At 65.4% G+C, this 55250-nt stretch carries 58 protein-coding genes and 2 tRNA genes (1 of these 60 running past the window's edge); 39 read left to right on the top strand and 21 right to left on the bottom strand.

Annotated elements, in window-relative coordinates:
- Positions 1-224 precede the first annotated feature (224 nt).
- The 3 genes from trmFO to gyrA all read right to left on the bottom strand — a co-directional run bounded on the left by trmFO (position 225) and on the right by gyrA (position 4768).
- A complete protein-coding gene (trmFO, locus tag BM052_RS15075) occupies positions 225-1574 on the bottom strand; it encodes a methylenetetrahydrofolate--tRNA-(uracil(54)-C(5))-methyltransferase (FADH(2)-oxidizing) TrmFO (RefSeq protein WP_091148234.1) in 1350 nt (449 codons plus the stop codon).
- A gap of 111 nt (positions 1575-1685) precedes the next feature.
- Positions 1686-2045: a DUF952 domain-containing protein gene (locus BM052_RS15080; RefSeq protein ID WP_091148235.1), complete on the bottom strand. Its 360-nt coding sequence runs from the start codon at positions 2043-2045 to the stop codon at positions 1686-1688.
- On the bottom strand, positions 2042-4768 hold the full coding sequence (gene gyrA / locus BM052_RS15085; RefSeq protein WP_091148236.1) for a DNA gyrase subunit A: 2727 nt from the start codon (positions 4766-4768) through the stop codon (positions 2042-2044). Before gyrA ends, BM052_RS15080 begins: the two co-directional genes overlap by 4 nt.
- Before the next feature lie 330 nt (positions 4769-5098).
- On the opposite strand from gyrA, the gene BM052_RS15090 reads away from it, so the two are divergent.
- The gene (locus BM052_RS15090) at positions 5099-6430 is read left to right on the top strand and encodes a hypothetical protein (protein ID WP_091148237.1); all 1332 of its coding nucleotides are present in this window, start codon (positions 5099-5101) and stop codon (positions 6428-6430) included.
- A gap of 189 nt (positions 6431-6619) precedes the next feature.
- On the opposite strand, the gene BM052_RS15095 is transcribed toward BM052_RS15090, so the two are convergent.
- Positions 6620-7285 carry a carbonic anhydrase gene (locus BM052_RS15095; protein ID WP_177198503.1) on the bottom strand — a complete coding sequence of 222 codons (666 nt, stop codon included), beginning with the start codon at positions 7283-7285 and terminating at the stop codon, positions 6620-6622.
- Positions 7286-7371: 86 nt separating this feature from the next.
- On the opposite strand from BM052_RS15095, the gene lipA reads away from it, so the two are divergent.
- Both lipA and BM052_RS15105 read left to right on the top strand, forming a co-directional pair.
- The gene (lipA, locus tag BM052_RS15100) at positions 7372-8334 is read left to right on the top strand and encodes a lipoyl synthase (protein WP_091148241.1); all 963 of its coding nucleotides are present in this window, start codon (positions 7372-7374) and stop codon (positions 8332-8334) included.
- A 52-nt stretch (positions 8335-8386) separates the two neighbouring features.
- Entirely contained in the window at positions 8387-8833 is a 447-nt protein-coding gene (locus tag BM052_RS15105) for a type II toxin-antitoxin system RatA family toxin (protein ID WP_091148242.1), read from the top strand.
- A 192-nt stretch (positions 8834-9025) separates the two neighbouring features.
- On the opposite strand, the gene BM052_RS15110 is transcribed toward BM052_RS15105, so the two are convergent.
- From BM052_RS15110 to BM052_RS15120, 3 genes are all read right to left on the bottom strand, one after another.
- Positions 9026-9526 (bottom strand): CinA family protein, encoded by a 501-nt coding sequence (locus BM052_RS15110; RefSeq protein WP_091148244.1) that lies wholly within the window; start codon positions 9524-9526, stop codon positions 9026-9028.
- A gap of 17 nt (positions 9527-9543) precedes the next feature.
- On the bottom strand, positions 9544-10053 hold the full coding sequence (locus tag BM052_RS15115; protein WP_255406179.1) for a hypothetical protein: 510 nt from the start codon (positions 10051-10053) through the stop codon (positions 9544-9546).
- Between the two features lie 64 nt (positions 10054-10117).
- Positions 10118-11302 carry a bifunctional 2-C-methyl-D-erythritol 4-phosphate cytidylyltransferase/2-C-methyl-D-erythritol 2,4-cyclodiphosphate synthase gene (locus BM052_RS15120; RefSeq protein ID WP_091148251.1) on the bottom strand — a complete coding sequence of 395 codons (1185 nt, stop codon included), beginning with the start codon at positions 11300-11302 and terminating at the stop codon, positions 10118-10120.
- Between the two features lie 80 nt (positions 11303-11382).
- On the opposite strand from BM052_RS15120, the gene dusB reads away from it, so the two are divergent.
- From dusB to hflX, 7 genes are all read left to right on the top strand, one after another.
- Positions 11383-12411, top strand: coding sequence for a tRNA dihydrouridine synthase DusB (gene dusB / locus BM052_RS15125; protein ID WP_091148253.1), 1029 nt, complete (start codon positions 11383-11385; stop codon positions 12409-12411).
- Positions 12408-13547 carry a two-component system sensor histidine kinase NtrB gene (locus BM052_RS15130; RefSeq protein WP_091148258.1) on the top strand — a complete coding sequence of 380 codons (1140 nt, stop codon included), beginning with the start codon at positions 12408-12410 and terminating at the stop codon, positions 13545-13547. The genes dusB and BM052_RS15130 overlap by 4 nt, the downstream gene beginning before the upstream one ends.
- The gene (ntrC, locus tag BM052_RS15135; RefSeq protein ID WP_091148262.1) at positions 13544-14962 is read left to right on the top strand and encodes a nitrogen regulation protein NR(I); all 1419 of its coding nucleotides are present in this window, start codon (positions 13544-13546) and stop codon (positions 14960-14962) included. The genes BM052_RS15130 and ntrC overlap by 4 nt, the downstream gene beginning before the upstream one ends.
- A 112-nt stretch (positions 14963-15074) precedes the next feature.
- A complete protein-coding gene (locus BM052_RS15140) occupies positions 15075-17261 on the top strand; it encodes a sensor histidine kinase (RefSeq protein WP_091148320.1) in 2187 nt (728 codons plus the stop codon).
- Positions 17262-17310: 49 nt separating this feature from the next.
- A complete protein-coding gene (locus BM052_RS15145) occupies positions 17311-18705 on the top strand; it encodes a nitrogen assimilation response regulator NtrX (RefSeq protein ID WP_091148321.1) in 1395 nt (464 codons plus the stop codon).
- Between the two features lie 156 nt (positions 18706-18861).
- On the top strand, positions 18862-19431 hold the full coding sequence (hfq, locus tag BM052_RS15150) for an RNA chaperone Hfq (RefSeq protein ID WP_091148325.1): 570 nt from the start codon (positions 18862-18864) through the stop codon (positions 19429-19431).
- A gap of 62 nt (positions 19432-19493) precedes the next feature.
- Complete coding sequence (gene hflX / locus BM052_RS15155) at positions 19494-20834, top strand: GTPase HflX (RefSeq protein ID WP_177198504.1); 1341 nt, start codon at positions 19494-19496, stop codon at positions 20832-20834.
- On the opposite strand, the gene mazG is transcribed toward hflX, so the two are convergent.
- The 3 genes from mazG to radC all read right to left on the bottom strand — a co-directional run bounded on the left by mazG (position 20811) and on the right by radC (position 23237).
- A complete protein-coding gene (gene mazG, locus BM052_RS15160; protein ID WP_091148264.1) occupies positions 20811-21602 on the bottom strand; it encodes a nucleoside triphosphate pyrophosphohydrolase in 792 nt (263 codons plus the stop codon). The two genes, hflX and mazG, sit on opposite strands and share 24 nt — an antisense overlap.
- 115 nt (positions 21603-21717) lie before the next feature.
- Positions 21718-22479, bottom strand: coding sequence for an NRDE family protein (locus tag BM052_RS15165; RefSeq protein WP_091148265.1), 762 nt, complete (start codon positions 22477-22479; stop codon positions 21718-21720).
- Positions 22479-23237, bottom strand: a complete 759-nt coding sequence (radC, locus tag BM052_RS15170; protein ID WP_091148267.1) for a RadC family protein — start codon at positions 23235-23237, stop codon at positions 22479-22481. Before radC ends, BM052_RS15165 begins: the two co-directional genes overlap by 1 nt.
- Before the next feature lie 53 nt (positions 23238-23290).
- Here radC and BM052_RS15175 point away from each other — a divergent pair, with 53 nt between their 5' ends.
- From BM052_RS15175 to BM052_RS15210, 8 genes are all read left to right on the top strand, one after another.
- A complete protein-coding gene (locus BM052_RS15175; protein ID WP_091148327.1) occupies positions 23291-26479 on the top strand; it encodes an intermembrane phospholipid transport YdbH family protein in 3189 nt (1062 codons plus the stop codon).
- Positions 26476-26781 carry a YnbE family lipoprotein gene (locus tag BM052_RS19990; RefSeq protein WP_177198505.1) on the top strand — a complete coding sequence of 102 codons (306 nt, stop codon included), beginning with the start codon at positions 26476-26478 and terminating at the stop codon, positions 26779-26781. The genes BM052_RS15175 and BM052_RS19990 overlap by 4 nt, the downstream gene beginning before the upstream one ends.
- Complete coding sequence (locus BM052_RS15185) at positions 26781-27197, top strand: YdbL family probable chaperone protein (protein WP_177198506.1); 417 nt, start codon at positions 26781-26783, stop codon at positions 27195-27197. The genes BM052_RS19990 and BM052_RS15185 overlap by 1 nt, the downstream gene beginning before the upstream one ends.
- Positions 27198-27489: 292 nt before the next feature.
- Positions 27490-27810: an AtpZ/AtpI family protein gene (locus BM052_RS15190; protein ID WP_091148269.1), complete on the top strand. Its 321-nt coding sequence runs from the start codon at positions 27490-27492 to the stop codon at positions 27808-27810.
- Positions 27811-27881: 71 nt separating this feature from the next.
- Positions 27882-28670 carry a F0F1 ATP synthase subunit A gene (locus BM052_RS15195; RefSeq protein WP_091148270.1) on the top strand — a complete coding sequence of 263 codons (789 nt, stop codon included), beginning with the start codon at positions 27882-27884 and terminating at the stop codon, positions 28668-28670.
- Positions 28671-28713: 43 nt separating this feature from the next.
- Positions 28714-28941 (top strand): F0F1 ATP synthase subunit C, encoded by a 228-nt coding sequence (locus BM052_RS15200; protein ID WP_091148272.1) that lies wholly within the window; start codon positions 28714-28716, stop codon positions 28939-28941.
- 77 nt (positions 28942-29018) lie between these two features.
- Positions 29019-29510, top strand: coding sequence for a F0F1 ATP synthase subunit B family protein (locus BM052_RS15205; protein ID WP_091148273.1), 492 nt, complete (start codon positions 29019-29021; stop codon positions 29508-29510).
- Positions 29503-30039, top strand: a complete 537-nt coding sequence (locus BM052_RS15210) for a F0F1 ATP synthase subunit B family protein (RefSeq protein WP_255406180.1) — start codon at positions 29503-29505, stop codon at positions 30037-30039. Before BM052_RS15205 ends, BM052_RS15210 begins: the two co-directional genes overlap by 8 nt.
- A 184-nt stretch (positions 30040-30223) precedes the next feature.
- Here the strand turns inward: BM052_RS15210 and gloB are convergent, their stop codons facing one another.
- From gloB to aroA, 6 genes are all read right to left on the bottom strand, one after another.
- Positions 30224-30982, bottom strand: coding sequence for a hydroxyacylglutathione hydrolase (gloB, locus tag BM052_RS15215; protein ID WP_091148274.1), 759 nt, complete (start codon positions 30980-30982; stop codon positions 30224-30226).
- A 101-nt stretch (positions 30983-31083) separates the two neighbouring features.
- A complete protein-coding gene (gene rpsA, locus BM052_RS15220) occupies positions 31084-32793 on the bottom strand; it encodes a 30S ribosomal protein S1 (RefSeq protein WP_091148275.1) in 1710 nt (569 codons plus the stop codon).
- A 230-nt stretch (positions 32794-33023) separates the two neighbouring features.
- Complete coding sequence (locus tag BM052_RS15225) at positions 33024-33542, bottom strand: GNAT family N-acetyltransferase (protein ID WP_091148276.1); 519 nt, start codon at positions 33540-33542, stop codon at positions 33024-33026.
- 33 nt (positions 33543-33575) lie between these two features.
- Positions 33576-34229 (bottom strand): (d)CMP kinase, encoded by a 654-nt coding sequence (locus BM052_RS15230; protein ID WP_091148335.1) that lies wholly within the window; start codon positions 34227-34229, stop codon positions 33576-33578.
- 223 nt (positions 34230-34452) lie between these two features.
- Positions 34453-34911: a nucleoside deaminase gene (locus tag BM052_RS15235; RefSeq protein ID WP_255406182.1), complete on the bottom strand. Its 459-nt coding sequence runs from the start codon at positions 34909-34911 to the stop codon at positions 34453-34455.
- On the bottom strand, positions 34908-36236 hold the full coding sequence (gene aroA / locus BM052_RS15240) for a 3-phosphoshikimate 1-carboxyvinyltransferase (protein ID WP_091148278.1): 1329 nt from the start codon (positions 36234-36236) through the stop codon (positions 34908-34910). The genes BM052_RS15235 and aroA overlap by 4 nt, the downstream gene beginning before the upstream one ends.
- A gap of 214 nt (positions 36237-36450) precedes the next feature.
- Here aroA and BM052_RS15245 point away from each other — a divergent pair, with 214 nt between their 5' ends.
- From BM052_RS15245 to rimM, 5 genes are all read left to right on the top strand, one after another.
- The gene (locus BM052_RS15245; RefSeq protein WP_091148279.1) at positions 36451-36768 is read left to right on the top strand and encodes a TIGR02300 family protein; all 318 of its coding nucleotides are present in this window, start codon (positions 36451-36453) and stop codon (positions 36766-36768) included.
- 156 nt (positions 36769-36924) lie between these two features.
- Positions 36925-37000, top strand: a tRNA-Ala gene (locus BM052_RS15250).
- 206 nt (positions 37001-37206) lie between these two features.
- Positions 37207-38637 (top strand): signal recognition particle protein, encoded by a 1431-nt coding sequence (ffh, locus tag BM052_RS15255; RefSeq protein ID WP_091148280.1) that lies wholly within the window; start codon positions 37207-37209, stop codon positions 38635-38637.
- Between the two features lie 31 nt (positions 38638-38668).
- Entirely contained in the window at positions 38669-39097 is a 429-nt protein-coding gene (gene rpsP, locus BM052_RS15260) for a 30S ribosomal protein S16 (protein WP_091148281.1), read from the top strand.
- A gap of 88 nt (positions 39098-39185) precedes the next feature.
- A complete protein-coding gene (gene rimM, locus BM052_RS15265; RefSeq protein ID WP_091148282.1) occupies positions 39186-39695 on the top strand; it encodes a ribosome maturation factor RimM in 510 nt (169 codons plus the stop codon).
- Positions 39696-39705: 10 nt separating this feature from the next.
- Here rimM and BM052_RS15270 read toward each other — a convergent pair whose 3' ends face one another.
- Complete coding sequence (locus BM052_RS15270; RefSeq protein ID WP_091148285.1) at positions 39706-40014, bottom strand: hypothetical protein; 309 nt, start codon at positions 40012-40014, stop codon at positions 39706-39708.
- A gap of 101 nt (positions 40015-40115) precedes the next feature.
- On the opposite strand from BM052_RS15270, the gene BM052_RS15275 reads away from it, so the two are divergent.
- The 6 genes from BM052_RS15275 to BM052_RS15305 all read left to right on the top strand — a co-directional run bounded on the left by BM052_RS15275 (position 40116) and on the right by BM052_RS15305 (position 43870).
- Positions 40116-41033, top strand: coding sequence for a LysR substrate-binding domain-containing protein (locus tag BM052_RS15275; protein WP_091148286.1), 918 nt, complete (start codon positions 40116-40118; stop codon positions 41031-41033).
- 53 nt (positions 41034-41086) lie between these two features.
- Positions 41087-41362 carry a hypothetical protein gene (locus BM052_RS15280; protein WP_091148288.1) on the top strand — a complete coding sequence of 92 codons (276 nt, stop codon included), beginning with the start codon at positions 41087-41089 and terminating at the stop codon, positions 41360-41362.
- The gene (locus BM052_RS15285; RefSeq protein ID WP_091148338.1) at positions 41355-41741 is read left to right on the top strand and encodes a type II toxin-antitoxin system VapC family toxin; all 387 of its coding nucleotides are present in this window, start codon (positions 41355-41357) and stop codon (positions 41739-41741) included. The genes BM052_RS15280 and BM052_RS15285 overlap by 8 nt, the downstream gene beginning before the upstream one ends.
- Positions 41742-42099: 358 nt before the next feature.
- Entirely contained in the window at positions 42100-42846 is a 747-nt protein-coding gene (trmD, locus tag BM052_RS15295) for a tRNA (guanosine(37)-N1)-methyltransferase TrmD (RefSeq protein WP_091148291.1), read from the top strand.
- Positions 42843-43214 (top strand): 50S ribosomal protein L19, encoded by a 372-nt coding sequence (rplS, locus tag BM052_RS15300; protein WP_091148292.1) that lies wholly within the window; start codon positions 42843-42845, stop codon positions 43212-43214. Before trmD ends, rplS begins: the two co-directional genes overlap by 4 nt.
- A gap of 383 nt (positions 43215-43597) precedes the next feature.
- On the top strand, positions 43598-43870 hold the full coding sequence (locus tag BM052_RS15305) for an HU family DNA-binding protein (RefSeq protein ID WP_091148293.1): 273 nt from the start codon (positions 43598-43600) through the stop codon (positions 43868-43870).
- Between the two features lie 81 nt (positions 43871-43951).
- On the opposite strand, the gene BM052_RS15310 is transcribed toward BM052_RS15305, so the two are convergent.
- The gene (locus tag BM052_RS15310; RefSeq protein WP_091148294.1) at positions 43952-44788 is read right to left on the bottom strand and encodes a hypothetical protein; all 837 of its coding nucleotides are present in this window, start codon (positions 44786-44788) and stop codon (positions 43952-43954) included.
- Positions 44789-44822: 34 nt separating this feature from the next.
- Positions 44823-45641 carry a TrmH family RNA methyltransferase gene (locus BM052_RS15315; protein ID WP_091148295.1) on the bottom strand — a complete coding sequence of 273 codons (819 nt, stop codon included), beginning with the start codon at positions 45639-45641 and terminating at the stop codon, positions 44823-44825.
- A gap of 149 nt (positions 45642-45790) precedes the next feature.
- Between BM052_RS15315 and BM052_RS15320 the strand changes: the two genes are divergently transcribed.
- The 7 genes from BM052_RS15320 to BM052_RS19590 all read left to right on the top strand — a co-directional run bounded on the left by BM052_RS15320 (position 45791) and on the right by BM052_RS19590 (position 51517).
- Positions 45791-45876, top strand: a tRNA-Tyr gene (locus tag BM052_RS15320).
- Positions 45877-46072: 196 nt separating this feature from the next.
- Positions 46073-47302, top strand: coding sequence for a tyrosine-type recombinase/integrase (locus tag BM052_RS15325; protein ID WP_091148296.1), 1230 nt, complete (start codon positions 46073-46075; stop codon positions 47300-47302).
- Positions 47299-47892 carry a hypothetical protein gene (locus BM052_RS15330; protein ID WP_091148299.1) on the top strand — a complete coding sequence of 198 codons (594 nt, stop codon included), beginning with the start codon at positions 47299-47301 and terminating at the stop codon, positions 47890-47892. The genes BM052_RS15325 and BM052_RS15330 overlap by 4 nt, the downstream gene beginning before the upstream one ends.
- 166 nt (positions 47893-48058) lie before the next feature.
- Positions 48059-48208, top strand: coding sequence for a hypothetical protein (locus BM052_RS19585; protein WP_255406183.1), 150 nt, complete (start codon positions 48059-48061; stop codon positions 48206-48208).
- Positions 48208-48681, top strand: a complete 474-nt coding sequence (locus tag BM052_RS19995) for a hypothetical protein (protein ID WP_177198507.1) — start codon at positions 48208-48210, stop codon at positions 48679-48681. The genes BM052_RS19585 and BM052_RS19995 overlap by 1 nt, the downstream gene beginning before the upstream one ends.
- Positions 48671-51037 (top strand): phage/plasmid primase, P4 family, encoded by a 2367-nt coding sequence (locus tag BM052_RS15335; protein ID WP_177198508.1) that lies wholly within the window; start codon positions 48671-48673, stop codon positions 51035-51037. Before BM052_RS19995 ends, BM052_RS15335 begins: the two co-directional genes overlap by 11 nt.
- 186 nt (positions 51038-51223) lie before the next feature.
- On the top strand, positions 51224-51517 hold the full coding sequence (locus tag BM052_RS19590; protein WP_177198509.1) for a hypothetical protein: 294 nt from the start codon (positions 51224-51226) through the stop codon (positions 51515-51517).
- A gap of 247 nt (positions 51518-51764) precedes the next feature.
- Here BM052_RS19590 and BM052_RS19600 read toward each other — a convergent pair whose 3' ends face one another.
- Entirely contained in the window at positions 51765-52442 is a 678-nt protein-coding gene (locus tag BM052_RS19600; protein ID WP_143084862.1) for a hypothetical protein, read from the bottom strand.
- A gap of 316 nt (positions 52443-52758) precedes the next feature.
- On the opposite strand from BM052_RS19600, the gene BM052_RS15340 reads away from it, so the two are divergent.
- The 3 genes from BM052_RS15340 to BM052_RS15350 all read left to right on the top strand — a co-directional run bounded on the left by BM052_RS15340 (position 52759) and on the right by BM052_RS15350 (position 55151).
- Entirely contained in the window at positions 52759-53010 is a 252-nt protein-coding gene (locus tag BM052_RS15340; RefSeq protein ID WP_255406184.1) for a helix-turn-helix domain-containing protein, read from the top strand.
- A gap of 525 nt (positions 53011-53535) precedes the next feature.
- Positions 53536-54285, top strand: coding sequence for a phosphatidylserine decarboxylase (locus tag BM052_RS15345; RefSeq protein WP_091148302.1), 750 nt, complete (start codon positions 53536-53538; stop codon positions 54283-54285).
- 80 nt (positions 54286-54365) lie between these two features.
- Entirely contained in the window at positions 54366-55151 is a 786-nt protein-coding gene (locus BM052_RS15350; RefSeq protein WP_177198510.1) for a CDP-alcohol phosphatidyltransferase family protein, read from the top strand.
- Here BM052_RS15350 and BM052_RS19605 read toward each other — a convergent pair.
- A protein-coding gene (locus tag BM052_RS19605) for a hypothetical protein (RefSeq protein WP_143084863.1) crosses the window boundary here: on the bottom strand, positions 55063-55250 show its 3' portion. The gene runs 88 nt beyond the window's last position; the window shows 188 of its 276 coding nt (coding positions 89-276); its start codon lies beyond the right edge, outside the window; it ends in the stop codon at positions 55063-55065. The genes BM052_RS15350 and BM052_RS19605 overlap by 89 nt on opposite strands.

The raw sequence follows: 55250 nt of genomic DNA on the forward strand, positions 1-55250 counted from the left end.
CGGTTCCAAACCGTCAGGCCGCGTTAGCGACCTGAACCAGCCGCTTTGAGCGGCTCACATCGTAAAGCCCCCGGCTCTGCCGGGGGATACTTACTTCCAATGGTTTGTTGCGAGACAACGCCCGCTCGCCCTGAGCCTGTCGAAGGGTCGTCCCGAGCCCGTCGAACGGTATCCACTCCAGCGCCTCTTGTCGAACTCAGGACCAGGGGAGGAGGAATGGATTTTCAGCCCTGGGCGGCCGGGGTCATGGCAGGAAGCCAGGTGGCCAGGTCTTCCTTGGCCCGCGCCGTATAAGCTTCCTTGCGCTGTTTCTTCTTCACTTCGGGCAGTGGCGGGAACAGGCCGAAGTTGACGTTCATCGGCTGATAGGTCTCCGCCTCGGCATCGCCGGTGATGTGCGAAAGCAGAGCGCCCAGCGCCGTGGTGCGCGGCGGCGCGCGCCAGTCGCGGCCCGCCAGTTCGGCCGCCGCCATCAGCCCCGCCATCAGGCCCACCGCCGCGCTCTCGACATAACCCTCGCAGCCGGTGATCTGCCCGGCGAAGCGCACGTGCGGCGCGCTCCCGAGGCGCAGCTGGCGGTCCAGCAGGACGGGGGAGTTGAGGAAGGTGTTGCGGTGCAGACCGCCCAGCCGCGCGAACTCCGCCTGCTCCAGTCCGGGAATGGTGCGGAACAGGCGGACCTGTTCGGCGTGCTTGAGCTTGGTCTGGAAGCCCACCATGTTCCACAAGGTGCCCAGCTTGTTGTCCTGCCGCAGCTGGACGACGGCATGAGGCCAGCGCCCGGTGCGCGGATTGTCGAGCCCGACCGGCTTCATCGGTCCGAAGCGCAAGGTATCGACGCCGCGCTCCGCCATGACCTCGATCGGCATGCAGCCGTCGAAGTAGGGGGTATTGGCTTCCCATTCCTTGAATGCGGTCTTCTCGCCGGCGATCAGGCCCGCGTGGAAGGCAAGGTACTGCTCCTTGCCCATCGGGCAGTTGATGTAATCCTTGGATTCGCCCCCCAGTTTCGAAGGCTTGTCCCAGCGGGAGGCCATCCAGCAGATGTCCATGTCGATTGTCTCGCGGTGGACAATCGGAGCGATGGCATCGAAGAAAGCCAGCGAATCCGCGCCTGTCGCCCGGCCGATCGATCCGGCCAGGGCTTCGGCGGTCAGCGGGCCGGTGGCGACGATGGTAAGGCCGCTTTCGGGCAGCACATCGATCCGCTCGCGCACGATCTCGATTGCCGGCAGGGCCGAAAGGCGTGCCTCGACCTCGGCGGAAAACACGTCGCGGTCGACCGCCAGGGCCGAGCCGGCCGGCACTTGCGCCCTGGCGGCGGCGGCCATGATGAGCGAATCGCAGCGGCGCATCTCGTGATGGAGCAGGCCGACCGCGTTCTTCTCGTCGTCGTCCGAGCGGAAGGAGTTGGAACAGACCAGCTCGGCCAGCGCGTCGGTCTGGTGCGCGGGGCTCCGCTCGCCGGTGCCGCGCATTTCCGAAAGCCGCACCGTGAAGCCGCGCCGGCCAAGCTGCCAAGCCGCCTCGCTGCCGGCGAGACCGCCGCCGATGATGTGAACGTCATGCTTCATGGGATGCTGGGCCTAGCTTGTCTGGCGCATGCGGGGAAGAGGCAGCGTCGTGGCGGGGGATGCCGCTTGTGCCGACTTGTGTACCTTCCGGACCCCCGTTGGGTGCCGTCTCTACCCGGCTTGGCCCCGCTGGTCCGGCAGCCGCAGCGCGCCGTCCGCGTCGGTTTCGACGGGCCCATGGGCGACTACGGCGGAGAGCGGCAGCGGCGCGTAGATGTGCGGAAACAGTGCTCCGCCGCGCGAGACTTCCCACTTCACCGCATCGCCCAGCGCCGCCAGGTCGACGGCGGCGATGTGCAGGTCAGCCTGCCCGGCGAAGTGCTTTTCCAAGGTTTCCTGCGCTTGTCCTGCGGTGGACATATGGATGTAGCCATCCGCGATGTCCACCGGGGCGCCCGCGAAAATCCCTGCCGCGACCAGCTCTTCCAGCTGCGGCCCGGTCAGGATCTTGTACGCGACGGTATCGCTCACGCCTCACCTTCCGGAGCGCCGGGCAAATCCACGGAGCCTTCTCCGGCTTCCTCCCCGGCCTCCTCGTCGAGCCTGACCGCGCTGACCACATGCTCGTCGTTGGAAACGTTGAACAGCCGCACGCCCGCCGAGCCGCGGCCGATCACGCGCAGCGATTCGAGCGGCAGGCGGATCAGCTTGGCCTGGTCGGTCACCAGCATCAGCTGCTGCGCCTGGGCGGCGGGGAAGCTCGCCACCACCGGGCCGTTGCGGGCGATGTTGTCGATATTGGTGATGCCCTGTCCGCCACGGCCGGTGCGGCGGTACTCGTAGGCGGAGGAAAGCTTGCCGTAGCCGTTGGCGCAGACGGTGAGGATGAACTGCTCGCGCGCGGACAGTTCCGCCATGCGCTCGGCGCTGAGCGAGGATTCGCCTTCCTTCTCGCCCTTCCACGGGGCGAACCTGAGGTATTCCTCGCGTTCTTCCGAAGTGGTGCCGACGCGGTGGAGGATCGACAGCGAGATCACTTCGTCGTCGCCCTTCAGCGCCATGCCGCGCACGCCGGTGGAGGTGCGGCTGGTGAATTCGCGCACGTCGTCGCCGGCGAAGCGGATCGCCTTGCCCTGGCGGCTGGCCAGCAGGACATCGTCCGAAGGCTCGAGCAGGGCCACCCCGATCAGCCGATCGTCCGAGCCTTCATCGAAGCGCATCGCGAACTTGCCGTTGCTCGGAACGTTCGCGAAGGCATCCATGGCGTTGCGGCGCACGTTGCCCCGGGCGGTGGCGAACACCACCGAGAGCTTGCTCCACTCGGCCTCGTCCTCGGGCAGGGCGAGCACGGTCTGGATCGTCTCGTCCTTTTCCAGCGCGGGCAGCAGGTTGACGATCGGCCGGCCGCGCGTGGTCGGGCCGCCCTCGGGCAGCTTGTAGACCTTGAGGCGATAGACTTTGCCGGCGGTGGAGAAGAACAGCACCGGATTGTGGGTGGACGTGACGAACATCGTCGTCACCGCATCCTCTTCCTTGGTCGCCATGCCGGCCCGGCCCTTGCCGCCGCGGTTCTGGGCGCGGAAGGTGGAGAGCGCGGTGCGCTTGATGTAGCCGTCCATGGTGACCGTCACCACCATGTCCTCGCGCTCGATCAGGTCCTCGTCCTCGATCCCGTCGAAAGCGGCGGTTATCTCGGACACGCGCGGCGTGGCATAGGCGTCGCGCACCGCCTGAAGCTCCTCGCGCATGACCGCGTAGAGCTTCACCCGGTCGGCCAGGATCGCGAGGAATTCCTCGATCGCGGAGGCCAGTTGCTTGAGCTCGTCGCCGATCTCGTCACGCCCCAGCGCGGTCAGGCGATGCAGGCGCAAGTCCAGGATGGCCCTCACTTGCGCCTCGGACAGGCGGTAGCTGCCGCCGGTCTCCTCCACGCTGGGCTCGATCGCCTCGACCAGGCGGATGTAGGGCGCGATATCGCCGATCGGCCATTCCTTGGCGAGCAGCTTGGCGCGCGCGTCGGCCGGGTTCGCCGAGCCCCGGATCATCGCCACGACCTCGTCCATGTTCGAGACCGCGACGACCAGGCCCAGCAAGATATGCGCCCGGTCGCGCGCCTTGTTCAGCTCGAACTTGACGCGGCGGGTGATGACCTGCTCGCGGAACTGGATGAAGGACTGGATGATGTCCCGCAGCGACAGGATTTCCGGTCGGCCACCCCGGATCGCCAGCATGTTGGCGGGGAAGTTCGACTGTGCCGGGGTATTGCGCCAGAGCTGGTTGAGCACGACTTCGGGCGAGGCATCGCGCTTCAGCTCGATGACCATCCGCACGCCTTCGCGGTTGGATTCGTCGCGGATGTCGGACACGCCCTCGATCCGCTTGTCCTTGGCGGCTTCGGCGATCTTCTCGACCAGGCCGGACTTGCCGGTCTGGTAGGGAATGCTGGTCAGCACGATCGAGCGGCGATCTCCCCGGCCTTCCTCGATCACGTGGCGGCAGCGCTGGACGATCGAGCCGCGCCCGGTGGTATAGGCCGCGCGCGCGCCGCTCGAACCCAGGATCAGCGGGGCGGTCGGGAAGTCCGGCCCCGGAATGATCTCGAACAGTTCTTCCGAGGTTATCCCCGGATTGTCCATCATCGCGAAGCAGCCGTCGATCACTTCGCCCAGGTTGTGCGGCGGGATGTTGGTCGCCATGCCCACCGCGATGCCGCCCGCGCCGTTGACCAGCAGGTTGGGGAAGCCGGCGGGCAGGACGGTGGGCTCCCGCCGCGAACCGTCGTAGTTCTCGACGAAATCGACGGTATCCTTGTCGAGATCGTCGAGCAAAAAGTTGGCGACGCGGGCCAGGCGCGCCTCGGTATAGCGCATCGAGGCCGGCGGATCGGGGTCCATCGAGCCGAAGTTGCCCTGGCCGTCCACCAGCGGCAGGCGCATCGACCAGGGCTGGGTCATGCGGGCGAGCGCGTCGTAGATCGCCGTGTCGCCGTGCGGGTGGTAGTTACCCATGACGTCGCCGACGATCTTGGCGGACTTGCGATAGGGGCGGCCGGCGACGAAGCCGCCTTCCTGGCTGGCGAAGAGAATGCGGCGATGGACTGGCTTGAGACCGTCGCGCACGTCGGGCAGCGCGCGGCTGACGATCACGCTCATCGCGTAGTCGAGATAGCTCGTCTTCATCTCGTCGACGATGTCGACGCGGGTGTACTCGCCTTCGGGGCCGGTGTGCTCGTTATTGTCGCTGTCGTCGCTCACGCGGGTTACGTCGCTGCTTGCTGAAGGGAAGGGTGGAGAACCGCCCTAGGGCAAGCGCGAAGCGAATGCCACCCACGCTCGCATCGCCGGAGGCGCAACCGCGCGGCGTTTTCCACACTTAACGGAAAAGAGCGGGATAAGGCGCGCCTGCCGGGCGTCGGGCAAGCTGAACCGCTGCGATGAATTGCATTCAATCAGCGTTCAGTGGCGCGTGACTAACCGGGCGGTGAGGTTGCCAAGTGGTCAATTCGCCGCCACTACCGGCACCGGTCTGTTCCGGATTCCCGCTTTCGGGCAGGGCATGCTGTTGTCTGTAGAGGAGTGGCCTTGATGGCTCGCAAATTCCTGGTTTCCCGTATCGCTCTTGCGGTCGCCCTTTCGAGCGGCCTGACGGTTGCCCTCGCTCCGCCTGCGATGGCGGCGAAGAAGGAGAAGGAAAAGGCCCCCGTCGCCGATTTTTCCGACGCCTTCCGCAAGGCGGCGGCGCCGATCGAGAAGGCGATGACCGATGCCACCTCGAAAATGCCCGCTGGAGCCGGTCCTGCCGAATATCCCGCCGTCAAGGCGCAGATCGATGCCGCGCTGGGCGGTGACGGAAAGGCCGCCTTCGAGGCCGCCGTGCCGACCGCGACGACGCCTGACGACAAGCACGCGCTGGGATCGATGATGCGCAACTACGGCATCCTGGGGCAGGATATGGCGTTTAAGCAGCGCGGCACCGTGCTGATGCTCGAAAGTGGCAAGCTGGCGGCGGATTCGGTCGGTCCGATGAATTACGATGCCGGCGTCACCGCCTATCAGCTCAAGGACTATGTGGGTTCCGCCAAGTACCTGAAAGCCTCGAAGGATGCCGGCTACCGCGATCCCAACGGCCAGCTCGATCTGATCCTGGCCGATGCCTACAAGCGCAGCGGCAATGCCGACGCCGTTCTCCAGATGGCCAAGGACGATGTCGCCGCGGCCCAGGCCAGGGGCGTGGCTCCCAGCGAGGCCTCGCTGCGCAACCTGCTGCAGCAGACCTATGCTGCCAAGCAGCTTGGTCCGTCGGTCGAATATGCGGCCATGCTGGGCCAGTACTATCCCAATACCTGGAACATCGCGATTTCCGTCGTGGGCGAACTGGCCGCGCTGCCGCGCGAGCAGGATATCGACCTGATGCGCCTGAAGTACCTGGCCAATGCGATGACGGAAAAGCGCGACTACTTCCTGTACCTGGAGGATGTCGATCCGCGCGCCTATCCGGGCGAAGCGCTCAAGATCATCAACGACGGCCTTGCCAAGGGCAAGCTGACGGCCACCGAAATCGCCGCCGACAAGACGAACACCTCCGCGCGCGTCGGTGCCGACAAGGCGACGCTGCCCTCGACCGCGAACGACGCGATGAAGGCGAATGCGACCGTCGGCGTCGTGACGGGTGCCGGCGACGTGTTCCTCAGCTACGACGATCCCGCCAAGGCCGAGACGTTTTATGCCAAGGCGCTCGGCATGCCGGGCGTGGACACCGCGAAGGTTGCGCTGCGTCTGGGCATGACGCAAGTCCTGCAGGGCAAGTACGCCGATGCCGAGACGAGTTTCGCGAAAGTAACCGGCCCGCGCGTCGTGGTCGCGAAGATGTGGAGCGCCTACGTCAAGGGCAAGACCGCGCCGGCGGCGGCGAACTGAGCGTAATCGGCGCAAAGAGTCTCGAATCGAACAAGCCATACCACGGTCCTCCCCGTTCCGGGGAGGACCGTGTGAACAAGTGCCAGAGCGGAAGGCGAAACCTCGCTCGGGCGAACGGTTCTCATGTCGTTTGAGATTCCTGCCTGATGTCCACCGCTGGACATTGGATTTGTCCCAGGGTCACCGGCCTCAGGTGACCGGGGCGAACACGCGCGTCTTCTCGTCCATCAGGTGCAGGATACCGTCCGATATCGCGAAGAACGCGCCGCGCAGGCGCAAATCCCCGTCGCGCACCTTGCGGCGGATGCAGGGGAAAGTCATCAGGTTGTCGAGGCTTACCTTGACGGCCGCCTGTTCCATCTGCCGTTCCGCCGATCGGCCTTCGGTCCCGAACTCTTCGGCGACGGGCTGGCGCGCCTCGTCCAGCAAGGCGATCCAGTCGGCGATGAAGCCGCCTTCGCCCGGCTCCGTGCCGTGAAGCTCCTGCGTCAGCGCCGCCTTGCAGCCGCCGCACATGCCGTGGCCCATGACCACGATTTCCTTCACCTTGAGCACTTGCACCGCGAATTCCAGTGCCGCGGATACGCCGTGATGGCCCGGCGCCGTCTCGAACGGCGGGACGAGGGCGGCGACGTTGCGCACCACGAACATTTCGCCGGGATCGACATCGAAGATCTGCGTCGGATCGACGCGGCTGTCGGAACAGGCGATAATCATCACCTCCGGCTGCTGTCCCTCGCCCAGGCGCGCCCAGCGTGCGCGGTGCGGTGTCCAGCCCGTGTCGCGAAAGCGCCGATAGCCTTCGAGGAGGTGCTGGAGTGGGCCGCTGCTGGCGTCGGACACGGGTGAGGGCATGGGGGGCTCCCTGGAGACTGTGCAAGCACCCCTTAGCCCGGATATTCGGGCTGGCAAGGGCGCAGCCAAGTGACTATCTGGGCCCGATGAACGATCTCTCCTCCGTCCCCAGCCCCGGGCCGAAGCCCGAACGCCAGCGCAAGCCGGACTGGATCCGCGTCAAGGCGCCCACTTCCAAGGGTTACGGCGAAACCCGCCAGTTGATGCGCGATCTCAAGCTCAATACCGTGTGCGAGGAGGCCGCTTGCCCGAATATCGGCGAATGCTGGACCAAGAAGCACGCGACGGTGATGATCCTGGGGGACACCTGCACGCGCGCCTGCGCCTTCTGCAACGTCAAGACCGGGATGCCCGGCCGCGTCGATGCCGATGAGCCCGCCCACGTCGCCGAGGCGGCGGCCAAGCTGGGGCTGGAGCACATCGTCATCACTTCGGTCGATCGCGACGACCTGCCCGACGGCGGCGCCGGCCAGTTCGTCAAGGTGATCGAGGAACTGCGCAGGAACACCCCCTCGACGACCATCGAGATCCTGACGCCCGACTTTCGCGGCAAGATGCGCCCGGCGATCGAGGCGATCGTCGCCGCGCGGCCGGACGTGTACAACCACAACCTGGAAACCGTGCCGCGGCTCTATCCGACAATCCGCCCCGGCGCGCGCTACTACGCCTCGCTGCGCCTGCTGGAGGAGGTAAAGCGCCACGATCCCTCGATTTTCACCAAGTCGGGCGTGATGCTGGGCCTGGGCGAGGAACGGCTCGAAATCCACCAGGTCATGGACGACATGCGCTGCGCCGACATCGATTTCCTGACCATGGGCCAGTACTTGCGCCCGACCCCGCGGCATGCCGAGGTCAAGGAATTCGTCACCCCGCAGGCTTTCGCGGCCTATGGCGCGATCGCCCGGGCGAAGGGCTTCCTGCAAGTCGCCGCCTCGCCGCTGACGCGTTCGAGCTACCACGCCGGGGAGGATTTCGCCCAGATGCGCGCCGCCCGCGCGCTGCGGCTGGCTCAGGAAGGGCAGTCGCGGTCGACCGGGGGACAGCGTTGATGTCCACCGGTGTACAGCAAGTGTCCGGCGCGATGCCGGAAAAGGGCTGAACGTGGCGGGAATCCACGAAGTCCACCGGTTGCCATACAGCGCCGAGCAAATGTTCGATCTTGTCGCCGATGTCGGCCGCTACCAGGAGTTCCTTCCCTGGGTGGTGGCGACCCGGATCAAGTCGGACAACGGCAGCGAAATGATCGCCGACATGCTCGTCGGCTTCAAGGCGCTGCGCGAGAAGTTCACCTCGCGCGTGGAAAAGGATCGCCCCAACGAGATTCGCGTTCACTACGTGGACGGGCCGATGCGCGATCTCGACAATCGCTGGGTGTTCCACCCGGTGAGCGACACGTCTTGCGACGTTGAATTCGACGTGCGATTCTCGTTCCGCAATGCCTTGTTCGAGAAGCTGGCGGGGCAGTATTTCGACAAGGCCTTTCGCAAGATGGTCGCGGCTTTCGAAGTGCGTGCGGCCGAGCTCTACGGGGTTTCCCAGCGGACGTGAGGCGCTAGGTTACTTTATGTAACTTAAGGAACAAAAGGTAACTAAGAGTCTCGTTGCAAAGTTACAAAATGTGACTTAACGCCATAAGATATTAGTATAAAAGAGATTTTCTGCAAGGATGTGTCATCCGGGGGCGGGGTGACGGGAACTGCCTCGTTCCGAAATTCCGCGTCGCTCCATTGCCGCCCCGCTTCAGGGAAGCAGCATCTCCAGCGCGACGATCGCTGCCTGGTGGCGGATCTCGGAGCGGGTGGCGCCTTCGATCAGCTTCTGCTCGGCGTTGACTTCGTCGTCGTCGCGAATGGCGAGCGCGAAGACGACGGTGCCCACCGGCTTCATCGCGGTTCCGCCATCGGGCCCGGCGATCCCGCTGACGGCGACCGCCACGTCGGCGTTGCTGTGTTTGATCGCGCCTTGGGCCATGGCCCAGGCGGTGGCGGGGGAAACGGCGCCGAACGCCTCGATGATATCGGACTGGACGCCCAGCAGTTCCTGCTTGGCTTCATTGGAATAAGTCACGAACCCGCGATCGAGCACGGCGGACGAGCCGGGGATTTCGGTCAGCGCGGCGCAGACGAGGCCGCCGGTGCAGCTTTCCGCCACCGCCACGGTGCGGCCGGCAGCCTTGTTCTCGGCGATCACCCGTTCGGCGAGCGCGACGAGGTCCTTCGGAAAATGCAGTGTTTCGGCCATGTCGGTCCTAGCGGAATTCAGCCCTTGCAGAGCGTGATATGGCCCACCTTCGGCTCGGCATTGCTCGCGACTTCCATGGTCAGCGCGATCAGGCCGGCGGTGTTCTCGGGCGGCAGGGGGGAAAGCAGGTCGATCGCCAGGTCCAGCTTGTCGCAGGACTTGAGCGCGATCCGCTGCGAAACGAAACCTTCGACGAAGACATCGGCCAGCTGGCGCATGGAATCGTCGGGCAGGTTCCGGGAAAGCCCGGAGGCATCGCCGCCATTGGCGCCCAGCGTCTTCATGAATGCGGGCTTGGCCTGGGGCCAATACTTGTCCTTCTGCCCGGCATAGCGGGCCGCCAGTTCTCCGCCGTGGCGGCGCAGGAAGGCGTCGGCGGGAAGTGCGGCGGAGCAGCGCTTGGCAGTGCCGCTGATCGCTTGCGGCAGGGCATAGGCGATCAGCGAGGTGGCTTCGGTCCTGGTCAGGCAGACCGGCTCGGCCGCCCAGGTAATGCCGGGCGCGATCGCCAGCACGCTGGTCAACATGGGGGCCAACATAGGGGCCAACACGGGGCCGATGGCTCTCGCAAATCCTTGCATGTGCATGTTCCTAAGCTTTGGAGAGGCTGACTATGGCCTGGGCGGCAATGCCTTCGCCACGACCGGTAAAACCCAGCTTCTCCGTAGTGGTTGCCTTGACGCTGATCTCGGCGATGTCAACGCCCAGGATTTCCGCCAGCCGTGCCCGCATCGCTTCCCGGTGCGGGCCGATCTTCGGCGCTTCGCAGATGATCGTAACGTCGGCGTTGCCCAGCACATACCCGGCCTCGCGCACGAGGGCGCCGGCGTGGGACAGGAACCGGTGCGAGGCGGCGCTTTTCCACTGCGGATCGCCGGGCGGGAAGTGCTGGCCGATATCGCCGGCGCCGATCGCGCCGAGCAGGGCATCGACCAGGGCGTGAATCGCGACGTCGGCGTCGCTGTGTCCTGCCAGACCCTGGTCATGGTCGATCGCTACCCCGCACAGCCATAGTTCTTTACCCGCGGCCAACCGGTGGACATCATAGCCTGTCCCGACCCGGACAGCGGGACCGGGCGCGGCGAAGTCCGCCGCGAAAGTAAGCTTGTGCAACGCTTCGTCCCCTTCGACCATGGCGACTTCCAGGCCCCAGGCCTGCGCCACCCGCGCATCGTCGCCGGCCGTCGTCGGGCCGTTCCAGCCGCGATGGGCCGCGAGAATATCGGCGAAGCGGAAGGCCTGGGGGGTCTGTACCCGGCGCAAATCCTCGCGCCGCGCCGCCGCGCCCATCACTTCGCCCCGCACGCCATGCTCGGCATGGGCAAGGCTGTCCACCACGGACAGGACCGGGATCGCGCCCTTGTGATGGACCAGCGCCGCCAGCACGCGGTCGATGACGGCGGCGGGAAGAAGCGGCCGCGCGGCGTCGTGGATCAGCACCAGATCGGGATCCGCCCCGGCCAGCACCTCCAGCCCGAGCCGGACCGACTCCTGCCGTGTCCCGCCGCCGTCGGTAAACTTGACACCAGGGACATCGCGCAAGCTTTCGCGGGCCACGCTGCCCGCCCCCTGCGGAATAACCACCAGGATCGGCGAAACCCCCGCCGCGGCAAGGGCCTCCACGGAGTGCCTGACCACCGGTTTCCCTCGCCAGATCGCGAACTGCTTGGGCAGGGGCTGGCCGGCCCGCAGCCCTTGACCCGCGGCGACCACCACGGCCGCCACCTTGCGCGCGTCCCGCCCGCCCGGCTCCTGTTCTGATACGATCCGCGACATTATCGCCGCCGGTAATCGCTTGCCGGGGCGAGGGCAATCCACTATGCGCTGCCTGTTTTTTAGGCGGCATTGCACAGAATATGACCCCATTGCCGACCCCTCCTGCGCTCAAGCCCATTCATGTCGGTCCCGTGACGATCGATTGCCCGGTCGTGCTCGCGCCGATGACGGGGGTATCGGACCTGCCGTTCCGCAAGATGGTGCGCGGCTTCGGTTCGGGGCTCAATGTTACCGAGATGATCGCCAGCCCCGCCGCGATCCGCGAGACGCGGGTGTCGATCCAGAAGGCGATGTGGGACCGGATGGAGGATCCGGTCTCGATGCAGCTGGTCGGCTGCGAGCCCGCGCAGATGGCCGAGGCGGCGAAGCTGGTCGAGGATCGCGGCGCGGCGATCATCGACATCAACATGGGCTGTCCGGTCCGCAAGGTCGTCAACGGCGATGCCGGCTCGGCACTGATGCGCGACCTGCCGCTGGCGACGCGGCTGATCGAAGCGACGGTGAAGGCGGTCAACGTGCCCGTCACCGTCAAGATGCGCATGGGCTGGTGCCATGACAGCCTCAACGCGCCCGAACTCGCGCGCATTGCGGAGGATCTGGGCGCGCGCATGATTACCGTCCACGGCCGCACCCGCAACCAGATGTACAAGGGCGAGGCCGACTGGGGCTTTGTCCGCAAGGTCAAGCATGCGGTCTCGATCCCGGTCATCGTCAATGGCGACATCTGCGGTATCGAGGATGCCGCCAGGGCGCTCGAACAATCGGGCGCGGACGGGGTGATGATCGGGCGCGGGGCCTACGGCAAGCCGTGGATCCTCGCGCAAGTCATGCAGTGGTGGCGCGGCGGTGGCGTAATGGCCGAGCCCGGCTTCGGCGAGCAGTACGAGATCATTCGCGAGCACTACGAGGCCATGCTGGCCCACTACGGGCGCGACACCGGCGTGAAGATGGCGCGCAAGCATCTGGGCTGGTACGTCAAGGGCCTCAAGGGTTCGGCCGAGTTTCGCAACCGGGCGAACTTCATCGACGATCCCGACGAAGTCCTGCGCGCCCTGGCGGAGTTCTACGCACCCTATCGGTCCACCGGTGGACAACGCCGAGCCGCATGAGCCTCGCGACGCCGACAGCTCTCCCTGAAGCCAACCGGCTGCTTTCCAGCCTTCCGCATGCCGTCATCCTGCTCGAGCCGGGACTGACGATTGCCTCGCTGAACCCGGCGGCCGAGCAGTTCTTCGGCCAGTCGCTGCGCCGCCTGGTAGGCAGCCACCTGGCCGACGTGGTCTCGTTTCCCGACCAGCGCCTGCTGGAGCGACTGAATGACTATGAGACGCCGGTATCCGCGCGCGAAGTTGTTGTCGCGCTGAAGGGCAGGGGGGTGCGGCGGATCGATATCAACATCGCGCCGGTCGCCGATACCACCGGTTGGCAGGTGCTGACGATCCACGACAACAGCGCGACCGAGGCACTCGGCGACGATTCGGGCGGGGCCGACAATGCCGTGCTGCGCGGGCCGGAGATCATGGCCCACGAGATCAAGAACCCGCTCGCCGGCATTCGCGGCGCCGCCCAGCTGCTCGCGCGCAAGGTGGACGAGCGGGACCGGGCCCTGACCGATCTCATCACCTCCGAGGTCGACCGCATCGCCAACCTGATCGAGCGGATGCAGAAGCTGAGCGGCCGTACCGCGCCTCCGGTGGGACCGTGCAACCTGCACGAGGCTGCGCGCCGCGCCATCGACGTGATCGAGGCGGCCAATGCCGAGGACGGCAGGGGCGGCGCGCGCCGCTGTCGGCTGGTGGAGGAGTTCGATCCCTCGCTGCCGCCGGTTCTCGGCAGCCTGGACGGGCTGGTCCAGGTCATCATCAACCTGCTGTCGAACGCCACCGAGGCGAGCCAGGACGCGGCCGAGCCGCGCGTGACGATCCGCACCCGCTTTGCCAGCGGCCTGCAACTGCACACCACGGATTCCGGTGCGCCGTTGCGGCTGCCGGTGGAGCTGCGCGTCAGCGACAACGGTCCCGGTGTCGATCCGGCCATGCGCGATCATATCTTCGAACCCTTCGTCACCACCAAGAAGTCGGGGCAGGGCCTGGGCCTGCCGCTGGTGCGCAAGCTGGTGCGCGACATGAACGGACGCATTACGCACGAGCGGGATGAGGAAGCGCGGCTTACCCACTTCCGCATCCACCTGCCGCTCGCGCGCGAGACCCGGGGAAGGGGAGTGAGGAGGAAGCCGGCACCATGAGCGTTCTGCTCGTCGAGGACGACATCTCGATCGCCATCGTCATCACCGCCGCGCTCGAAGACGAGGGCTTTTCGGTGGCGCATTGCCAGACCATCGCCGAGCGCGACCGCCTGTTGGCGGAAGGCTGCTTCCAGGCGCTGGTGACCGACGTCATGCTGCCCGACGGCGATGGCATCGAGACGATAGACCGGGTGCGCGCGTTGCATCCGGAAATGCCGATCGTGATCCTTTCGGCGCAGAACACGCTCGATACCGCGGTTCGCGCGACCGACACCGGTGCCTTCGAGTATTTCCCCAAGCCCTTCGACATCGACGAACTTGCCCGCACCGTGCGGCAGGCTGCCGGAACCGGGCAGGGAAGCGCCCCGCGCCACGACGAACCGCTGGGCGGCGGGCTTCCGCTGGTCGGCCGCAGCCCGGCGATGCAGTCCGTGTTCCGCATGATTACCCGCGTCCTGCGCAACGACCTGACCGTGTTGATCCTGGGCGAATCGGGCACCGGCAAGGAACTGGTCGCTGAAGCCGTCCACAACCTCGGGAATCGCAGGAACGGCCCGTTCATCGCCGTCAACACCGCCGCGATCCCCGCCGAACTGATCGAGAGCGAACTGTTCGGCCACGAGAAGGGCGCGTTTACCGGTGCGGTCGCGCGCCATGTCGGCAAGTTTGAACAGGCGGCGGGCGGAACGCTGTTCCTCGACGAGATCGGCGACATGCCGATGCAGGCCCAGACACGGCTGCTGCGCGCCCTGCAATCGGGCACCGTGCGCCGGGTCGGCGGGCGCGAGGAGATCCGGCTCGATACCAGGATCATCGCGGCGACCAACAAGGATCTGGAACCCGAGATCGCCGCCGGCCGTTTCCGCGAGGATCTCTACTATCGGCTCAATGTCGTGCCGATCCACATGCCGCCCTTGCGCGACCGCAGCGACGACATCGAGGTGCTGGCCCGCCACTTCCTCCAGCACGCCGCCAATGAGGGCCTGCCGCGCCGCCAGCTCACGCAGGAGGCGGCTGAACTGCTGAGCCGCCAGACCTGGCGCGGAAACGTGCGTGAACTCAAGAACTTCGTCTACCGCATGGCGCTGCTCGCCCGCGAGGATACGATCGACGTGGACAGCATCCTGCCGCTGCTGGCGCAGGAGCCGGCCGGCGCGCAGGTGGCGTTCCAGGGCGAGGGAGGCGATATCGCCAACGCCGTCTCGCAGTGGCTCGCGGTCGCACGCCCCGCCAACGGCACCATCTACGACAGCGCCATGGCTGCGTTCGAGCGCCCGCTGTTCGCCGAAGTGCTGCGGGAGACCGGCGGCAACCAGTTGCGCGCCGCGCAGGCGCTGGGCATCAATCGCAACACCTTGCGCAAGCGCCTGAGCGAACTGGCGCTGGACCCGGAGGAATTCGCTCGTCGACCGTGACCATGGTTTCGTGGAATCCCCTCTTGCAAGCCGGCAACAGTGCTGTTGTAACGCGGCCACGATGACGGAAGTACCGACCCGGAAGCGCGCCTGGCCGCGCTGGTGGCGGCGCATGCAGGTGGCAGCGCGCCGGGCGAACTTCTTCGCCGTCATGGAAGTGCTTTCGATCCTGGCCTTCCTGCTGATGACGGCCACGACCTGGGTGGCGCTGAACAGCGGCGCCGACAAGCGCGAACTGTTGCCGTCCAACCTCACGGCGACATTGCTGATCGGCACGCTGGTGCCGGCCATGGCGATCCTGGTCCTGTTGGGCCGGCGCATGGCGCTGCGCCGGGCCGCGGAGAACATCGGCGGAACCGGGCGGATGCATGTGCGCCTGGTCTTCATCTTTTCGCTGATTTCCGCGATCCCGACCCTGCTGGTGGTGGTCTTCGCGTCCTGGCTGTTCCAATCGGGCGTCGAGTTCTGGTTTTCCGACAGCTCGCGCGGGCTGCTGGAGAACGCCAACAAGCTGGCGCGGGGTTATTACGAGCAGACCTTGCGCGACGTGGGCTACGAATCGGTCGCCATGGCCGAGGATTCGCGCACCTGGCTTGGCGAATATCCAGTCGCCAGCCGGGAGTTCCAGGCTTTCCTAGCCGACCAGGTGCTGCGCCGGAACCTGAGCGTGGCCGCGATCATCCAGATCGACGCCAACGGCAGCCAGCGCACGCCGATCATCGTCGATCCGGACGGCAAGTCCGAAAACAACCGGATCGGCGAGGACGTCCTGGCGCGGCTCGACAAGGGCGAGCCTTATGACGTGACTTCGCGTGACAACCGCATCGTCGCCGCCGCCCCGATCGAGCGTTCCTCGGGCATCTACCTCCTGGTGGCGCGCAGCAACGACCTGCTTTCGCTCAGCCAGGGCCAGAGCGCGGAGAACATCGTCCAGGCCTACGAGGTGCTGACCAACCGGGCCCGGGTCTTGCAGCTGCGCTTCAACGTCGCGCTGTTCGTCGCCTCGCTGGCGCTGGTGGGCCTCGCGGTCTGGTTCGCGCTGCGCTTCGCCGATCGCCAGGTCAAGCCGCTCTACGAACTGGTCGACGCGGCGCGGCGGGTCGGCGCGGGCAATTACGCGCTGCGCATCGAAGGGCGCACCGGCGCGGACGAGATCGGCCTGCTCAACCGCGCCTTCAACCGCATGACGGCGCAGATCGACAAGCAGACCCAGGCACTGCTGGGCGCCAATCGCCAGCTTCACGAGCGGCGCCTGTTCATCGAGGCGGTGCTCGAATCGGTCACTTCGGGCATCATTTCGCTGGATGAAAGCGGCAAGATCCTGCTCATGAACAGCACCGCCCAGAAGCTGCTGACCGATCGTGACGGCACGCTTCCGGAGGAACTGACGATAAGCGAATTCGCTGCCCCGATCGCCGCCATGGTGGAGCAGGGCACGTCGGCGGGGCTGGTCCAGTACAACCGGGGCGGCGAGCTGCTGACGCTCGCGGTCAAGGCCAGCCGTGACGCCACCGGGCACGTCATCACCTTCGAGGATATCACGCGCCAGCTGCTGGACCAGCGCACCGCCGCCTGGTCGGACGTGGCCCGGCGCATCGCCCATGAGATCAAGAACCCGCTGACCCCGATCCAGCTGGCCACCGAGCGGCTCAGCCGGCGCTACCGCAAGCAGATCACCCAGGACCCCGAGCTGTTCGAGGATCTTACGCGCACCATCATCCGCCAGGTGGGAGACCTGCGGAAGATGGTCGACGAGTTTTCCTCCTTCGCGCGCCTGCCCAAGCCGATATTCCGCGCCGAGGACCCCGTTGCGCTTACCCGCCAGGCGCTGTTCCTGCAGGAAGTCGCCCGGCCCGACATTACTTTCAGCTTCGCCAGCGATCCCGGTGTTCCGATCATCGATTGCGACCGGCACCAGTTCGGCCAGGCCATGACCAACGTGCTCAAGAACGCCGTGGAGGCGATCGAGGCCAAAGCCAAGGAGGTCGGGGCCAAGGAGGCTGACGAGGGCTATCGCGGCGCCATCGGGGTGGAGGTCACCGGGCAGGGCGATTCGATCCTGGTGCGCATCGTCGACAATGGCATCGGCCTCTCGCAGGACCGCGAGCGCATCATCGAGCCTTATGTCACGACGCGTGAGAAAGGGACCGGGCTGGGTCTGGCGATCGTCAACAAGATCATCGAGGAACATGGCGGGGAGATGACGTTCACCCCCGCGCAAGGTGGCGGCACCACAGTGACCATGCGATTTGCGCAAGACCCGCTCGCCCATGGCCGCAAGCCGGAGGCCGCGGAATGATTACCCCGATAGCAACCATCCATTTTACCAAGACGAAGAAGACAAGGCCATGGCACTCGAAATCCTGATCGTCGACGACGAACGCGATATCCGCGAACTGGTCGCCGGTGTGCTGAGCGACGAAGGCTATGAATGCCGGACCGCCGGCGACAGCGAGGCCGCGCTCGCGGCGATCGATGCGCGCCGCCCGTCGCTGGTGCTGCTCGATGTCTGGCTGCACGGCAGTGCGATGGACGGCCTTGAGGTGCTCGACGCGATCAAGGCCCGCGAGCCCGAGCTGCCCGTCATCATCTTCTCCGGCCACGGCAACATCGACACCGCGGTCGCCGCGATCAGCCGCGGCGCGGTGGATTTCATCGAAAAGCCGTTCGAGGCGGAAAAGCTGCTTCATCTCGTCGGCCGCGCCACCGAGACCGAGCGGCTGCGCCGGGAGAACGCCCAGCTTCGCCATGATTTCTCGATAGGCGAGGAATTCACCGGGTCGAGCGGCATGATTAACCAGGTTCGCGCGACGCTCAAGCGCGTGGCCAATACCGGAAGCCGCTTGCTGATAAGCGGGCCGGCCGGCTCGGGCAAGGAAGTGGCCGCGCGGCTGCTGCACGCCTGGAGCCAGCGCGCGAGCAATGCCTTCGTCAGCGTCAATTCCGCCCGCATCACCCCCGAGCGTTTCGAGCAGGAACTGTTCGGCGAGGAGGCCGATGGTGCGCTGATCCGTCCGGGCCTGCTGGAAATGGCCGACGGCGGCACCTTGTACTTCGACGAAGTGGCCGACATGCCGCTTTCCACCCAGGCGCGCATCTTGCGCGTGCTGACCGACCAGGCCTTCGTGCGGGTGGGCGGCACGCGGCAGATCAGGGTGGACGTGCGCGTGGTTTCCTCCACTTCGCGCGATCTGGAAAAGGAGATCGCCGAGCGGCGCTTCCGCGAGGACCTGTTCTACCGCCTGAACGTGGTGCCGGTCTCGATCCCCGCGCTTCGCGAGCGGCGTGACGACATCCCCGCGCTCGTCGACCATTTCTTCGCGCGCTATGCCAACGAGCAGGGCGTGTCGCCGCCCCAGGTCAGCAATGAGGCGATGACCGCCTTGCAAGCCTACGAATGGCCCGGAAACGTGCGGCAGCTGCGCAACGTGGTGGAGCGCACGGTAATCATGGCCCCGCGCGAGAAGCTGGGGCGGATCGAGGCCGACATGCTGCCACCGGAAATCTTCAACAGCCGGGGCGGTGGCGATGCCGGCGTATCGGTGATGATGAGCGCGCCCTTGCGCGAGGCGCGCGAGAGCTTCGAGCGCGAATACCTGCGGGTTCAGATCCGGCGGTTCTCGGGGAATATCTCCAAGACCGCTTCCTTCATCGGCATGGAACGTTCGGCGCTGCACCGCAAACTCAAGCTGCTCGGCATGTCCGAGCGGCGCGAGGGCGAGGATAGCGAGGAGCCGGTGTGAGCGGCCACATGAAGCGATTGTAATGGCAACGCTACAATTCTCGTGTTTACTGCAATGCAGCAACCGGATAGGTTTCGATTCGAGTACGGTCACCGGGAACTGCCCGCGGCCAGATCGCGGACCGCAATGACGGCCGCCAAAAACAAGGAGAATGACATGGCTGGTCGAACACTTACCGCACGGCCCAAACCGACACCGCCGCCCGCCCCCGAAGCGGAAACGCCCCCCGTCAGCGCGGGGACATCGGCAGGGAAAGGGCAGAACCTCCAGGACCAGTTCCTCAATCTCCTGCGCAAGAGCAAGACGCCGGTCACCATGTTCCTGGTCAAGGGCGTGAAGCTTCAGGGCATCGTCACCTGGTTCGACAATTTTTCGATCCTGCTGCGCCGCGACGGGCAGTCACAGCTTGTCTACAAGCACGCCATCTCCACGATCATGCCTTCGACCCCGATCGACGCGCGCCAGTTTGCGAACGGTTCGGAGAGCGCGAAGAAGACGCGGGTGCTTCAGGATGTGTTCCTTTCCAGCATTCGCAACGCCGGCGTGCAGGTGACGATGTTCCTGATAAACGGCGTCATGCTGCAGGGCCGCGTCGCCGCTTATGACTTGTTCTGCATGCTGCTTGAGCGCGAGGGCTATGTTCAGCTCGCTTACAAGCATGCGGTCTCGACGATTCAGCCCGTGACTCCGGTCGACCTTCAGGCGCATGAAGAGGTCGACGATTGACCCGTCATCCTGGAACAGCCCCGGGGGTGACGCGTGTTTTTCTGAGTTGAAGCGGATCTGAATTGAACGATGAACTGAAGGGCGAGGTCACGCGCGGCGCGCGTGCCCTGGTCGTCTATCCGCAAATGCGCGGGCCCCGGTCGAGGGGAGGAGCGGACCTCGATCCCGACGCACGCCTCGATGAGGCGAAAGGCCTTGCCCTGGCGATTGGCCTCGTGGTGGCCGACGCGCAGGCGATTCCGATCCGGGCGCCGCGTGCCGGAACTTTGTTCGGCGAGGGTCAGATCCAGAACATCGGCGTCGCCTGCGAACTGAACGAGGCGGAACTCGTGATCGTCGATGGCTCGCTCTCGGCGATCCAGCAGCGCAATCTCGAGGAAAAGCTGAAACGCAAGGTCATCGATCGCACCGGCCTGATCCTCGAAATCTTCGGCGAGCGCGCGGCGACGGCGGAGGGCCGCCTGCAAGTGGAGCTGGCGCATCTGGATTACCAGGCCGGACGCCTGGTGCGCAGCTGGACCCACCTGGAACGCCAGCGCGGCGGCTTCGGCTTTCTCGGCGGCCCGGGTGAGACGCAGATCGAGGCGGACCGCCGGATGATCCGCGATCGCATGGCCAAGATCCGGCGCGAACTGGAGCAAGTGCGCCGCACGCGCGGCCTCCACCGTGATCGGCGCGAGAAGGCGCCGTGGCCGGTGATCGCGCTGGTCGGCTACACCAATGCCGGGAAATCGACGCTCTTCAACCGGCTGACCGGGGCCGACGTGATGGCGCAGGACTTGCTGTTCGCTACGCTCGATCCCACCATGCGCGCGATTCGGCTGCCCGGCGTCGAAAAGGCGATCCTCTCCGATACCGTGGGCTTCATTTCCGACTTGCCGACCCAGCTCGTGGCCGCCTTCCGCGCGACCCTGGAGGAAGTGAACGCGGCCGACGTGATCGTCCACGTGCGCGACATCGCCAATCCGGACACTGAAACGCAGAAGCTCCAGGTGCTCGAGGTCCTGGCCGATCTCGGCGTCCTGACCGGCGAGGGCGATGGAGAGGCGGCCGGAATCCCGATCATCGAGGTCTGGAACAAATGGGACCTGCTGGGGCCCGCCCATGCCGAGAAACTGCGCGAGGCCCTGGCCCACCGCGCGAAAGAGACCATCGTTCCACTCTCGGCGCGGACCGGACTTGGCTGCGAACGCTTGCTCGAAGTCCTGGGCGAAAGGCTGACGGCCGGATCGCAGGTCTACAGTTTCGTGGTGCCCGTCGCCGACGGCCAGCGCATCGCCTTTCTCCACGCGCGCGGCGAAGTCGTGGCCGAGGAGAACGCGGGCGAGGGACCGGAAGGACCGCTGGTTCGCTTGCAGGTCCGCCTTTCGGAGCGCGAGCTAGGACGATTCGCCGCGCTCTGACGCCTTGACCGCTTGCCAGTAGCTTTCCTGGACATCGAGCGGCTGCCCCGCGAAGTCCTTTCCGTCGCACGCTGCCAGCACTTCCATCGCGCGGAACCGGCGCTCGAACTTGGCGTTGGCGGCGCGCAGCGCGTCTTCCGGGGCCACGCCGTTCAGGCGCACCAGGTTGACCGCGGCGAACAGCAGGTCGCCTGCTTCCTCGATCCTGCCCGCCTCGTCTTCGGCGGCGGCGAGTTCGTCCATCTCCTCGCGCAGCTTGTCGGCGGCGCCGGCCGGATCGGGCCAGTCGAACCCGACCCGCGCCGCGCGCTTCTGCAGCTTTTCGGCCCGCATCAGCGCCGGGAGCGACAGCGCCACCTCGTCGATGGCGCTGCGTGCACCCTTGTCGGCGCGCTCGCGGGCCTTGAGCGCTTCCCAGCGTTCGGTCTGGGCGTGGCCCGAGGCGTCATCCCCGAAGATGTGCGGATGGCGCGTTTCCATCTTGTCGGCGATGGCGGCGGCCACGTCGGTGAAGGCGAAGTGGCCAAGCTCCTCCGCCATGCGGGCATGGAACACGACCTGGAACAGAAGATCGCCAAGTTCGTCGCGCAAGGAGGCAAGGTCTTCGCGCGCGATCGCATCCGCGACTTCATAGGCTTCCTCGATCGTATAAGGGGCGATCGTCGCGAAAGTCTGCGCCCGGTCCCACTCACACCCGTTCCCGGGATCGCGCAGGCGCGCCATGATCGAGAGGAGGCGGTCGATTTGCTGGTGGCGTTGTCCGGTCATGCGTTTAGGCTATTTCCGGAAACAGCGTGGTTTGCGCAAGCCGGAAGTGAGATCCGTCGTCCCGGGGAAGGTTGGGACGACGGGGCAGCCAACCGCGCATTGGTCTGGTGATACGTCACGCGCCGTTCCCCGCCGGGCCCTGGGGCGCCAGGGGCCACGCAAAGGTTTCGATACATTCGCCGGTAACCGCGGCGTCGGGCGCATAGCTGCGTTCCACTATCGTCCCGCGCCCGTCGCGTCCGATCGCGATAACCGTGCTGCAGCGCGTGCCGTAGATGGGGTCGCGAATGAAGACGGGTGCGAAGCAGGGGGTGGGGCCGTGTTCCGGGCAGTCCGGCACGGAGGGCGGGGCTTCGTCGCGCAGGGCCGCCAGCAGCGGGGTGAAATCGTGATCGCCGCCGGCCATCCACGCCTGGACGGCCTGCTGGACCCGCACGGTCTTGGGCCATGGCACGTCGAAGCCGCCGTTCGAAAGGCCGTGGACTCCCGGCGCGAGGCTGCGGCGCTCGACTTGCGGGTGGTTGCCAAGGAACCACGCGCTGCCGTTATCGATCAGCACCAGGTTGAAGGGGTTCATCGCTGCCATGTCTTGCGGCGCGGTGCCGGTCAGCAGATCGACGACGAGGCGTCCGCGCGAAGGTCGCCCGGGTTGTGGGCCCTGCGGCACGCGGTAGTTGGTGACCAGTGCGAATCGGCCCGCCTCGGCGACGCCGAGCCAGGTGCCGCCGCCGGTCAGGTCGGTTCCCGCGATCACGCCGGAGCCGTCGTCCCACCGGGAGAGCGGGGCAGCGGGGCGGGCATGGAATTCGTCCCGGTTGCCGGCGCAGACGAGCAGCCAGTCGGGATGCGCGTCCCAGGCGAGGGCGGCGACGCACATCAGATCAGCCCTTTGGCCTTGAGGCTGACATGCCCCTCGCGGCCGATGATGACATGGTCATAGACCGTGATGCCCAACAGGCGTCCGGCTTCGGCGATGCGGTTGGTGATCTCGATGTCGGCGCGGCTCGGCTGGGGCGAGCCGGAGGGGTGGTTGTGCACCAGGATCAGCGCCGTGGCGCCAATGTCGAGCGCGCGGCGGATCACTTCGCGGGGGTGGATGGCCGCCTCGTCGATCGAACCCTCGCCGGCGAGATCGTCCAGGATCAGCAGGTTCCTGGCGTTCAGGTAGAGTATCCGCACGCGCTCCACGGTCAGGTGGGCCATGTCGATCGTCAGGTAGTCGATCAGTGCCTGCCAGGAGGCGATCACCGGCATCTCGCGCACTTGCTGGCGCGCCATGCGGGTGGCGGCGACCCGGACCAGTTGCAGCGCGGCGCTGGTCGCCTCGCCCATGCCGGGGTGCATGGCGAGCGTGCGCGGATCGGCTTGCAGCACGCCGGCCAGCGAGCCGAAGCGTTGCAGCAGGCTGCGCGCCAGCGGTTTCATGTCCCGCCGCGCAACCGCCTGCGCCAGCAGGAGTTCGATCACCTCATGATCGGCCAGCGCGTCCGGCCCCCCTTCGATCAGCCGCTGGCGCAGCCGCTTGCGATGCCCGCTGGGATCGCTCGCCCGATCCGGCTGGCAATCGGGCCGGCGATCCGGCTGGCGGTGCGGGGGCGCGGCGCGTTCAGGAAAGAGAGGGGGCTCGTCAGGCATATGCTCTGCAAGCAATTGCCTTTCCCGCGCTGTCAGCGCAAGTGATGGAGCGGATGGCGCAACAGCACGACCAGTTCCCCGAGCCCGATTTCGCGGCGAACGAGGCAAGCGCGCCGGCTCCGCGCCGTGCGCGCTGGCTGCTCGCGCTTGGCGCGTTGCTGCTGCTCGCGCTCGGCCTGGCCTGGACCATGCGCAAGGACATCGCAGACAACGTAATCGCCGCCCAGCTCGAATCGCTGGGCTTGCCCGCGCGCTACAAGGTCGTTTCGATCGGCCCGTCGGAGCAGGTGATCCGCGATCTGGTGATCGGCGATCCCCGGCGGCCGGACCTGGCTATCGCGGAACTGCGCGTCGCCACCCGTCTTTACTTGGGGCTGCCGGGAATCGGCCGGATCACGATCGTGCGCCCGCGCCTCTACGGCACTTTCCGCGATGGCCGGGTCAGCTTCGGCAGCCTGGACAAGGCCTTGTTCACCGGCGCGGGAGCACCGTTCGAGATGCCCGACCTCGACGTGGCGCTGGTCGATGGGCGGGCGCTGATCGAGAGCGATGTGGGCCGGATCGGCGTCAAGCTGGAGGGCAAGGGCCCCCTTCGCGGAGGCTTTGCCGGCACGCTGGCTGCCATTACGCCCGAACTCGCACTCGATGGCTGCAAGGCCGGCCGCACCAGCCTCTACGGCAAGCTCACCACCACGGCGCAGCGGCCGCGCTTCGAGGGGCCGGTGCGGATGCAGGTCCTCTCGTGCCCGGACCGGGCGCTCACCCTGGCGCGGGCGGGGCTGCTGCTCGACCTCAGGCTGGACGAGGCGCTCGACGGCGGAGAGGGCAAGCTGGGCTTCGATGCGGGCCCCGGCGGCTATGCGGAAGCCCGGCTGGGGCGCGGTTCCGGCACTGCCAGGTTCACCTACCGCAAGCGCTCGCTCAATGCGCGTTATGGCATCTCTCTCTATGGCCTGGACACCTCTCAAGTACGCTTCGCCAGCCTCTCGTTCGACGGTAGCGCCCGCTCCGCCGAGGGGCTCGCTCACTTCGATGTCGAAGGCGATCTGGCCGGCAAGGGGATTGCGCTCGGCTCCGGGCTCGACCGGGTGCTGTTCGATGTGGAACGGGCAGGCCAGGGCACGCTCGCGGCCCCGCTGGCCGCGCAGATCCGCGCTGCGCTCGCCCGGGAGACGCGCGGCAGCACACTTGCGGTCAATCTGATCCTTCGCCGCAGTTCCGAAGGGTTCAGTCTCGTCGTGCCGCGCGGTTCGCTCAAGGGCGGCAGCGGCGCCTCGCTGCTCACGCTCTCGCGCGCCCAGGCGATGTTCGGCACCGGGAGGCTCCCGCGCGTGACCGGCAATTTCGCCATTGGCGGACAGGGCCTGCCGCAAGTAACGGGGCGGATGGAGGGCGGCGGGCGCGAAAGGCTTGCCATGCAGGTCGCCATGCCGGAATATCGTGCGGGCGAGACCCGCGTCGCGCTCCCTCGCCTGGCCTTGGTGCAAGGCGCGAACGGGGCGCTTTCCTTCAACGGAGAAGCCCGCCTGACCGGCGAGCTACCCGGCGGCCGGGCGGAAAACCTGGTGCTTCCGCTTGCCGGGAACTGGGCCGCCAACGGCGACCTGGCGATCTGGCCGCGTTGCAGCGACATCGCGTTCGATCGGCTCCGCTTCGCCAACCTGACGCTCGACCGGCGCCGCCTGTCGGTCTGTCCCGCAGCCGGCGGTGCCATCGTTCGGGGCAGCAACGGCGATCTGCGGGTGGCCCTGGGCGTGCCCGCGCTGAACCTTTCCGGGCGGCTTGGCGAAACGCCGATCCGCATCGCCAGCGGGCCGCTGGGCCTGGCCCTGGGCGGCGGGCAACCCGGCGCGCTCAAGGCGCGCGCGCTCAAGGTCGAACTTGGACCGGCCGAAACCGCCTCGCACTTCAGCATCACCGATCTTGGCGCACGTATCGGCAAGGAAGTCGCCGGGACTTTCGACGAGGCCGACATCGGGCTCTACGCCGTCCCGCTGGACTTGCGACGGACATCGGGCCGCTGGCGCTACGCGGCGGGGGTCTTCTCGGTCGAAGGCGCCACCTTCACGCTTGTCGACCGGCAGCCGGTGGTGCGCTTCCAGCCGATGATCGCGCGCGACGCCGTGCTGCGTCTCGCCGATAACACGATCACCGCGCAGGCGACGATTCGCGAGCCCAGCAGCGACCGCGAGGTGGTGCGCGCCGATATCGTTCACGATCTTGCCCGCGCCGCCGGCCACGCCGACCTCGCGGTGGACGGGATCAGGTTCGACGACAAGCTGCAGGCCGATTCGCTTTCCGGACTGGCCCTGGGCGTGGTTTCCAATCTCCAGGGCCTGGTGCGCGGTTCGGGCCGCATCGACTGGGATGCGCAGGGCGTCACCAGTCACGGCCGCTTCGCTACCGACGGAGTGGACTTCGCAGCTGCTTTCGGCCCGGTGAAAGGGCTTTCGGGCGAGGTCGTCTTCACCGACCTGCTCGGCCTTGTCACCGCGCCTGACCAGACCTTGCGGATCGCCTCGATCAATCCCGGCATCGCGGTGGACGACGGCACCCTCTCGTTCGAAATGAAGCCGGGTTACTTCCTGCAGATCAATGGCGCGCGCTGGCCCTTCATGGACGGGACGCTGACGCTCGATCCGGCGCACATGCAGATCGGCGTCGCCGAGACGCGGTACTACACGCTCAAGGTCAGCGGGCTCGACGCCGCGACTTTCGTGCAGCACCTGGAACTGTCCAATATTAGTGCCACCGGTGTGTTCGACGGCGAATTGCCGCTGGTTTTCGACGAAAGCGGTGGCCGGGTGGAGAACGGCTACCTGGTCTCGCGCCCGCCGGGCGGCAACGTCTCCTATGTCGGCGAACTGACGTACAAGGATCTCTCGGCCATGGGCAATTTCGCGTTCGGCGCGCTCAAGTCGGTGGATTACGACCGCATGGAGATCGGCCTTGGCGGATCGCTTACCGGGGATATCGTTACGCGCGTCAGCTTCGACGGGCTCGGCCAGGGCGCGGGCGCCAGGCGGAACTTCCTGACCAGGCAGATCGCCAGGCTGCCGATCCGGTTCATCGTCAATATCCGGGCGCCGTTCTTCAGCCTGTTCGGTTCGATGCGATCGCTCTATGATCCCAGCTATGTGGCCGATCCGCGCACGCTGGGCCTGATCGATCCGAAAACCGGGGTTCGCCCAGCCCTGCCCAATTCCACCATTCAGCCTCCAGTCAGCGAGAAAAGGCCATGACGGCGCATGAATTGACCGGAAGCTTTCCGGCTGCGACAAGCCCGCAAATGACACGGCGGGGAATGAACAGAGTGCAGCGGGAAAGCCAAGGGCCCGGTGGGCGCGCCGTTCGCGCCCTGTTGAAGCCGGTGTTGATGCTGATGGTTGCGGGAGCGTCCGGCGCGCTCGGGGGGTGCGTGAATCTCGCGGCGCCCGATAAGCCGATCGTGATCGAGCTGAACATCAATATCCGGCAGGACGTGGTCTATCGTCTTGATGCCGATGCGGCCAAGACGATCGAGCAGAACAGGGACGTCTTCTGATGAGTTGGTTGCAAGGCAAGATTTTCAGGATTGGTGGCCTCGGGATTGGTGGAACGGCCGTTGCGGCCGCTCTGCTCGTCGCGGCGCCGATGGCGGTTCATGCCGAGGGCCGCAGTCCCGAGTATGCGGCCGCGCGCGCCGCCGGGAAGGTGGGCGAACAGCAGGACGGCTACCTTGGCACCGTCGGCAGCCAGCCGGCCGCGATCACGGCGATGGTGCGCGATCTCAACAACAAGCGCCGCGCCATCTACACCGAAGGCGCCGCGTCCAAGGGCAGCACCGTCCAGGAGTTCGCCACCGCCACCGCCTGCCGTCTTCTGGCCGAAACCACGCCGGGAGAGAAATACCAGGCGCCGGACGGCTCCTGGCAGACCCGCGGCGCCACGTTGCCGCCGCGTCCCGCCGGCTGCAAGTGACGGCGCGGTAACGCGCGGCCCCGCACTTTCGTTGATTCGCATGCAAAAGGGTCCGGGTGGCAGCGATGCCCCTCGGACCCTTTTTCGTCGTCTCGCAAAGGCGGCGTCGATTTGGTGAAACCATGGTATTGCTGCGGCGCGCCCTTGCGCGGCGGCGGGGGCTGTCGACAAGAGTTGCAGCGCAGCACGTGCCACGGTTGACTCGGGAAAAGCCGCAACCTAAGGGGGCGGCGCCCTCGCGGGCGACCCGTTGCGCGCGTCAATCGTTCCTGTGTGAAAAGAGGAGCCTGACATGAACGACGAGCAACCCGCGCGAGACCCTGTTGGCGAGGATGCGCGCATCGATTCGCTCGAGGAACGGCTGAAGGCCGCCCGCGAGCGCGAAGAGAAACGCAACAAGCCGGTCGCGGGCGCGGAGGCGGACGAGAATTATCGTGCCGGAAACCGCGTCCTTGCCGAGCTGCTGGGGGGTATCGTCGGCGGCCTGTTCCTGGGGTGGGTGATCGATCACTTCGCCGGGACGACGCCCTGGGGCCTGTTGGTGATGTTGTTCCTCGGAATCTTCGTCGCCTTCAGGAACATCATCCGGATGTCGAACCGGCGCCCCGACTGACTCCCTGAAAAAGAGGGTAACGCGAAGGGCGCTGTCGCGCATGTTGTAGGTTAAGTCGAGGGCACAAAGACGTGGCAGCCGAAGCGGGCAAAGTCGATCCGATGCACCAGTTCTCCATCGAGCCCTTGTTCGGGACCGATAACTGGCAGATCGCGGGCTATCACATCCCCTTCACCAATTCCGCGCTGTGGATGACGATATCCGCCGTGGCCCTGCTGATCTTCGTCGCGGGCGGCCTGAAGCGCCAGCTGGTGCCGGGCCGCTGGCAGATGGCGGTGGAGACTTTCACCGGCTTCGTCGACGGGATGCTCGCCGCCAACATCGGCCCCAACGGCAAGAAGTACGTGCCCTACATCTTCTCGCTGTTCATGTTCATCCTCTTCGCCAATTTCTTCGGGCTGCTTCCGCTGGGTGTCGTAGGCGTGCACGCCTTCACTTTCACCAGCCATTTCAGCGCGACCGGCGTGCTTTCGGTCATGGCCTTCGCGATCGTGCTGATCGTCGGCTTCGCGAAGCACAAGCTGCACTTCTTCTCGCTGTTCGTGCCCCACGGCACGCCGCTGATCATGATCCCGCTGATCTTCTGTATCGAGCTGGTTTCCTTCCTGGTGCGCCCGTTCAGCCTTGGCCTGCGTCTCTTCGTCGCGATGATGGCCGGCCACGTCCTGCTGGAAGTGCTTTCGGGCTTCGTCATCAACGGCATCAACGCCGGTGTCGGAATCGGTCCCGTTGTCAGCCTCCTCAGCTTCATCCTGATGGTCGCCATCTGCGCGCTCGAGCTGCTCGTCGCCGCGATCCAGGCCTATGTCTTCGCGCTGTTGACTTCGCTCTATCTCAACGACGCAGAGAACCTTCACTAAGTCCGTCATCTTCAGACACGCTTTTCAAAAAGGGAGTTTTCACATGGATCCTCAAGCAGCCAAGCTCGTCGGCGCCGGTCTCGCAGCTATCGGTGCAGGCATGGCCGCCATCGGCGTGGGCAACGTCTTTGGTTCGTTCCTCGAGAGCGCGCTGCGCAATCCCGGCGCGGCCGACGGCCAGCAGGGCCGCCTGTTCATCGGCTTCGCCGCCGCCGAACTTCTCGGCCTGCTGTCGTTCGTCGTCGCGATGATCCTGATCTTCGTCGCCTGAACGATTGAACCTGACCTGACTGGCCTGGACCGTCCTCGGCAGGGGGCGGTCCGGCCGGCCAAGCTTCGGAAACCCGCATGCCTCAAATCGCGCAACTTGGCGAAACCTACGCCAGTCAGATCTTCTGGATTCTGCTGATCTTCGGCTTTGTCTTCTTCGTCATCGGCAATGGCATGGTGCCCAAGGTCATGGCGACGGTCGCGCTGCGCGACAAGCAGATCGGCAATGACCTTGCCGCCGCGGAAGCAGCCCGCAAGGCTGCGGATGCCGAGGAGGAAGCATGGCGCAAGCGTGAGAACGAAAATCGCGCCCAGGCTCAGGCGATCATCGCCGGCGCCAAGACGCAGGCCGCCCGGGTGACCGAAGGGCGCCTGGCCGAAGTGGCCGTGAAGCTCGATGCGCAGCTCGCCGAGGCGGATGCGCGCATCGCTGCCGCGCGCGACGGCGCGCTCAACGAGATCGAGACCGTGGCGACCGAGGCGGCGAGCGACATCGTCGCGCGTATCGCCGGCGTCACTGTCGACGAAGCGGCGGCCCGCGCCGCTGTGAAGGAAGCGCTCCATGGCTAATCTTCTCCCACTCCTTGCCGCGGCGGCGGAGCACGGCGCCGAAGCCGAGCCGGCCGCGCTGGGCCTTGCGCCCGGAGCGTGGGTCGCGCTCTCGATGATCGTGCTGCTGGCGGTCGCGGTCTGGAAGAAGGCGCCGGCCATGCTGACCGGAATGCTCGATTCCAGCATCGCCGAGATCCGCAAGGAGCTTGACGAAGCCAGGACCCTGCGGGCCGAGGCGGAAGCGCTGCGCAAGGAATACGCCGACAAGATCGCCAATGCCGAGAAGGACGTGGCGGCCATGCTCGAGCATGCGAAGCACGAGGCCGAGGCGATCGTCGCCAAGGCCGAGGCCAACACCACCGACGTAATCGCGCGGCGCGAAAAGATGGCCCAGGACAAGATCGCCGCCGCCGAGCGCGCCGCCATCGCCGACTTGCGCGCCAAGGCCGCATCCGCCGCCGCCGTCGCCGCGCGCGGGCTCATCAAGGCCAATCACTCGGCCGCTGCGGACAAGGTGCTGGTGGACGAGGCGATCGGGGGGATGTGATCCTTCGATCTCGTCCAGCCCTGGAAACAAAAGAGCCCTCGTCTTCGGACGGGGGCTTTTTTGTTTCCCGTTCCTCTCATGCCGGGTGGCGAAGTCGCCGAAGCAATCCAGGGCGAATGGATTGCCGCGCCGCCCTTGCGGCTCGCAACGGCGAAAATGTGGAAACATGCGTTTGAGCTTGCTCTCAAAAGCTGTCCTTCGCGCTCCTCAGCGCCGCGAATGTCGCCACCGCATCACCACCGCCCCAGCGAGCCTGTAGTGCCGGATCGTCGGCGCGCAGGAACGGGTTGGTCTTGAGTTCGCGCTCCAGCTTGGTGGGGACGGTGGGCAGGTTCTTGGCGCGGCGGCGGACGATTTCCTCGGCATAGGCCGCGAGTTCAAGGTTGTCCGGATCCGCGTGGAGCGCGAACCGCGCGTTGGACTCTGTGTATTCGTGGGCGCAGTAGAGCATCGTCTCGGGAGGGAGGGCCTTGATGTGCTTGAGGCTGGTCCAGAACTGCCGCGGCGTGCCTTCGAACATACGGCCGCAGCCCAGCGCGAAGAGCGAATCCCCGATGAAGGCGATGCAGGCGCCGGGCAGGTGGTAGGCGATGTGGCCCAGGGTGTGGCCGCCCACGTCGATGACCACGGCCTTGCGATCGCCGATGGTGACGACATCGCCTGGCCGGACCGTGCGATCGACCGCCGCGATCCTTTCGGCTTCGGCTTTCGGCGCGGTCACCTTGCAGCCGGTCACGGCCTTGATCGCCGCGTTGCCGCCGGCGTGGTCCTGGTGCCAGTGGGTGTTCCAGATCTGCGTGATCTGCCAGCCCTTGCGACCCGCCTGGCGCAAGTATTCGTCGGCATCGGGCGTGTCGATGCAGACGGTCTCCTGGCTTTGGTGATCGTGGAGCAGGTAGCCGTAGTTGTCGGACAGGCACGGAAACTGATGAACTTCGAGCATGGGACCTCTCCTCGTGGGAGAGATGTAGGTTTCAACCGCCCAAAGCAAAAGCCCGCCCGGATCGCTCCGGACGGGCTTTTGTCTGTTCGCTTGTTCGACGATCAGCGGTTCTTCAGCGCCTCGCCGAGGATGTCGCCGAGCGACGCACCCGAATCCGACGAACCGTACTGTTCGACAGCCTGCTTCTCTTCGGCGAGCTGGTGCGCCTTGACCGAGAAGTTCGGCTTCTTCGAACGGTCGAAGCCAGTGACCATCGCATCGATCTTCTGGCCGACCTGGAAGCGGTCCGGACGCTGCTCGTCGCGGTCGCGGCCAAGGTCGGAGCGCTTGATGAAGCCGGTGGCGCCATCGTCGCCGGCCTGCACTTCGAGGCCGCCGTCGCGCACTTCGAGGACAGTGACCGTGACGACTTCGCCGCGGCGCAGCGAGCTGCCGCTGGTGGAGGCGGTGCCGCCAGCCGCCGGGGCGCCGCGCTCGAGCTGCTTCATGCCCAGGCTGATGCGCTCCTTGTCGACATCGACGTCGAGCACCACGGCCGAGACCTGTTCGCCCTTGCGGTGCAGCGCCAGCGCGTCCTCGCCCGAGATGCCCCAGGCGATGTCCGACATGTGGACCATGCCGTCGACGTCGCCGTCGAGGCCGATGAACAGGCCGAACTCGGTCGCGTTCTTGACTTCGCCCTCAACCTGCGAACCGATCGGGTGCTTCTCGGCAAAGGCTTCCCAGGGGTTCTGCTGGGCCTGCTTGAGGCCAAGGCTGATACGGCGCTTGTCGCTGTCGACCTCGAGCACCATGACTTCGACTTCCTGGGAGGTCGAAACGATCTTGCCGGGGTGGACGTTCTTCTTTGTCCAGGACATCTCGGAGACGTGGACAAGGCCCTCGATGCCTGCTTCCAGCTCCACGAAGGCGCCATATTCGGTGATGTTGGTGACGGTGCCGGTGAGCTTGGCGCCGACCGGGTACTTGACCGCCGCGCCTTCCCACGGATCGCTTTCAAGCTGCTTCATGCCGAGCGAAATGCGCTGCGTGTCCTGGTTGATGCGGATGATCTGGACCGTGACGGTGTCGCCGATGGCGATCACTTCGCTGGGGTGGTTGACGCGCTTGTAGCTCATGTCGGTGACATGGAGCAGGCCGTCGATGCCGCCCAGGTCGACGAAGGCGCCGTAGTCGGTGATGTTCTTGACGACGCCGTCGATCACCTGGCCTTCGGAGAGCTTGTCGATCAGCTCGCTGCGCTGTTCGGCGCGGGTTTCCTCGAGCACGGCGCGGCGCGAGACGACGATATTGCCGCGGCGGCGGTCCATCTTGAGGATCTGGAAGGGCTGCGGCACGTCCATCAACGGGCCGACGTCGCGGACCGGGCGGATATCGACCTGCGAGCCGGGCAGGAAGGCCACGGCGCCGTCGAGGTCGACGGTGAAGCCGCCCTTGACGCGGCCGAAGATCACGCCTTCTACGCGCTTGCCTTCGCCGAACTCGTTCTCAAGCTTGTCCCAGGCGGCTTCGCGGCGGGCGCGGTCGCGGCTGAGCATCGCTTCGCCGTCGGCATTCTCGACGCGGTCGACATAGACTTCGACTTCGTCGCCGACCTTCAGGCCATGGTCGCCTTCACCGCGTGCGAATTCGCGCAGCGGCACGCGGCCTTCGCTCTTGAGGCCCACGTCGATGACGGCCTTGTCGTTTTCGATGGCGGTGATGGTGCCCTTGACGACGCGGCCTTCGAAGCCGTCATCGGCGACGCCGCCGAGCTGTTCGTCGAGCATTTTCGCGAAATCATCGCGAGTTGGATTGGCGGAAGATGCCATGTGCGGTTCTCTCACTCTTCGATATTTCCGGCCAGGCGGTTGTTTCCGCCGGTCTTTCCTCCGCCATCCGCACCATTGCGCCGGCGGGCCAAAAGGGCCGAACTGCCATGGCGGCCGGATGCCGGCCATGGCGCCCCCTGGACCCGGGAGTCCGCGAGACGCGCGGCCCTTATGCGTGATGGGCCGGAAAAGCAAGGAAAATGGGGCTGTGAGCGGTGAACCCGTCCGGGTCAGGGCCGCGCCGCCAGTTGCTTGCCCATGCGCTGCAGCGGCACTTCGACCCCTTCGATCGATGCCAGGTGGACCGCATCGATCGGCTCGTACCCGCAGGACCGGTAAAGCGGCATGCCCGCCATGGTCGCCATCATTTCGGTGCGGCGAAAGCCCGCGTCCCAGGCCGCGCCCTCGCACAGGGCCATGACCTGGCGGCCGACGCCGCGGCGGGCGAAGTCGGGATCGGTGTACATCGCCCGGATGCGCGCGGCGTCGCAGGCGGGGTCCAGGGACTCCGGCGCGCGCGCGACCATGCTGGCATCGCCGCCATAGAGGGTGGCGCGAAAGCTCCAGCCGCCGCAGCCGGCGATCCTGCCATCGCGCATGACGATGAAGTATGTCCCGTCCTTCACCAGCTGCGAGTCGAGCCCCATGACCTGGTGGCTGGCGCGCACTTGCTCCGCCGTCAGGAAGCCGGTCTGCAACCGCTCGATCGCCCGGCGCATCACCTCATGGAGCGCGGGCAGGTCATCCATTCCCGCCAGGCGGAAAGTCTGCGGCGGCAACGCTCAAATCCCCTTGGAGGCCGGTATGCCGTGCGTTTGAGCGTACCGCCGCTTCACCAGCCCGATCGCCTCGGCAATCGCCTCCTCGCGCCCCAGTTCGGAGGTGTCGAGCACTACGGCATCGTCCGCCGCGACCAGCGGCGCGTCCTTGCGGTTGCGGTCGCGTTCGTCCCGCGCGGCGAGGTCGGTGGCGATGTCCTCAAGCGATACCTCGCGGCCCTGCGCCTGCATTTCAAGGAACCGGCGCCGCGCCCGCGCCTCGACCGAGGCGATGACGAACAGCTTCACTTCGGCCTCTGGCGCGATCACGGTGCCGATGTCGCGCCCGTCGAGCACCGCGCCGCCCGGCTGCAAGGCGAAAGCCCGCTGGCGCTCGAACAGCGCGCGCCGCACCGTGGGATGGACCGAGACCCGGCTGGCGAGACCGCCGGTCTCTTCCGAGCGGAGTTCCGGGTCCGCGAGCAGGCCTTCCGGAAAGGCGCAGGCGGCGAGCGCGGCAACCGGATCGTCAGGGTCGCCGCCGTCAAGCCAGCACTGGCGGCCGACCGCGCGGTAAAGCAGCCCGGTATCGAGATGCGGCAAGCTGAAGCGAGCGGCGAGGGCCTTGGCTATCGTGCCCTTGCCCGAAGCGGTGGTTCCATCGACGGCGACGATCATGGCCAGCCTCATGACGCGGTGCACAAGAGTTGGCAAGACTGGAGGGAGGGGGCGTATCCGTTGACGCGTGCCAAGTCCATTTGCGCGAGACTCATCTTCTCTCTTCGTCGTTGCGAGGCGCCGCTGCCGCCGAAGCAATCCAGGGCAGCATCGAACTGCCCTGGCCAACACCCCGGATTGCCGCACCGCCTTTGGTGCCACGCATCGCCCCGACGCGGGATCGTCAATCGGCGATATCTTCCGCCCAGAGGGTGCCGTTCTCGGCAATGAAGCGGGCCATCAGGTCGATGCAGCGCGCATCGTCGACGATCTCCACCTCGACGCCGTGGTCGCGCAGGAACTGTTCGTTGCCGCCGAAATTGCGGTTCTCGCAGATCACGACGCGGGGAATCTTGAACTGGACGATGGTGCCCGCGCACATCATGCAGGGCGAGAGCGAGGTGTAGAGCGTGCAGTCGCGGTAGCTCGCCTGCCGGCCGGCGTTCTGCAAGCAGTCCATTTCGCCGTGGAGGATCGGGTTGCCTTGCTGCACGCGGCGGTTGTGCCCGACCGCGACGATCTCGTTGCCGCGCGCCAGGGCGGAGCCGATCGGCAATCCGCCTTCGTCGTAGCTCTTGAGCGCCTGTTCGTAGCAGGCATCGATCGCGCGCCGCCTGGACGCGGCCATGCCGATCGCGGTCACTGGGTCAGCCCTTCCAGCATCGTCTCGAATACCGGAAAGCTCGTCGCGATCGGGCGGGTGTCGTCCACTTCCACGCCTGCGCGGCTGGCCAGGCCCGCCACTGCCATGGACATGGCGATGCGGTGATCGAGGTGCGTGGCGATGGGGCCGGTGGTGCCCGCCAGCGGATCGCCGCCGGTGCCGGTGATGACAAGACCGTCCTCGCGCTCCTCGATCCGCGCGCCGGCGGCGGCCAGCGCCGCCGCCATCACCGCGAGGCGGTCCGATTCCTTGACGCGCAGTTCGTCGAGGCCGCTGGTGGTGGTCACGCCCTCGGCCAGCGAGGCGGCGACGAACAGGGCGGGAAATTCGTCGATCATGCTGGGCGCGAGGGCGGGATCGACCTCGATGCCCTTGAGCGCCGAATGTTTCACCAGCAGGTCGGCGACCGGCTCGCCGCCGACTTCGCGCGCGTTGAGTTCCTCGATCCGTCCGCCCATCTGGCGCAGCACCGTGACCAGCCCGGCGCGGGTGGGGTTGAGGCCGACGTTCTCGATCACGATTTCGCTACCCGGCACGATCAGCGCGGCCACCATGAAAAAGGCCGCCGAGGAAGGATCGCCCGGCACGTCGATCACTTGCGGCTTCAGTTCGGCCTCGCCGTGCAGCGTGATGATCCGGGTGCCGTCCGCCGCGATCTCGACATTCAGCTCCGCGCCGAAACCGCGCAGCATGCGTTCGGAATGATCGCGCGTCGGCACCGGCTCGATCACGGTGGTGATCCCGGGGGTGTTCAACCCGGCGAGCAGCACCGCGCTCTTCACCTGGGCCGAGGCGACCGGCAGGCGGTAGGAAATCGGTACGGCCGGCGACGCGCCCCGGACGATCAGCGGAAGCCGCCCGCCCTCGCTCGCCTCGAAGCTTGCGCCCATCGTCGCCAGCGGATCGATCACCCGGCCCATCGGCCGCTTCGAGAGCGAGGCGTCGCCGACGAAGCTCGCGGTGATCGGATGGCTGGCGACCAGGCCCATCAGCAGCCGCGTCGAAGTGCCCGAATTGCCCATGTCGAGCGGCGCTTCGGGCTGGAGCAGGGCGCCCACGCCGACACCGTGGATCGACCATTCTCCGCCCGCATCACTGGCGCCGGTGCGTTCGACGCTAGCGCCCATGGCGCGCAGCGCGGCGGCGGTGGCCAGCACATCCTCGCCTTCGAGCAGGCCCGTGACCCGCGTTTCTCCCACGGCCAGCGCGCCGAGCATGATCGAGCGGTGGCTGATCGACTTGTCGCCGGGAACGCGAATCCGTCCCCTGAGCGGTCCCGTGGGCAGGAAGCGGCGGGGGCGCATCTGGGAATGGGCGGCATGGCTCACGGAAAACGGCTTTCGCTTGGGGAACGAGGATGAGGGTGTTACGGGCGGCGGCTTTTGACAGCGCGCGCCGCCTATGGCAAGGCGCGCGCCCTGATGCGAGCCTGACGCTTGATTTTGTGGCCGGGCCTTACCATCAAGACACGGATTTTTTCGCGCCCCACTTGCGGGACGCGCCAGACGAGGACGATTCATGGCCAAGCCAGAGTGGGGTGCCAAGCACGGCTGCCCGAAATGCGGCACGCGCTTTTACGATCTGGGCAAGGACGACCCGGTTACCTGCATCGAATGCGGCAACGCCTGGCACCCCGAGCCGGTGCTGAAATCGAAGCAGCCGATACCCTTCGAGGAGATCCAGAAGAAGGAAGTGGTCGAGGTCGAGGACGTCGATCTGGCCGAAGAGGATCTGGACATCGACGAGGATTCCGATTCGCCCGACAACGATGTCGATCTGGGCGGCGATGACGACCTGGGCATCGGCGCGGGCGACGACGGCGACCGCGACGATTGAGGCCTTCGGGGCGCCTGCCGAAAAATGCGGGCGCCTCCAAATTCCCTCTTGCCAACCGGGATGCCCCTCACTAGACGGCGGCCTCCCGAGCGCAAGCACCAGGCTGGTGCGGGGAACGGAGCGGACCTCCCAGGCCCGATCCGGATGAAATGGCACGGGGCCGTAGCTCAGCTGGGAGAGCGCTACAATGGCATTGTAGAGGTCAGGGGTTCGATCCCCCTCGGCTCCACCATTTCAAGAAATGGTTGCACCTCGGGACTTCTTCGGAAGAATTGGGGCTCCGCCATTTCGACATATGAGTTTCGCGTGATCGCGATACGCTGGTTGACGAGGTTTCGTCCGCCGGCGTTTTTCGCGTAAGAGTCACGGCACGCCGGTCAGCGAGGTTTCGCCCACCGGCGTTTTCGGCGTTTCGGCGCCATGTTGAGGAGTTGGTTGATGTTCGACAGCCTCTCGGATCGTCTCGGCGGCGTGTTCGACAAGCTGCGCGGCCGCGGCGCGCTGAAGGAGCAGGACGTCCGCGACGCCATGCGCGAAGTGCGCATCGCGCTGCTGGAAGCCGATGTCGCGCTTCCGGTCGTCCGCCGCTTCGTGGACCAGGTTACCGAGAAGGCGGTGGGCCAGTCGGTGCTGCGCTCGGTCACGCCGGGCCAGCAGGTCGTCAAGATCGTCAACGACGCGCTGGTCGAGATGCTCGGCGGCGAGGACGTGCCCGGCCTCGATCTCGAGGCGGTGCCGCCGGTCGTCATCATGATGGTCGGTCTCCAGGGCTCGGGCAAGACCACCAGCACCGCCAAGATCGCCAAGCTGCTCAAGGAGAAGCACGGCAAGAAGGCGATGATGGCCTCGCTCGACGTCAACCGTCCGGCGGCGCAGGAGCAGCTCAAGGTGCTCGGCGAGCAGGTGGGCGTCGCCACCCTGCCGATCATCCCCGGCCAGCAGCCGACCGAGATCGCCACCCGCGCCCTGCAGGCGGCGAAGCTGCAGGCGGTGGACGTGCTGCTGCTGGATACCGCCGGCCGCCTCCACGTCGACCAGCAGCTCATGGACGAGATGAAGGCGGTCGCCGCAATCTCCAACCCGCGCGAAACGCTGCTGGTGGTCGATTCGCTGACCGGCCAGGACGCGGTCAACGTCGCCCAGTCCTTCGCCGGGCAGGTGGATCTCACCGGCGTCGTGCTCACCCGCATGGACGGCGATGCGCGCGGCGGCGCGGCGCTGTCGATGCGCGCGGTCACCGGCAAGCCGATCAAGTTCGCCGGCACCGGCGAGAAGATGGACGCGCTCGAGGTGTTCCACCCGAGCCGCGTCGCGGGCCGCATCCTGGGCATGGGCGATATCGTCTCGATCGTCGAAAAGGCGGCCGAGTCGGTCAAGGTCGAAGAGGCCGAGGCGCTCGCCAAGCGCATGGACCAGGGCAAGTTCGACATGAACGACCTGCGCATGCAGCTCAAGCAGATGCAGAACATGGGCGGCCTCGGCATGCTCGCGGGGATGATGCCGGGCATGAAGAAGGCCAAGGCGGCGATGGCGCAGTCGGGCATGGACGACCGCGTGCTGGTGCGCATGGAGGCGATCATCAGCTCGATGACCCCGAAGGAGCGCGCCAACCCGGCGTTGCTCAATGCGAAGCGCAAGATCCGCGTCGCCAACGGTTCGGGCACCCAGGTCCAGGACGTCAACAAGCTGCTGAAAATGCACATGGAGATGTCCAAGGCGATGAAGCAGATCAAGAAGATGGGCGGCCTCAAGGGGCTGGCCGCGATGTTCGGCAAGGGCGGCCTCGATGCCGCGATGCCGGGGCTCGGCGGCCCTGCCGCCGGCGGCGTTGGCAGTATCCCGGACTTCAGCAAGTTCGGCAGGAAGTAATTTTTCAGAAGTTTGACAGAAAGGTAGAAAAATGTCCGTTTCGATCCGTCTTTCGCGTGGTGGCGCCAAGAAGCGCCCTTATTACAAGATCATCGTTGCCAACTCGCGCGCGCCGCGCGACGGCAAGTACCTGGAGCAGGTCGGCACCTACAACCCGATTCTCGCCAAGGACGATGCGAACCGCGTGCGCCTGGTCGAGGATCGCGTGCGCTACTGGCTCGGCGTCGGCGCCCAGCCGACCGACCGCGTTGCGCGCATGCTCGACAATGCCGGCATCAAGGAACGCGCCGCCACCGTGAATCCGAGCAAGGGTGAGCCCGGCAAGAAGGCCAAGGAGCGTGCCGAGGAGAAGGCCGAGAAGCTGCGCGAGGCCGAAGAGGCCGCCAAGGCTCCGGTTGAGGCCGCGGCCGAGGAAGCTCCGGCCGAAGAGACTGGCGCCGAGGAATCGACCGAGGCGTAACCCAGAGTGTCTCGATTTCGCTCGACAGGAACGGATTTCGTGATCCGGTTCGCTTCGAGCGAAGTCGGGAACCGCTGAAGCCGGCGCCATGTCCAAGATCGATCGCCCCGTCACGCTCGCCGCCATTGTTGGCGCGCACGGCGTGACCGGCGAGGTCCGCCTCAAGCTGTTCGGAGAAGGCGTGGCGGCGCTGAAGCGCTACCGCGTCTTCAACGATTCGTCGCTGACGCTCAAGGTCCTGCGCGATGATGGCAAGGGCGGGGCCATCGCCCGTTTCGCCGAAGTGGCAGACCGCACCGCCGCCGAGAAACTGCGCGGCACCGCCCTGACGGTGCCGCGCTCGGCGATGCCGGAGTTGGCGGAAGGCGAGTATTATCACGCCGACCTTCTGGGTCTGCCGGCGGTCTCGACCGAGGGCGAGGCGCTCGGAACGGTCGTGGCGGTCGAGAACTTCGGCGCCGGCGATGTTCTCGAGATCGAGCGGCCGGTGGGCGAGGATGGTAAGAAGCACCGCTTCATGGTGCCCATGACCGAGGCCGCGGTGCCCGGATGGGATCACGAGAAGCTGGTGATCGCCGCCGCCTTTGCCGAGCGGTGAGGCGTCACCGTCAGGCGAGAGGCGGGGGCGTGAGGCATGCGGTGCTGGCCGCATGGCTGGTTTCCGGGCCGGCGACGGCCGCCATGACGAGCAGAAGCACGGCCAGGACGGTGCCTGCGGTCAAGCCGCCGAGAAACGCGCGCCCTGTAAGCCTGGCTTTGCGCGCCAGCGGCGATTCTCCGCACCGCCGCTGGAATACTCCCCAGTCCGCGCCATAGCGGTGCAAGCGCCGTGCCCTCGCGCGGAGGGCATCATCGAGATCGGCGGAAAACCGGACATGGCCGGCATTCCAATCGCGTAAAAAGTGTTCGTCCTGCATGATCTGGTCCCTCTTTCCGATGGCCTGGAAATGCGCGTTTCAAGGGCGGCGCGCCAACAAAAACTCTGGCCAAGGGTATAAGGCAGCCTTATTATCCAGGCATGGATCGTTTCCCGTCCCTGACCGCCGTGCGCGCCTTCGAGGCGGCGGGCCGGCATGAGAACTTTTCGCGCGCGGCGGAAGAGCTCGGCATGACGCAGGCGGCGATCAGCTACCAGATCCGCCAGTTGGAAGGTCATATCGGCCGCCCCCTGTTCGTGCGCGAAAAAGGCAGGGCGCGCCTTTCCGACAGCGGCCGGCGCCTGCTGCCGGCGATCAGCTCCGCCTTCAAGACGATCGGAGACGCTTTCGCGGCCATACGCAGCGAGGACGACGGGGTGCTGGCGATACAGGCTTCGGTTTCCCTCGGCGCCACGTGGCTGAGCAGCAGGATCGGGCGTTTCCAGTTGCGCCATCCCGATTTCGCCGTCCGGCTTTCGCTGGCGAACGAGGTCATCGATCTGGTGGCTTCGAACTACGACGCCGCGATCCGCGTCGGCTCGGGGCAATGGGAGGGATTGCGGAGCGAATTCCTCTTCCGCCAGCACTTCACGCCGATCTGCGCACCCTCGTTCCTGAAGCAGCATCGCATAACCCGCCCCGAGGACTTGCTGACCGCCGAGCGTTTCGCACCGAATGACGTCTGGTGGACCGAATGGTTCGCGGCGGCGGGCGTCGAAACGCCGCCGCTGCCGCGGCGCGGGGTGGTGATGGACAACCAGATGCAGGAGGCCAATGCCATGCTGGTTGGGGGCTTCGGAATAGGGCTGATGTCTCCCCTGTTCTGGCGCACCGATCTTGAGAGCGGGCGGCTGGTGCAGCCGTTCGAGACGCTCTATTTCCCGGGTAACGCGCAGTGGCTGGTCCACTCCGAATCCCGCGTCGGCGTGCGCAAGATCGAGCGCCTTCGCGAATGGCTGCGCGAGGAAGTGGCGGCCGACCGCGATTTCCTGCCGGCCGAGGTCTGGGAGCCGCTGTGATTGACGGTGCTCGCGGGGTCAAGTATATACATCACGTATATACGGAGGCCGTCATGGGCAAGGAATATACCGCGAAGAGCTTCAAGTCGGGAAATTCGGTCGCGATCCGCATGCCGGCCGGGCTCGGTATCGAGCCGGATCGGGAGTGGATCGTGGCCCGTGATGACAACGGCGATCTGCTCATCAAACCCCGCGGTCCGCATGGAAAGCGGATCGACCTCACCGGCATTTACGGCTCGAAGCCGGGCCTGAAGCCGCTTGAGCCGGAGGATCGGTCGCTTTCCGGGCGCGAACTGGATTGGTCCGGGCAGAGGCTTGCGCGTGATTGAGCCGCTTTACCTGCTGGATTCCAACATCTGCATCTATCTGCTCGAAGGCCTGTCCGACGCCGCGCGCGACCGGGTCGAGGCGTGCCAGCCCGGCGAGGTGGTGACTTCGGCTATCTGCCTGGCCGAAGTGATGCGCGGCGTGGACCGTGCGGATCAAAAATCCTTTGCCAAGGCGGAACGCCTGTTCAAGGTCATACCGGTGCTGGACTTTGGCGCCGCGGCTGCTTTGTGCCACGCGGGTCTACCCTTTCGCCGGCACAGCTTCGATCGCCTGATCGCCGCGCATGCACTCTCCGCCGGCTTGACATTGGTGACGAACAACGAGGCGGACTTTGCGGATGTGCCGGGGCTGATGGTGGAGAACTGGACAATGGGATGATCGCAGTTCTTCTCTTGCTCATAGTTATCCCTCTCCTCTTCGGCGCCCCCATTGGGTATGGCGTGTTCAAGGTTGGCACGAGAATTTACCCGCAATGGAGCGGCGGGCGATTGCTCGTGCTTGCCGTGATTGCCTTGCCATCATCTATGCTTCTGCTCGACGGTCCGGCTTTCCTCGCGTTACTGGTGGGCGAGGCGCCTTCTGACTCGCTTGACGATGCTCCGCAGCGTGGCTTTTGGATGTTGCGGTTTCTTCTTCTGCCTTTCTGTCTCGCAAGCATTCCATGTAGTTATCTTGGTGCGTGGCTGGCATTGCGACGTCGGCGGATACCAACGAGGCCAGGCTTGGAAACGTTCAAATGACCTTCACCGCAACCGTCCTCACCCTCTACCCGGAGATGTTTCCCGGCGCGCTCGGCCTGTCGCTGGCGGGCAGGGCGCTTGCGGAGGGGAAGTGGTCGATCACGCCCGTCCACATCCGCGACTTCGCGACCGACAAGCACCGCACCGTCGATGACACGCCCGCCGGCGGCGGCGCCGGGATGGTGCTCAAGGTCGATGTCCTTGCCGCCGCGATCGATCGTGCGCGCGTGCTCAGCCCGAACGCGCCGGTCATCGCCATGACCCCGCGCGGCAGGCCGATCACGCAGGCCCGCGTGCGCGATCTGGCGGCAGGGCCGGGCGTCACTATCCTGTGCGGCCGCTTCGAGGGCTTCGACGAGCGCATCTTCGCCGGCAGGGGCGTGGAGGAGATCTCGGTTGGAGACATCGTGCTCTCCGGCGGCGAACCGGCGGCGCTGATGCTTCTGGACGCTTGCATTCGCCTGCTTCCCGGCGTAATGGGCGCGCCTTCCAGCGGGGCGGAGGAGTCGTTCGAGGACGGCCTTCTCGAGTACCCGCACTATACCCGCCCCACCGAGTGGGAAGGGCGCACGATCCCTGAAGTGCTGCGATCGGGGGATCATGCGAAGATCGCCGCCTGGCGGAAACAACGGGCGGAGGACGATACACGGTTACGCAGGCCGGACCTTTGGGAGCGTCACAGGGACGCTCGGGGCCAGCCTGCCTCTGGCGCGCGGCATGAACATGAGGACTTGGGTTCATGAACCTGATTCAGCAGATCGAGGCCGAGGAAATCGCCAAGGCCGCCAAGGATATTCCGGAGTTCCGCCCGGGTGATACGCTGCGCGTCGGCGTCAAGGTCGTGGAAGGTACGCGTACCCGCGTCCAGAACTTCGAAGGCGTGTGCATCGCGCGTTCGAACCGCGGCATGGGTTCGAACTTCACCGTGCGCAAGATGAGCTTCGGCGAAGGCGTGGAACGCGTGTTTCCGCTCTACTCGCCGAACATCGATTCGATCACCGTGGTCCGCCGCGGCGTCGTGCGCCGCGCCAAGCTGTACTACTTGCGCGGTCGTACCGGCAAGCGCGCCCGCATCGCCGAGCGCCGCGAAGTTAGCGAAGCCAAGGCGTAAGGCCGGCACCGGTCCGGCCCCGCGGGGTCGGGCGGCTTGGGAGGCGGTTCGATTTCGGGCCGCCTTTTTTGCACTCCGCCATTAAGGCGGATGCATGATTTCTTAAGGTGCACCAAAACGGCGAAACGGCAATTCGGCGCTCACAATGCTGCGCTGCGGTGCATGGTCGCGCCGCGGAGTCGGGCGATTGTTCGGTTGTCGATGCTGCGTCGCAAAATCCCGAATCGCTGTGGAAATGGCGGAAAAACGCGATAAACTGCGGGTTTTGAGCCGGTTTTGGCTTTGACAGGACCTTCAAAAACGGCTCAATTCCGTCGCCATTCCGAGGCGATTCAAAAACATCCCATCACATCCGTTCCACTGAAAGGTAGGGGGTTCCCATAATGAACAAGAACGATCTCATCAGCGCTGTCGCCGATTCGAGCGGCCTGACCCGCAGCGATGCGACCAAGGCGGTCGAAAGCGTGTTCGATGCGATTTCGGGCGCGCTGAAGAAGGGCGATGAAGTGCGCCTGGTGGGTTTTGGCACGTTCTCCGTCGCCAAGCGCAAGGCCTCGACCGGGCGCAACCCGCGCACCGGGGAGCCGATGGAAATCAAGGCTTCTGCCCAGCCCAAGTTCAAGGCTGGCAAGGGTCTGAAGGACGCCGTCAACTAAGGCTCCAGGCGGCCTGTAGCGCCTCGCAGGTCGAAACGAATACGCCGCGCCAACCTTTCGGGTTGGTGCGGCGTTTTTCGTTCAGCGATCCATCTTCAGCAGCGCCGTGGGCGGAGCCTTGGTGCGCGGGTTGACCTTCCAGGTGAGCGATTGGCCGTTCGGCGCCGGTCGGGGTCCCTCGTCGGTGTCGTTGGCGAGGATCTGCGCGTTGGTGAGCACCGTGAAAGTGCCGTCGGCCAACGCGGTCGGCCCCTCGCCGGAATCGGAGCCCTTGGCCATGCCGGACATCATTCCCGCCATTGCCGCCCCTCCGCTTGCCGGCCCGAAGCCCGGCGCGTCGATGCGCACGGTGCCGTCCTGGCGCAGCATGACCTGGACGAACGCGTTGCTCATGGGAAAGCCTTCCATGGTCGGGAACACGAAGTCATGGTCGAGCTTGCCGGAAATTCCGAAATCGACGTCGAACTTGCCGTTGCCGAGGTACTCCACCTTGTTCCAGCCGGCCTGCCGGCGCAGCTTGTCGGCCAGTTCCTTGCCGGCTTCGGGATTGCCGGGATCGATCCCGCCCAGCAGCATCTGGGCGGCCTGGGCATCGCTCTTCTTCTTTTCCTCGCGCTGCTTGTCCCACTCGGCTTTCTGATCGGCGATTTCCGCCGGCGTGCAGTCGCGCTCCTCGTAGGTCTCGTCGTCGTGACAGGCGTTCGCCGTGAACGGCTCGTCCTTGTCGGTCTTCATCAGCGGCACCATCAGGATTTCGCCGGTGTAGCGAAACGCGAAGCTGCGGTCCTTGCGCAAGTCGAGCTGCGACGTGAACTTGCCGGGCGCGAAGATGCAGGCCGCGACCAGCAGCGAGAGCGCGGCGACCGCCAGACCGGCGAACACGCGGCGATTTCCCGATCCGGGCAGTATGTGGCGCATGATTTCCCCTCCTTCGATCAAATCCGGAACCGTTCTACAGCATCTCGCGGGTGGCCGCTGCATAGAGCGCGACGGCGGCCGCGTTGCTGACATTGAGGCTTTCCATCGCCTCGCTGATCGGCAGCCGGGCGATGGCGTCGCAGTGCTGGACGATGTTGTGGCGCATGCCGTCTCCCTCGGCGCCGAGCACCAGCGCGACCGGCCCGGTGGGCAGGGCCTCGGCCAGCGTCGTCTCGGCCGCGCCGTCAAGGCCGACGCGCCAGTAACCGGCGTCGGCGATCTCCTCCAGCGCGCGGGCGAGGTTGACCACGCGAACCCAGGGCAGCACTTCGAGCGCGCCCGAGGCGGACTTGGCGAGTGTACCCGATTCGGGCGGGGCATGGCGATCCTGCGTCACGATGGCGCAGGCATTGAACGCGGCGGCCGAACGCATGATGGCGCCGACATTGTGCGGATCGGTGACTTGATCGAGCACCACCAGCGGGCGGGCGGCATCCCCGTCGAGCACGTCGGCAAGGAAGACGTCGTCGAGCGGTTCGCATTCGAGCACCAGGCCCTGGTGCGGCGCATCGCGGGCCACGAGACGGGCGAGGTCCGCCGGCTGCGCCCATTCCACGGCGAAGTCGGCCGGGAGTTCGCCGTCGAGCGATTCGACGCCCTCGCGCGTTGCCCAGAGCTTGCGGTGATGCCGGTCCGGGTTCTTGAGCGCGGCTTCGACCGCGTGGCGGCCCCACAGGCGCACCGCACCCGAACCGGCGCGGCCGCTGCCCCGGCCGTTCTTCATCCGGCCGGCGCGGCCGCGCAGGGCCCGCCCCGGCTGCCCACTCTCCCGGCTGTCGCCGCGATTGCCCATCGATTGTCCTTTCAACGCAAAATGTGTTCCCGCTCTGGCAGCGACCCCATTGACAGGCAAGGCCCGGTTCGGCAAAGGCGCGGCTCCTCGGCAAGGGGGCTCCTTCCGGAGCTTCAACAGCGGGTTTTCCCGCGGCCAGCAACTGGTGTGGACAGGTGGCCGAGTGGTTAAAGGCAGCAGACTGTAAATCTGCCCGCGCAAGCGTACGTTGGTTCGAATCCAGCCCTGTCCACCACCACCCTTCCCGTAATGACACGCTGAATCCCGTAGAAATCCCGGAAACACTGGGCTATTCTCCCCGTGCAGGCCCGCCTGCGCCCGCTGCTTATCGCCTCTAGCCGAGGCGTAATGTGGGGGAAGTGTGGGGGAGGATTGGCTTTCCCCCACACTATGATCCCCGAATGTGGGGGAGGAAAGTGTGGGGGAAGAACATGGGCAAGCTGACGGCAGTTGCGGTGAAGGCGGCTTTGGCGAATCCCGGCACCTATCAGGACGGCGATGGACTGTTCCTGAAAGTGGATAAGCGTGGCGGCGCGTCATGGACCTTGCGACTCCAGCGCGATGGCAAGCGCCAAGACATCGGGCTGGGCTCTGCCCGCCTGCTGACGCTGGCCGAAGCCCGCGACAAAGCCAATGGGCTTCGCAAGGCGGTCAAGGTCGAGCGCCGCGATATTCTGGCGGAAAAGAAGGACGAAGCTGCCGCCAAGGTGACGTTCCGCGATGCTGCGCGCCAGTACCATACGGAGAACGAGGCAGGTTGGAAAAGCGCCGTCTATACGCGCCAATGGCTCGCCAGCTTGGAGAACTACGCCTTCCCAAAGCTGGGCAACGTGCCGACCGGGAGCATCATGGCTTCGGACATCATCACCGTGCTGACGCCGATCTGGCAGGAAATCCCCGAAACAGCGCGGCAGGTGCGCAACCGGATATGCGCGGTGCTGGACTATGCCCACGCGAAGGGCTGGCGCTCCACCGAAGCCCCCTCGGGCAATGGCAGCCTGAAAGCCGGGCGAGGCCTTCCCCGACAGGTGAAGGAGCGGGAGAACCGCAAGGCCATGCCCTATGTCGCCGTGCCGGGCTTCCTCACCGCCTTGCGCCGGAAACCATCATATGGACGGCTGGCGCTCGAATTGCTCGTCCTGACGGGTGTGCGCAGTCAAGAGGTGCGGCTGGCAACATGGGGCGAGTTCGACCTTGAGGCCCACCTGTGGGCGATCCCAGCCGCTCACATGAAGCGGAACAAGGCGCACATAGTCCCCCTGTCCGACGCGGCACTAGCAGTGCTGGCGAAAGCCGCAGCCTTGAAGCTGGAGGGCACCGATCAGGTGTTTCCCGGTGCAAACGGCGGGCCAATGTCCGATATGACGCTGTTGAAGGTATTGCGCGACATGAGCGAGCCCTACCACGTTCACGGGTTCCGTTCCGCCCTGACGGACTGGGCGGCGAACGAGGGCTATCCCGATGCCGTGGTGGAAGCCGCCCTCGCGCACAAGACGCCCGACGCGGTGCAGGCCGCCTATCGCCGGACAACCTATCTCGGCACGCCCGGCCAGCCGGGCCAGCGCGTGAAGCTCATGGCGGACTGGGGGCGCTATTGTGCCAGCGTCGCGGCTGGCAGCGGGAAGGTCGTACCGATCAGGAAGGCTAGGGGCGGCAAATGAGCGAGGATTGGATCAGCGCACGCGAAGCGGCGGAAGTTATGTGGCCGGGAAAGAGGCCAGCGCCGGTGCCCAACGCCATAACGAAACGCGCGGAGGAAGGGTTGATAGAGGCGAGGGCTGAATTGCTGACGAAGCAAGGGCCGGGTGGCAAAACTAAAGTGCCTGACGACCCTATTCCCACAGAGTTCTGGGGCGGGCGAGCGATGGTCCCGGACTGGGAAAGCGGTGTCTTCACGGCGCACGTTCAGCAGAATGCATCAGAAGAAGAGTGGAAGGCGTTTGGTGTCACCTTCAAACGGTCGAAAATTGAAGCGATGGCACCGCTCAAGACTGGCGAGATAGGAGCCCCAGCGCCAGCACCAACCTTGGCCAAAAATCAGGGTGGCAATCCAGGAAAGTACGATTGGGCAGTCGCCGTCGGCACCATCGTATTCAAATGGTCTGATCCGGGAAATTGGCAGCCCCTGGATGTCGAGGAAGTTCGTGCTGCCCTAGAAACCCACTTTGCCAAAACGCAGAAGTCTCCCGACGAAAAGTTGTTCAAAAAATACGCTGAGTGGATTTTTCAGGAAATCGAGAAGCGCAAGTAACAACCGGAATAACCAGTTCTTCCGGTTGTTCCGTGACAACTCATCCCGTTTTCTCACATCAATCCGCCACGGCCAGCAGCAATCATGCGCAGGCCTTGGCGGAGTATTGAAAATGGCAACATGCCCACCTGAGCCCCTGCTTACGTCTAAAGCGAACGGTCGCCGGATGTTGGGCGACATCGGATCGACAAAATTCGACGAGTTGATTGCCAGCGGCCAAATCGAAAGCGTGAAAATCGGCTCACGGCGTCTCGTAGTGATCGATAGTGTCCGTCGGCTCGCTGGCATCGATCCTGAGCAGCGGGAGAATGCGTGATGGATACGCTCACTTGGAAAACTGCCCGGATTGTTGGGCATCCTGACGGTGACATCTGGGCTGCCATCTCGGCTGACCATTTCGACATTGCTGCTGGGGCGCTCGACACCGTTGCGGCGGCTGCCGCTCTGATGAAGGGTGCTTTGCCAGTCGGGGGACTGGTCGCAGAATATTTGTTCTGTGAGGCGTTGGAGTGTGTAGCGCTGGCTGCCGAGATCGAAGTCATGCGGGCGCAACGAGAGTTCTTGAAGTGCTCTCTCATGCCCAACACCTTGCTGGAAGCGCACGCCCGGATCGAAGCCGCCGGGCACCGTTATGTCAGCGCCACCATGTCCGCCCTGGCGGCCATCGCGGACGCCAAGGCTGTCTCCCGTGGCTTTTTACATGGCGGCGCCTTCGTCGCCATGCAGAGCCAGCCCAGCGACAAAAACGCTCCCCGCACCATTTCGTGGGAGACAGGTCATGACGGCTAAGCCTAGCACGAATACCGGCACCCAAGCGGTTGAGTATGTGCGCCACAGCTTGGCCGTGTGCGCGATCCCGCTCGGTCGCAAAGGCCCTACTGCAATAGGTTGGAACTTGCTTGAGAACGCGATCACCTGCCCCACTGCGGCGGCTACGCTGACAGGTAACGTCGGCCTGCTTCACGCTTGGTCCGGCACAATGGCGCTGGATGTGGATGACTGGGGCGCGGCCTCGGAATGGTTGCTGGCTCGTGGTGTGAACCTTGCACAGTTGTTCACGGCGTCTGACCGCGTGGAGATCGCCTCCGGGCGTGCGGGGCGCGCCAAGCTGCTCTTTCGGCTGCCTGCGGGCCTCCACACTCCTGTCCAGACATTGCAGGTCAAGGGCGGTGACAGCGGCATGACCTTGGAATTCCGCTGTGCCGATGCCAGCGGCAATTCGATGCAGGACGTGCTCCCGCCGTCGATCCACCCCGACACTGGCAAACCTTACCAGTGGGGCGGTTCTGGAGACTGGCGCAATCTGCCAGTCATCCCCGAAGTGCTCTTGCAGGTGTGGCAAGGCGAATTGGCGAAGCGGACGAAGGGCAGTGCTCCGGCTGCACCTTTGACGGTGCCGCCTGCATTCGCTCCCCAGAGCTTCGCACCCCATCCGGGTTTCGCCACGCTGGAGGAAAACCTCTGGGGTGTGACCGTGGTGGAGTCGGCACTTGATCATGTGTCGCCGGACACTGATTATCCCACTTGGCGCAACATCAGCTGGGCCATCATGTCCACGGGCTGGAAGTCTGCGCCGCAAATTGTTCATGGCTGGAGCCAGTGCGCGCCGTTTCGCTATGACAGGGCTGCAACTGACACGCTGATCCGGAGTTTCGACCCGACGCGAGGCATTACGCTGGCCACCCTGTTCCACCATGCGAAGCAAAATGGCTGGACAACACTCCAGCAATATCCCCTGGCGGTCGTCTCTTCGCCACCGCAGTCGTCCGCTCCCGGCTATGTCACTCCCTATCATCCGGTCGACTGGTCGGTGCATGGCGACATTCGCAACGCCCGGCATTTCGCAGCGATGTTTGGCGGACGGATGCTATATGTCCACGGCCACAATGAGTGGCTGCGCTGGTCCAATGATCGGTGGGTGGTGTGCGATCAAGGGCAGGAAATTGAGGCGGTAAAGCAGGCGGCGCAAGCCATGATGGCTGATGCAGCGTTTAGCCTTTCCGTGGATCAAGATCGGGGCAAGGGGCACGTCAGGGAGGCGGTAGCGGCTCATCGAATTTCGCGCATGAAAGCTGCTCTGGAACTCGCGCAATCTGGACCGGGGATGTCAACTGGACCTGCGGACCTTGACGCAAATCCTATGCTGCTGGGCGTCGGCAACGGTGTTGTGGACCTGAAGGTGGGCGCGCTGATCGCCAATCGCCCGGAAATGCTTATCACGCGTCACTGTGCGGCTGACTATGACATGGCGGCGGCATGCCCGCGCTGGCTCCAGTTCATGTCCGAGGTGTTCGGTGGCGATCTGGCAACCATCGACACGGTGCAGCGCCTGCTTGGATACACTCTCACCGGCCTGAATACCGAAGAAATCATCGTCTTCTGCAGCGGCTTCGGGGCCAACGGCAAGTCGATTTTCGGCAACATCGTCAACAGGATCCTCGCCAGTTACAGCAAGGTTGCGCCTCACTCCCTGCTTGCCGCGCGACGGCGTGACGATCACGGCCCGCGTGGTGACATCGCCATGCTGGAGGGCGCTCGGCTGGTGTCGGTCAACGAATTGCCCGGCGGGATGCAACTCGACGAACAGTCCGTGAAGGCTTTGGCCGGGCGCGAGCCCATCTCGGCACGGGAACTGTACGAAAGGTTCCGCACGTTCGAGCCGCAATTCACGGTCTGGGTGCGGACGAACCATCGTCCCATCATCAAGGGCGATGACGATGGCATCTGGCGCAGGATCGTAGTCCTGCCGTTCCGGCAGAAGTTTGAGGGCCCACGGTGCGACAAGCACCTTGAAGCCAAGCTCTGGGCAGAGCGCGATGGTATCTTGCACTGGATGATCGAAGGGGCAGGTAGGTATCTCGCATTGAACAGCCTTGCCTTCAGCCCGACAATCCTTGCCGAGCAGCGCCAATATCGGCGCGATAGCGACCTGCTGGGCGAGTTTCTGGCCGACTGCACGGTGACCGATCCTGCGGGCCGGGTGCCGGACAAGGAACTGTTCGGTAGGTGGCGTCACTGGTGCGATGTCAACGGGCACAAAGCCGGGGGCAAAGCGACCTTTACCCAAAGGCTCGCTGAACGCGGCTTCCCGATCAGTCGCAGCAACGGGGATCGTTTCTACTCCGGCGTGCGGGGGGTGCCGTGACAATGCGGCACAGAGCAGGGAGGGCGGAATTGACCTTCATTTCCGTAAGGTTCTCCAATTCGAACTTCACGATTGGATTTTGCTAAAAATGCTGCCCTGTCCGCCCTGCCTGCACTTCAACTATCGAAATTGAAGCTTGTGGCCTCAAAACCACTGCCACCACCATCAAATAGAGAAAGACAGAGCATGGGCACTGCGATGACAGCAGCATGGAGCAGGGAACTGCTTGAAGAGGCCGGCATGGATCAACTATCCAAACCGGACCTGAAACAACGATTTGTCGCTTGGTTTGATAGCCAGCCGGAAATCAGCCGTAACCGTCCATACGCTATGGTCGAACTGGAGCAAGCGACCGGCGCACCCGGCAGGCAGCTTAGCGCAGTTCTATTGAGCCTCGGCTGGGAGCGCCGTCGCAAGTGGTCGAAAACAGGCCAGAGCCCCCGCTACTGGGTGCCGCCGACGCAGCGGTGGGGGGCATAGTCCCGTCAACGAACGTTCGGGTCGTTCATGCGCTCCAAATCCATACACGCTTCGCCATTGCCTCGGTCACATTTGTCTGAAACGTCGGAGTGGGCAGCGAAATAGGCAAGAAAGAGCCCAGCGACCGCGAGCCAATTGGCTTGGCTCATGCCGGATTTCCCTGCCGGAGATGTCCCCTTCAGATGCCAAGCGATACCGCCGATTAACATGGCCACGCCGATCCAAAACACTGGATTATCTCCCGCCTCTAAGGCTCGATCCCTCCGCCGTATTGTCCAATCGAGCGGTCGATGTCACGCCGAGGATCGATGGAAATGGAATCCTGCATCTGCGCCATCGGGTCCATCTCATAGCGCATCTGCTGTCCTGGATCGCTCAAGTCGTATTTATACGATGACCCCGACAGTCCCCTGTATCCGGCTCCCCCTGTGCCGCGCGCACTCACTGAACCCATGCCAGAAGCTTCATCAACGGGCCGATGGGCTGGGCCATAGTCCGAACCGCGTTGCGTTGGTGCCGAAGAATATGACGGCGTCGTGTGGCCCGGATAACGGATGCTCCTCGGTGACGCTTGCCCATTCAGAATTTGTGAGGCCACTGCAATGTCACGCAACGTCATCTTCGGATTGGATAAAATAGCATTCGCCGCACGCTCCGCCGGACTTAGAGGAATTGAGGACTGGAAGTTGGATTCGACGGTAGCGTCTCGGCCCGTGGCCCGGTCTGCAAGATACCGTTCCCGAGCTGCGAGCAGTTCCGGTGTATAATTGCCTTGTGGTCCGACACCTGCGCTTGCCGCTGACGTTGGCAAGGCCAAAGGCGCTTCTTGAGGTATTCCCCACAACCCCTTCGCAAATTCGTTCGGGCCTACGGGCACCAATGCATAGATCGCAGCACCGAGAATGTAAGGCCAGCTCTTGTGCATTGAACAATCTCCAGTCCTCAATGTGTTTGGCGCTTTACCAAGCTCTCATTTTCCAATGTGGCGTTATTCGCAGACAGTCGGGTTGGCGTGGCCATCCCAGTCGGTGTGGCAGTCCGATCCACTATCCGAGCTACCTCCACCCGAGCACATTCCAAGCAGGAGTAGTGCAGCAAAAATGGCGATGATTCCCCAACTCGAATCGCTCATCGTCCTGCCCATCAAAGTTAGTGCGGTTTGGCAGGGAATAGTGCCAAAAGGTTAACATGGGGCTTCATACTCCGTGGACGAGTAATCCGCTTTCCCGCGACTTGGGGCGGTGGACCCGTATTTGGACATCCTTGGGCAACGAATTCGCGCTGCGCGCCGGGAACTCGCAATGTCGCAGGAAAGGCTGGCGCATGAGGCGGGCCTTGATCGCAGCTACGTTGGCCGTGTCGAGCGCGGCGAGCACAATCTGACTTTCGTCTCGCTCGTGAAGATCGCCCGCGCCCTGGGTCGCGATGTGGCCGCGCTGACCAAGGGGCTTCCAATCATTCAGAACGATGCCGCTGAGCCATCCGTCTATTGATGCGCCGTGCCAAAATCTGGAAAATCCCCGCTTTTGAATAGTGCCCCGGAAATCCCAACCCAAAAATTCCGCGAGGCACCATCAAGACCCCCTCCCTTGGGTGAGATCGAATCCCCCCTCGGGGACCTCCCCGGAAAAAGGATTCCTTTTTGGCCTGCCCGGCTGTCTCGTCCCAGCACAGTAGTCGGTTGCCCGGCATTCATTCGGCAAGTAGCGTTCCGCCCTCGACTCACCTCGGTTGCGCGACTGGGGAAGGGCGAAGCCACTCGCGTTGCGAGCGCGCCGGGCCTCCAAAAGTGTGGGGGTGAATGTGGGGGGGGGGGATACGCGTATTTCAAAAAACTGATTAATTACAAATCAGTAATTCGATAGTTCTATACAAGCCCTGCCACCACCAGCTTTTCCCGCGTCGGCCGGTCGATCTCGTCTCAAGAGGCTTGGTATGAGTTCGCTGCATATGCGTACAGCCCCGCCGGCGCTGGGCGCGGCATTGCGGTGCCCGTGCGTACCGACTAGATGAGGGCGATGCCTTCAGACATTCTCGATAATCAGGGTCGCGGCGAAGCTTCGTGGCAATGGCCCTCCATTCACTCCGAGGGGCGCAAGTTCGGCGCCATTGCAGGGGTCGTCGCGCTCGCCGCATGGCTGTTGCTGGGCCCTTGGCTCGGTTGGCCGCTGGCGGTGCTCACGCTGTGCGTTCTCGCCTTCTTCCGCGATCCGGTGCGCGTCACGCCGCGGGACGATCGTTGCATCGTTGCCCCTGCGGACGGCCTGGTCACCCTCATCAGCAAAGTGCCGCCGCCGCGCGAACTCACCATCGACGATGGCGGCGGTTCGGCCCCGATGGCAAGCGAGGCGGTGACCCGCATCTCGATCTTCATGTCGGTGTTCGACGTGCACATCAACCGCGCGCCGATCGGCGGCACGGTGAGCCGCGTGATCTATATTCCCGGCAAGTTCGTCAATGCGGACCTGGACAAGGCGAGCGAGGAGAACGAGCGCCAGCATGTGCTGATCGAGCGCGGCGACGGCGTGCGCATCTGCTTCACGCAGATCGCCGGGCTGGTCGCGCGGCGCATCGTTCCGTTCATCAAGCCGGGGGACATCATCGCGGCGGGCCAGCGCATTGGCCTGATCCGCTTCGGTAGCCGGGTCGACGTGTATCTGCCGGCGGGAACCGAGCCCCGGGTGCTGATGGGGCAGAAGATCGTGGCCGGCGAAACGGTGCTGGCGGAACTTGGCGCCGCGCCGACGATCGAGGGCGTCGCGCAGTGAATTCCGCTGCGCCCGACGAGCCCGACGGCTTCGCGGAAGGGCGCCCATGGCCGCGCCGCCGCATCGCGCGCGGGCTCTCGATGCGAGCGATCGTGCCCAATGCGATCACCGCAGCGGCGCTCTGTTCGGGCCTGACCGGCATCCGCTTCGCGATCGGCGGCGATTTCGAGCGGTCGGTGCAGGCGGTAATCCTTGCCGGGCTTCTCGACGGTATCGACGGACGGGCGGCGCGGCTGCTCAAGGCCGAGACCCGCTTCGGCGCCGAACTGGACAGTCTTGCCGATTCGATCTCCTTCGGCGTCGCCCCGGCACTGATCGTCTACTTGTGGACGCTGAACCAGGTGCCGAGCCTGGGCTGGATGGCGGCGCTCGCCTTCGCGATCTGCTGCGTGCTGCGGCTCGCCCGCTTCAACGCGCGGCTCGACATGCTTGACCAGCCGTACAAGCGGGCGGGTTTCCTGACCGGGGTTCCGGCACCGGTGGGAGCGGGCCTCGCGTTCCTGCCGATGTACTTGTGGATCGCCAGCGGCCGCCCGGAATTCGCCAATCCGATCCTGGTGAGCGGCTGGATGGTGCTGATCGCGTTCCTGATGATTTCCAGCCTGCCCACCCTGGGCTGGTCGCGCTTGCGTCCGCCCAACAGCCTGCGCCTGGGGACGATCGCGCTCGTCGGCCTCACTGTCGCGGCGCTCCTGACCGAGCCGTGGTTCACTCTGGCGGCGATCACCACCGGCTATCTGCTGCTGATCCCGGTGGGGATCGCGACATACGCGAAAATCAGGCAGCAAGCGCCGGCGACCATCCAGATGCCTGTGGGGCCGACACCTGCCGATCACGCACAGGACGCGCCGCCCGGTCCTTCCTGAGCGCGGCGAGCGCGGGCAGCGGCACGCGCTCGACCATTTCCCAGCGAAGCTCCATCGCCCCCGGACTGGCCGCGAGCCGCGCGCGCAACCCAAGCGCCT

This window comes from Novosphingobium sp. CF614, from assembly GCF_900113255.1.
Classification (GTDB): domain Bacteria; phylum Pseudomonadota; class Alphaproteobacteria; order Sphingomonadales; family Sphingomonadaceae; genus Novosphingobium.

Coding starts and splice junctions, on each gene's coding strand:
- trmFO (WP_091148234.1), bottom strand. CDS start 1,574: ATGAAGCATGACGTTCACATCATCGGCGGCGGTCTCGCCGGCAGCGAG.
- BM052_RS15090 (WP_091148237.1), top strand. CDS start 5,099: ATGGCTCGCAAATTCCTGGTTTCCCGTATCGCTCTTGCGGTCGCCCTT.
- BM052_RS15095 (WP_177198503.1), bottom strand. CDS start 7,285: ATGCCCTCACCCGTGTCCGACGCCAGCAGCGGCCCACTCCAGCACCTC.
- lipA (WP_091148241.1), top strand. CDS start 7,372: ATGAACGATCTCTCCTCCGTCCCCAGCCCCGGGCCGAAGCCCGAACGC.
- BM052_RS15110 (WP_091148244.1), bottom strand. CDS start 9,526: ATGGCCGAAACACTGCATTTTCCGAAGGACCTCGTCGCGCTCGCCGAA.
- BM052_RS15115 (WP_255406179.1), bottom strand. CDS start 10,053: ATGTTGACCAGCGTGCTGGCGATCGCGCCCGGCATTACCTGGGCGGCC.
- BM052_RS15120 (WP_091148251.1), bottom strand. CDS start 11,302: ATGTCGCGGATCGTATCAGAACAGGAGCCGGGCGGGCGGGACGCGCGC.
- dusB (WP_091148253.1), top strand. CDS start 11,383: ATGACCCCATTGCCGACCCCTCCTGCGCTCAAGCCCATTCATGTCGGT.
- BM052_RS15130 (WP_091148258.1), top strand. CDS start 12,408: ATGAGCCTCGCGACGCCGACAGCTCTCCCTGAAGCCAACCGGCTGCTT.
- ntrC (WP_091148262.1), top strand. CDS start 13,544: ATGAGCGTTCTGCTCGTCGAGGACGACATCTCGATCGCCATCGTCATC.
- BM052_RS15140 (WP_091148320.1), top strand. CDS start 15,075: ATGCAGGTGGCAGCGCGCCGGGCGAACTTCTTCGCCGTCATGGAAGTG.
- BM052_RS15145 (WP_091148321.1), top strand. CDS start 17,311: ATGGCACTCGAAATCCTGATCGTCGACGACGAACGCGATATCCGCGAA.
- hfq (WP_091148325.1), top strand. CDS start 18,862: ATGGCTGGTCGAACACTTACCGCACGGCCCAAACCGACACCGCCGCCC.
- mazG (WP_091148264.1), bottom strand. CDS start 21,602: ATGACCGGACAACGCCACCAGCAAATCGACCGCCTCCTCTCGATCATG.
- BM052_RS15165 (WP_091148265.1), bottom strand. CDS start 22,479: ATGTGCGTCGCCGCCCTCGCCTGGGACGCGCATCCCGACTGGCTGCTC.
- radC (WP_091148267.1), bottom strand. CDS start 23,237: ATGCCTGACGAGCCCCCTCTCTTTCCTGAACGCGCCGCGCCCCCGCAC.
- BM052_RS15175 (WP_091148327.1), top strand. CDS start 23,291: ATGGCGCAACAGCACGACCAGTTCCCCGAGCCCGATTTCGCGGCGAAC.
- BM052_RS19990 (WP_177198505.1), top strand. CDS start 26,476: ATGACGGCGCATGAATTGACCGGAAGCTTTCCGGCTGCGACAAGCCCG.
- BM052_RS15185 (WP_177198506.1), top strand. CDS start 26,781: ATGAGTTGGTTGCAAGGCAAGATTTTCAGGATTGGTGGCCTCGGGATT.
- BM052_RS15190 (WP_091148269.1), top strand. CDS start 27,490: ATGAACGACGAGCAACCCGCGCGAGACCCTGTTGGCGAGGATGCGCGC.
- BM052_RS15200 (WP_091148272.1), top strand. CDS start 28,714: ATGGATCCTCAAGCAGCCAAGCTCGTCGGCGCCGGTCTCGCAGCTATC.
- BM052_RS15205 (WP_091148273.1), top strand. CDS start 29,019: ATGCCTCAAATCGCGCAACTTGGCGAAACCTACGCCAGTCAGATCTTC.
- BM052_RS15210 (WP_255406180.1), top strand. CDS start 29,503: ATGGCTAATCTTCTCCCACTCCTTGCCGCGGCGGCGGAGCACGGCGCC.
- gloB (WP_091148274.1), bottom strand. CDS start 30,982: ATGCTCGAAGTTCATCAGTTTCCGTGCCTGTCCGACAACTACGGCTAC.
- rpsA (WP_091148275.1), bottom strand. CDS start 32,793: ATGGCATCTTCCGCCAATCCAACTCGCGATGATTTCGCGAAAATGCTC.
- BM052_RS15225 (WP_091148276.1), bottom strand. CDS start 33,542: ATGGATGACCTGCCCGCGCTCCATGAGGTGATGCGCCGGGCGATCGAG.
- BM052_RS15230 (WP_091148335.1), bottom strand. CDS start 34,229: ATGATCGTCGCCGTCGATGGAACCACCGCTTCGGGCAAGGGCACGATA.
- aroA (WP_091148278.1), bottom strand. CDS start 36,236: ATGCGCCCCCGCCGCTTCCTGCCCACGGGACCGCTCAGGGGACGGATT.
- BM052_RS15245 (WP_091148279.1), top strand. CDS start 36,451: ATGGCCAAGCCAGAGTGGGGTGCCAAGCACGGCTGCCCGAAATGCGGC.
- ffh (WP_091148280.1), top strand. CDS start 37,207: ATGTTCGACAGCCTCTCGGATCGTCTCGGCGGCGTGTTCGACAAGCTG.
- rpsP (WP_091148281.1), top strand. CDS start 38,669: ATGTCCGTTTCGATCCGTCTTTCGCGTGGTGGCGCCAAGAAGCGCCCT.
- rimM (WP_091148282.1), top strand. CDS start 39,186: ATGTCCAAGATCGATCGCCCCGTCACGCTCGCCGCCATTGTTGGCGCG.
- BM052_RS15270 (WP_091148285.1), bottom strand. CDS start 40,014: ATGCAGGACGAACACTTTTTACGCGATTGGAATGCCGGCCATGTCCGG.
- BM052_RS15275 (WP_091148286.1), top strand. CDS start 40,116: ATGGATCGTTTCCCGTCCCTGACCGCCGTGCGCGCCTTCGAGGCGGCG.
- BM052_RS15280 (WP_091148288.1), top strand. CDS start 41,087: ATGGGCAAGGAATATACCGCGAAGAGCTTCAAGTCGGGAAATTCGGTC.
- trmD (WP_091148291.1), top strand. CDS start 42,100: ATGACCTTCACCGCAACCGTCCTCACCCTCTACCCGGAGATGTTTCCC.
- rplS (WP_091148292.1), top strand. CDS start 42,843: ATGAACCTGATTCAGCAGATCGAGGCCGAGGAAATCGCCAAGGCCGCC.
- BM052_RS15305 (WP_091148293.1), top strand. CDS start 43,598: ATGAACAAGAACGATCTCATCAGCGCTGTCGCCGATTCGAGCGGCCTG.
- BM052_RS15310 (WP_091148294.1), bottom strand. CDS start 44,788: ATGCGCCACATACTGCCCGGATCGGGAAATCGCCGCGTGTTCGCCGGT.
- BM052_RS15315 (WP_091148295.1), bottom strand. CDS start 45,641: ATGGGCAATCGCGGCGACAGCCGGGAGAGTGGGCAGCCGGGGCGGGCC.
- BM052_RS15325 (WP_091148296.1), top strand. CDS start 46,073: ATGGGCAAGCTGACGGCAGTTGCGGTGAAGGCGGCTTTGGCGAATCCC.
- BM052_RS15330 (WP_091148299.1), top strand. CDS start 47,299: ATGAGCGAGGATTGGATCAGCGCACGCGAAGCGGCGGAAGTTATGTGG.
- BM052_RS19585 (WP_255406183.1), top strand. CDS start 48,059: ATGTTGGGCGACATCGGATCGACAAAATTCGACGAGTTGATTGCCAGC.
- BM052_RS19995 (WP_177198507.1), top strand. CDS start 48,208: ATGGATACGCTCACTTGGAAAACTGCCCGGATTGTTGGGCATCCTGAC.
- BM052_RS15335 (WP_177198508.1), top strand. CDS start 48,671: ATGACGGCTAAGCCTAGCACGAATACCGGCACCCAAGCGGTTGAGTAT.
- BM052_RS19590 (WP_177198509.1), top strand. CDS start 51,224: ATGGGCACTGCGATGACAGCAGCATGGAGCAGGGAACTGCTTGAAGAG.
- BM052_RS19600 (WP_143084862.1), bottom strand. CDS start 52,442: ATGCACAAGAGCTGGCCTTACATTCTCGGTGCTGCGATCTATGCATTG.
- BM052_RS15345 (WP_091148302.1), top strand. CDS start 53,536: ATGCCTTCAGACATTCTCGATAATCAGGGTCGCGGCGAAGCTTCGTGG.
- BM052_RS15350 (WP_177198510.1), top strand. CDS start 54,366: ATGCGAGCGATCGTGCCCAATGCGATCACCGCAGCGGCGCTCTGTTCG.